Origin of the sequence: Rhizobium sp. BK619, assembly GCF_014195245.1 — a bacterium.
Taxonomy (GTDB): domain Bacteria; phylum Pseudomonadota; class Alphaproteobacteria; order Rhizobiales; family Rhizobiaceae; genus Rhizobium; species Rhizobium acidisoli.
Map to the genome: position 1 here is coordinate 285,523 of NZ_JACIBH010000007.1, position 56,244 is coordinate 341,766.

General features: G+C 61.4%; 54 protein-coding genes and 1 pseudogene (1 of these 55 only partly in view). 21 read left to right on the plus strand and 34 right to left on the minus strand.

Features of this window, described 5'->3' with window-relative positions:
• The first annotated feature begins 5 nt into the window (after positions 1 to 5).
• Positions 6 to 410 carry a DoxX family protein gene (locus tag FHX14_RS15605; protein WP_049734773.1) on the plus strand — a complete coding sequence of 135 codons (405 nt, stop codon included), beginning with the start codon at positions 6 to 8 and terminating at the stop codon, positions 408 to 410.
• 75 nt (positions 411 to 485) lie between these two features.
• On the opposite strand, the gene FHX14_RS15610 is transcribed toward FHX14_RS15605, so the two are convergent.
• The 5 genes from FHX14_RS15610 to FHX14_RS15630 all read right to left on the minus strand — a co-directional run bounded on the left by FHX14_RS15610 (position 486) and on the right by FHX14_RS15630 (position 6,815).
• Positions 486 to 1,673 (minus strand): Gfo/Idh/MocA family oxidoreductase, encoded by a 1,188-nt coding sequence (locus FHX14_RS15610; protein WP_184377716.1) that lies wholly within the window; start codon positions 1,671 to 1,673, stop codon positions 486 to 488.
• A 201-nt stretch (positions 1,674 to 1,874) separates the two neighbouring features.
• The gene (locus tag FHX14_RS15615; RefSeq protein ID WP_003566650.1) at positions 1,875 to 2,927 is read right to left on the minus strand and encodes a sugar phosphate isomerase/epimerase; all 1,053 of its coding nucleotides are present in this window, start codon (positions 2,925 to 2,927) and stop codon (positions 1,875 to 1,877) included.
• Between the two features lie 249 nt (positions 2,928 to 3,176).
• Positions 3,177 to 4,124 carry a substrate-binding domain-containing protein gene (locus FHX14_RS15620; RefSeq protein WP_184377717.1) on the minus strand — a complete coding sequence of 316 codons (948 nt, stop codon included), beginning with the start codon at positions 4,122 to 4,124 and terminating at the stop codon, positions 3,177 to 3,179.
• Positions 4,125 to 4,224: 100 nt separating this feature from the next.
• Positions 4,225 to 5,229, minus strand: coding sequence for an ABC transporter permease (locus FHX14_RS15625; protein WP_054184184.1), 1,005 nt, complete (start codon positions 5,227 to 5,229; stop codon positions 4,225 to 4,227).
• A 59-nt stretch (positions 5,230 to 5,288) separates the two neighbouring features.
• A complete protein-coding gene (locus FHX14_RS15630; RefSeq protein WP_179612182.1) occupies positions 5,289 to 6,815 on the minus strand; it encodes a sugar ABC transporter ATP-binding protein in 1,527 nt (508 codons plus the stop codon).
• A gap of 272 nt (positions 6,816 to 7,087) precedes the next feature.
• On the opposite strand from FHX14_RS15630, the gene FHX14_RS15635 reads away from it, so the two are divergent.
• Entirely contained in the window at positions 7,088 to 8,119 is a 1,032-nt protein-coding gene (locus FHX14_RS15635) for a LacI family DNA-binding transcriptional regulator (protein ID WP_003590203.1), read from the plus strand.
• A gap of 60 nt (positions 8,120 to 8,179) precedes the next feature.
• Here FHX14_RS15635 and xylA read toward each other — a convergent pair whose 3' ends face one another.
• The 5 genes from xylA to FHX14_RS15660 all read right to left on the minus strand — a co-directional run bounded on the left by xylA (position 8,180) and on the right by FHX14_RS15660 (position 15,256).
• On the minus strand, positions 8,180 to 9,490 hold the full coding sequence (gene xylA, locus FHX14_RS15640) for a xylose isomerase (protein WP_183697024.1): 1,311 nt from the start codon (positions 9,488 to 9,490) through the stop codon (positions 8,180 to 8,182).
• A 214-nt stretch (positions 9,491 to 9,704) separates the two neighbouring features.
• Positions 9,705 to 11,159 (minus strand): xylulokinase, encoded by a 1,455-nt coding sequence (gene xylB, locus FHX14_RS15645; RefSeq protein WP_184377718.1) that lies wholly within the window; start codon positions 11,157 to 11,159, stop codon positions 9,705 to 9,707.
• A 19-nt stretch (positions 11,160 to 11,178) separates the two neighbouring features.
• Positions 11,179 to 12,201, minus strand: a complete 1,023-nt coding sequence (locus FHX14_RS15650) for a LacI family DNA-binding transcriptional regulator (protein ID WP_183697031.1) — start codon at positions 12,199 to 12,201, stop codon at positions 11,179 to 11,181.
• Between the two features lie 208 nt (positions 12,202 to 12,409).
• Positions 12,410 to 14,008 (minus strand): DHA2 family efflux MFS transporter permease subunit, encoded by a 1,599-nt coding sequence (locus FHX14_RS15655; RefSeq protein ID WP_003590198.1) that lies wholly within the window; start codon positions 14,006 to 14,008, stop codon positions 12,410 to 12,412.
• Between the two features lie 27 nt (positions 14,009 to 14,035).
• Positions 14,036 to 15,256: an HlyD family secretion protein gene (locus FHX14_RS15660; RefSeq protein ID WP_184377719.1), complete on the minus strand. Its 1,221-nt coding sequence runs from the start codon at positions 15,254 to 15,256 to the stop codon at positions 14,036 to 14,038.
• Positions 15,257 to 15,408: 152 nt separating this feature from the next.
• Between FHX14_RS15660 and FHX14_RS15665 the strand changes: the two genes are divergently transcribed.
• The 5 genes from FHX14_RS15665 (at position 15,409) to lysS (ending at position 21,240) form a co-directional block, all read left to right on the plus strand.
• Entirely contained in the window at positions 15,409 to 16,089 is a 681-nt protein-coding gene (locus tag FHX14_RS15665; protein ID WP_003590194.1) for a TetR/AcrR family transcriptional regulator, read from the plus strand.
• 104 nt (positions 16,090 to 16,193) lie between these two features.
• Positions 16,194 to 17,033: an AraC family transcriptional regulator gene (locus FHX14_RS15670; RefSeq protein WP_054184178.1), complete on the plus strand. Its 840-nt coding sequence runs from the start codon at positions 16,194 to 16,196 to the stop codon at positions 17,031 to 17,033.
• A gap of 154 nt (positions 17,034 to 17,187) precedes the next feature.
• Positions 17,188 to 17,937: a TerC family protein gene (locus FHX14_RS15675; protein WP_054184177.1), complete on the plus strand. Its 750-nt coding sequence runs from the start codon at positions 17,188 to 17,190 to the stop codon at positions 17,935 to 17,937.
• 244 nt (positions 17,938 to 18,181) lie between these two features.
• Positions 18,182 to 19,636, plus strand: coding sequence for a glutamate--tRNA ligase (gene gltX, locus FHX14_RS15680; protein WP_184377720.1), 1,455 nt, complete (start codon positions 18,182 to 18,184; stop codon positions 19,634 to 19,636).
• Between the two features lie 110 nt (positions 19,637 to 19,746).
• Positions 19,747 to 21,240, plus strand: a complete 1,494-nt coding sequence (gene lysS, locus FHX14_RS15685; RefSeq protein WP_003590188.1) for a lysine--tRNA ligase — start codon at positions 19,747 to 19,749, stop codon at positions 21,238 to 21,240.
• Positions 21,241 to 21,307: 67 nt separating this feature from the next.
• Here the strand turns inward: lysS and FHX14_RS15690 are convergent, their stop codons facing one another.
• Positions 21,308 to 22,051 (minus strand): hypothetical protein, encoded by a 744-nt coding sequence (locus FHX14_RS15690; RefSeq protein WP_184377721.1) that lies wholly within the window; start codon positions 22,049 to 22,051, stop codon positions 21,308 to 21,310.
• A 179-nt stretch (positions 22,052 to 22,230) separates the two neighbouring features.
• Between FHX14_RS15690 and FHX14_RS15695 the strand changes: the two genes are divergently transcribed.
• From FHX14_RS15695 to FHX14_RS15720, 6 genes are all read left to right on the plus strand, one after another.
• Positions 22,231 to 23,139 (plus strand): LysR substrate-binding domain-containing protein, encoded by a 909-nt coding sequence (locus tag FHX14_RS15695; RefSeq protein ID WP_184377722.1) that lies wholly within the window; start codon positions 22,231 to 22,233, stop codon positions 23,137 to 23,139.
• Positions 23,140 to 23,259: 120 nt separating this feature from the next.
• On the plus strand, positions 23,260 to 24,420 hold the full coding sequence (locus FHX14_RS15700; RefSeq protein ID WP_012559005.1) for an ABC transporter substrate-binding protein: 1,161 nt from the start codon (positions 23,260 to 23,262) through the stop codon (positions 24,418 to 24,420).
• A gap of 181 nt (positions 24,421 to 24,601) precedes the next feature.
• Positions 24,602 to 25,588, plus strand: coding sequence for an ABC transporter ATP-binding protein (locus tag FHX14_RS15705; RefSeq protein ID WP_012559006.1), 987 nt, complete (start codon positions 24,602 to 24,604; stop codon positions 25,586 to 25,588).
• Positions 25,585 to 26,547 carry an ABC transporter permease gene (locus FHX14_RS15710; protein ID WP_184377723.1) on the plus strand — a complete coding sequence of 321 codons (963 nt, stop codon included), beginning with the start codon at positions 25,585 to 25,587 and terminating at the stop codon, positions 26,545 to 26,547. The genes FHX14_RS15705 and FHX14_RS15710 overlap by 4 nt, the downstream gene beginning before the upstream one ends.
• Positions 26,537 to 27,349 (plus strand): ABC transporter permease, encoded by an 813-nt coding sequence (locus FHX14_RS15715; RefSeq protein WP_183697056.1) that lies wholly within the window; start codon positions 26,537 to 26,539, stop codon positions 27,347 to 27,349. Before FHX14_RS15710 ends, FHX14_RS15715 begins: the two co-directional genes overlap by 11 nt.
• A gap of 13 nt (positions 27,350 to 27,362) precedes the next feature.
• Positions 27,363 to 28,790: a gamma-aminobutyraldehyde dehydrogenase gene (locus tag FHX14_RS15720; RefSeq protein ID WP_184377724.1), complete on the plus strand. Its 1,428-nt coding sequence runs from the start codon at positions 27,363 to 27,365 to the stop codon at positions 28,788 to 28,790.
• Positions 28,791 to 28,931: 141 nt separating this feature from the next.
• On the opposite strand, the gene FHX14_RS15725 is transcribed toward FHX14_RS15720, so the two are convergent.
• Positions 28,932 to 29,555: a YjbE family putative metal transport protein gene (locus FHX14_RS15725; protein ID WP_183697061.1), complete on the minus strand. Its 624-nt coding sequence runs from the start codon at positions 29,553 to 29,555 to the stop codon at positions 28,932 to 28,934.
• 269 nt (positions 29,556 to 29,824) lie between these two features.
• Here FHX14_RS15725 and FHX14_RS15730 point away from each other — a divergent pair, with 269 nt between their 5' ends.
• Positions 29,825 to 29,998, plus strand: a complete 174-nt coding sequence (locus tag FHX14_RS15730) for a DUF1328 domain-containing protein (protein ID WP_003590176.1) — start codon at positions 29,825 to 29,827, stop codon at positions 29,996 to 29,998.
• A 192-nt stretch (positions 29,999 to 30,190) separates the two neighbouring features.
• Here FHX14_RS15730 and FHX14_RS15735 read toward each other — a convergent pair whose 3' ends face one another.
• The 8 genes and pseudogenes from FHX14_RS15735 to FHX14_RS15770 form a co-directional block, all read right to left on the minus strand.
• Positions 30,191 to 30,850: a DUF3313 domain-containing protein gene (locus FHX14_RS15735; protein WP_210301048.1), complete on the minus strand. Its 660-nt coding sequence runs from the start codon at positions 30,848 to 30,850 to the stop codon at positions 30,191 to 30,193.
• A gap of 160 nt (positions 30,851 to 31,010) precedes the next feature.
• Positions 31,011 to 32,372 carry a HAMP domain-containing sensor histidine kinase gene (locus tag FHX14_RS15740; RefSeq protein ID WP_184377761.1) on the minus strand — a complete coding sequence of 454 codons (1,362 nt, stop codon included), beginning with the start codon at positions 32,370 to 32,372 and terminating at the stop codon, positions 31,011 to 31,013.
• Positions 32,369 to 33,110, minus strand: a pseudogene (locus FHX14_RS15745) (response regulator). The gene FHX14_RS15740 and the pseudogene FHX14_RS15745 overlap by 4 nt, the downstream one beginning before the upstream one ends.
• A 186-nt stretch (positions 33,111 to 33,296) precedes the next feature.
• Complete coding sequence (locus FHX14_RS15750; protein WP_003590170.1) at positions 33,297 to 33,575, minus strand: hypothetical protein; 279 nt, start codon at positions 33,573 to 33,575, stop codon at positions 33,297 to 33,299.
• Positions 33,576 to 33,697: 122 nt separating this feature from the next.
• Complete coding sequence (locus tag FHX14_RS15755) at positions 33,698 to 34,189, minus strand: hypothetical protein (protein WP_037073451.1); 492 nt, start codon at positions 34,187 to 34,189, stop codon at positions 33,698 to 33,700.
• Positions 34,190 to 34,288: 99 nt separating this feature from the next.
• Positions 34,289 to 34,735, minus strand: coding sequence for a DoxX family protein (locus FHX14_RS15760; RefSeq protein WP_037073450.1), 447 nt, complete (start codon positions 34,733 to 34,735; stop codon positions 34,289 to 34,291).
• A 59-nt stretch (positions 34,736 to 34,794) separates the two neighbouring features.
• The gene (locus FHX14_RS15765) at positions 34,795 to 35,259 is read right to left on the minus strand and encodes a tetratricopeptide repeat protein (RefSeq protein WP_172643307.1); all 465 of its coding nucleotides are present in this window, start codon (positions 35,257 to 35,259) and stop codon (positions 34,795 to 34,797) included.
• Positions 35,260 to 35,276: 17 nt separating this feature from the next.
• On the minus strand, positions 35,277 to 36,251 hold the full coding sequence (locus FHX14_RS15770; protein WP_184377725.1) for an MBL fold metallo-hydrolase: 975 nt from the start codon (positions 36,249 to 36,251) through the stop codon (positions 35,277 to 35,279).
• Here FHX14_RS15770 and FHX14_RS15775 point away from each other — a divergent pair.
• The 3 genes from FHX14_RS15775 to FHX14_RS15785 all read left to right on the plus strand — a co-directional run bounded on the left by FHX14_RS15775 (position 36,241) and on the right by FHX14_RS15785 (position 38,096).
• Entirely contained in the window at positions 36,241 to 36,459 is a 219-nt protein-coding gene (locus tag FHX14_RS15775) for a hypothetical protein (protein WP_184377726.1), read from the plus strand. The two genes, FHX14_RS15770 and FHX14_RS15775, sit on opposite strands and share 11 nt — an antisense overlap.
• A 90-nt stretch (positions 36,460 to 36,549) precedes the next feature.
• Entirely contained in the window at positions 36,550 to 37,302 is a 753-nt protein-coding gene (locus FHX14_RS15780; RefSeq protein ID WP_184377727.1) for a sigma-70 family RNA polymerase sigma factor, read from the plus strand.
• The gene (locus FHX14_RS15785; RefSeq protein WP_184377728.1) at positions 37,299 to 38,096 is read left to right on the plus strand and encodes an anti-sigma factor; all 798 of its coding nucleotides are present in this window, start codon (positions 37,299 to 37,301) and stop codon (positions 38,094 to 38,096) included. The genes FHX14_RS15780 and FHX14_RS15785 overlap by 4 nt, the downstream gene beginning before the upstream one ends.
• A gap of 59 nt (positions 38,097 to 38,155) precedes the next feature.
• Here the strand turns inward: FHX14_RS15785 and FHX14_RS15790 are convergent, their stop codons facing one another.
• Both FHX14_RS15790 and tal read right to left on the minus strand, forming a co-directional pair.
• Entirely contained in the window at positions 38,156 to 38,824 is a 669-nt protein-coding gene (locus FHX14_RS15790; protein ID WP_012559017.1) for a DUF1345 domain-containing protein, read from the minus strand.
• Positions 38,825 to 38,917: 93 nt separating this feature from the next.
• Positions 38,918 to 39,883 carry a transaldolase gene (gene tal / locus FHX14_RS15795; protein WP_054184160.1) on the minus strand — a complete coding sequence of 322 codons (966 nt, stop codon included), beginning with the start codon at positions 39,881 to 39,883 and terminating at the stop codon, positions 38,918 to 38,920.
• A gap of 419 nt (positions 39,884 to 40,302) precedes the next feature.
• On the opposite strand from tal, the gene FHX14_RS15800 reads away from it, so the two are divergent.
• The gene (locus FHX14_RS15800; protein ID WP_184377729.1) at positions 40,303 to 41,328 is read left to right on the plus strand and encodes a sugar-binding transcriptional regulator; all 1,026 of its coding nucleotides are present in this window, start codon (positions 40,303 to 40,305) and stop codon (positions 41,326 to 41,328) included.
• A 38-nt stretch (positions 41,329 to 41,366) separates the two neighbouring features.
• On the opposite strand, the gene FHX14_RS15805 is transcribed toward FHX14_RS15800, so the two are convergent.
• The gene (locus FHX14_RS15805) at positions 41,367 to 42,239 is read right to left on the minus strand and encodes a bifunctional helix-turn-helix domain-containing protein/methylated-DNA--[protein]-cysteine S-methyltransferase (RefSeq protein ID WP_184377730.1); all 873 of its coding nucleotides are present in this window, start codon (positions 42,237 to 42,239) and stop codon (positions 41,367 to 41,369) included.
• 79 nt (positions 42,240 to 42,318) lie between these two features.
• Positions 42,319 to 42,816, minus strand: a complete 498-nt coding sequence (locus FHX14_RS15810; RefSeq protein ID WP_037073447.1) for a DUF2244 domain-containing protein — start codon at positions 42,814 to 42,816, stop codon at positions 42,319 to 42,321.
• Between FHX14_RS15810 and nth the strand changes: the two genes are divergently transcribed.
• The gene (gene nth, locus FHX14_RS15815; RefSeq protein ID WP_184377731.1) at positions 42,815 to 43,621 is read left to right on the plus strand and encodes an endonuclease III; all 807 of its coding nucleotides are present in this window, start codon (positions 42,815 to 42,817) and stop codon (positions 43,619 to 43,621) included. The genes FHX14_RS15810 and nth overlap by 2 nt on opposite strands.
• 29 nt (positions 43,622 to 43,650) lie before the next feature.
• On the opposite strand, the gene FHX14_RS15820 is transcribed toward nth, so the two are convergent.
• Positions 43,651 to 44,364, minus strand: coding sequence for a sulfate transporter family protein (locus FHX14_RS15820; protein ID WP_184377732.1), 714 nt, complete (start codon positions 44,362 to 44,364; stop codon positions 43,651 to 43,653).
• Positions 44,365 to 44,599: 235 nt separating this feature from the next.
• Here FHX14_RS15820 and FHX14_RS15825 point away from each other — a divergent pair, with 235 nt between their 5' ends.
• Entirely contained in the window at positions 44,600 to 45,454 is an 855-nt protein-coding gene (locus tag FHX14_RS15825; protein ID WP_003590149.1) for a MurR/RpiR family transcriptional regulator, read from the plus strand.
• Positions 45,455 to 45,458: 4 nt separating this feature from the next.
• Here FHX14_RS15825 and FHX14_RS15830 read toward each other — a convergent pair whose 3' ends face one another.
• The 9 genes from FHX14_RS15830 to FHX14_RS15870 form a co-directional block, all read right to left on the minus strand.
• Positions 45,459 to 47,042, minus strand: a complete 1,584-nt coding sequence (locus tag FHX14_RS15830) for an FGGY-family carbohydrate kinase (RefSeq protein WP_184377733.1) — start codon at positions 47,040 to 47,042, stop codon at positions 45,459 to 45,461.
• Positions 47,042 to 47,731 (minus strand): HAD family hydrolase, encoded by a 690-nt coding sequence (locus FHX14_RS15835; RefSeq protein WP_003590147.1) that lies wholly within the window; start codon positions 47,729 to 47,731, stop codon positions 47,042 to 47,044. The genes FHX14_RS15830 and FHX14_RS15835 overlap by 1 nt, the downstream gene beginning before the upstream one ends.
• A 97-nt stretch (positions 47,732 to 47,828) precedes the next feature.
• Entirely contained in the window at positions 47,829 to 49,310 is a 1,482-nt protein-coding gene (locus tag FHX14_RS15840) for a mannitol dehydrogenase family protein (protein ID WP_184377734.1), read from the minus strand.
• A gap of 82 nt (positions 49,311 to 49,392) precedes the next feature.
• The gene (locus FHX14_RS15845; protein WP_003590145.1) at positions 49,393 to 50,391 is read right to left on the minus strand and encodes an ABC transporter ATP-binding protein; all 999 of its coding nucleotides are present in this window, start codon (positions 50,389 to 50,391) and stop codon (positions 49,393 to 49,395) included.
• Positions 50,392 to 50,408: 17 nt separating this feature from the next.
• A complete protein-coding gene (locus tag FHX14_RS15850) occupies positions 50,409 to 51,239 on the minus strand; it encodes a carbohydrate ABC transporter permease (protein ID WP_003590144.1) in 831 nt (276 codons plus the stop codon).
• Between the two features lies 1 nt (position 51,240).
• Positions 51,241 to 52,113 (minus strand): sugar ABC transporter permease, encoded by an 873-nt coding sequence (locus FHX14_RS15855; protein WP_003590143.1) that lies wholly within the window; start codon positions 52,111 to 52,113, stop codon positions 51,241 to 51,243.
• A 137-nt stretch (positions 52,114 to 52,250) separates the two neighbouring features.
• Positions 52,251 to 53,561, minus strand: a complete 1,311-nt coding sequence (locus FHX14_RS15860; protein WP_012559024.1) for a sugar ABC transporter substrate-binding protein — start codon at positions 53,559 to 53,561, stop codon at positions 52,251 to 52,253.
• Positions 53,562 to 53,706: 145 nt separating this feature from the next.
• Entirely contained in the window at positions 53,707 to 54,657 is a 951-nt protein-coding gene (locus FHX14_RS15865; RefSeq protein ID WP_003590141.1) for a sugar-binding transcriptional regulator, read from the minus strand.
• Positions 54,658 to 54,793: 136 nt separating this feature from the next.
• Complete coding sequence (locus FHX14_RS15870; protein WP_179612313.1) at positions 54,794 to 55,372, minus strand: exopolysaccharide biosynthesis protein; 579 nt, start codon at positions 55,370 to 55,372, stop codon at positions 54,794 to 54,796.
• A 294-nt stretch (positions 55,373 to 55,666) separates the two neighbouring features.
• Between FHX14_RS15870 and FHX14_RS15875 the strand changes: the two genes are divergently transcribed.
• Positions 55,667 to 56,244 carry the 5' portion of an ROK family protein gene (locus FHX14_RS15875; protein WP_184377735.1) on the plus strand. Its footprint extends 346 nt past the window's final position, so 578 of the gene's 924 nt are visible here — the first part of the coding sequence; it begins with the start codon at positions 55,667 to 55,669; its stop codon lies beyond the right edge, outside the window.

Consider the following 56,244-nt stretch of genomic DNA (forward strand, 5'->3'; position numbering starts at 1 on the left):
ATCCGATGCTGTCTTCGATCCATCTGCTGCAGCCGCATCTGCTGAGCCTGCTGCGCATCGTCTCGTCACTTGTGCTGTTCAGCTACGGAACACAGAAGATCCTGCATTTCCCGGCCGCCGCCAGCGTGCCGCCTATGGGCTCGCTTTCCTGGATCGCCGGACTTATCGAACTCACCCTCGGTTTCCTGGTTCTGGTCGGGTTCCAGACCCGGATCGCAGCCTTCGTGCTCTCCGGCCTGATGGCTTTCGCCTATTTCATCGGGCATGCCTCGAAGGGCATCTACCCCGCGCAGAATGGCGGCGTCGCGGCGATCCTGTTCTGCTTCGTGTTTCTGTATCTGGTGGCGGCGGGTGCGGGACCGCTCAGCGTCGATAATCTGCTGAAGCGTGGCCGCACTGCTGCGGCCTGATCAGCATACGTGAAAACGCCGAGGCGGCTTTGAGCCGCCTCGGCGTTTTTCATTGGGCGACGCGGATCGGTAAAGTCAGACCTTGACCCAGGCGCCGTTCTTTTTCGACGACGCGACGCAAGCCTCGACGAAGGCCACACCCTTCACACCGTCATCGACGGTGGGGTAGACCACCGCCTTGTCGATGGCCTTGCCCTTCTTGCGGGCATTGATCGCATGTGCAGCTTCCGTGTAAATCGTCGCAAAGGCCTCGAGATAACCCTCCGGATGTCCTGACGGCACGCGGGTGACACGGCCGGCAGCCGCGCCCGAACCGGCGCCGCCCCGGGTGATCAGCCGCTTCGGCTCGCCGAACGGCGTGTACCACAGATAGTTGGGGTCCTTCTGGGTCCATTCCAGCCCGCCCTTGCTGCCATAGACGCGCACCATCAGGCCGTTTTCATGACCGGGCGCCACCTGGCTGCACCAGAGCATGCCCTTAGCCGGCTTCTCCGAACCCTTCGCCTTGAAGCGCAGCATGACATGGGCATTGTCATCCAGCCGCCGGCCGGGGACGAAGCTGTCGAGATCGGCCGCCAGGCTGTCGAGTTCCAGGCCCGATATGAAGGCGGCGAGATTATAGGCATGGGTGCCGATATCGCCTGTGGAGCCGCCGACGCCGGATTGCGCCGGATCGGTGCGCCAGGCGGCCTGTTTCTGGCCGGTCTGCTCGACCGCCTCGGTCAGCCAGTCCTGCGGATATTCGGCCTGGACGACTCTTATATCGCCGAGTTCGCCGTTCGCGATCATCTCGCGCGCCTGGCGGACCATCGGATAACCGGTGTAATTATGCGTCAGCACGAAGAGCGCGCCGCTCTCGTCGGCAATTTTCTTCAGTTTCTTCGCATCGGCAAGGTTGGATGTCAGCGGCTTGTCGCAGATGACATGGATGCCGCGCTTCAGGAATTCCTTGGCAGCGTCGTAATGCACATGGTTCGGCGTAACGATCGCCACCGCCTCGATGCCATTCTTCAGCTTCGCCTCGCGGATCGCCATCTCGCGGTAGCTGGAATAGGTCCGCGACGGATCGAGGCCGAGATCGCGGCCCGACTGAACCGCCTTGTCAGGCGTCGACGACAGCGCGCCAGCGATGAGATCGTACTGATCGTCGATGCGCGCCGCGATCCGGTGCACCGCACCGATAAACGCGCCGGCGCCGCCGCCGACCATGCCGAGCCGGATGCGCGGCTCGCGGGTCTGTTCCGATGATGCTTCGATTGCCATTCTATCCTCCTGGAATTTGAAACTTGGTGCGGCTGCGCCCCTCATCCGGCTGCCGCCACCTTCTCCCCGTTCAAACGGGGAGAAGGGATATGCCGCACCACCTCCATCCCACTCCAACACTTCGTTGGGCAGGTCCCCTCTCCCCGTCAGAACGGGGAGAGGGTTAGGGTGAGGGGCAAGCCTCACGGCACGCCTTATGCCTCAGAGCCCCAGCATCCGCCGGTTCGCTGCCTGGTCGGTACCACTGCCGGCGAAATCGTCGAAGGCCTTTTCGGTGACGCGGATGATATGGGCAGCGACGAATTCGGCCCCTTCGCGAGCGCCGTCCTCCGGATGTTTCAGTGCGCATTCCCACTCGACCACGGCCCAGCCGTCGAAATTATTGGCCGTCATCTTCGAGAACACCGCGCCGAAATCGACCTGGCCGTCGCCGAGCGAGCGGAAGCGGCCGGCCCGCTCCACCCAGCCCTGATAGCCGCCGTAGACGCCTTGGCGTCCGGTCGGGTTGAACTCCGCATCCTTGACGTGGAACATCTTGATGCGATCCTTGTAGATGTCGATATTGTCGAGATAATCGAGGCACTGCAGGACGTAATGCGAGGGATCATAGAGCATGTTGGCGCGCGGATGGTTCTTCACGCGCTCCAGGAACATCTCGAAGGTGATGCCGTCATGCAGGTCTTCACCCGGGTGGATTTCGTAGCAGACGTCGATGCCGTTCTCATCCGCATGGTTGAGGATCGGCGTCCAGCGGCGGGCAAGTTCGTCAAAGGCTGTTTCAACCAGGCCGGCGGGACGCTGCGGCCAGGGATAGATGAAGGGCCAGGCGAGCGCGCCGGAAAAGGTCGCATGTGCCTTCAGGCCGAGATTCTTCGATGCCGTCAGCGCCATCTTGACCTGCTCGACCGCCCATTCCTGGCGTGCCTTCGGATTGCCGCGCACTTCCGGGGCTGCGAACCCGTCGAAGGCTTCGTCATAGGCCGGATGAACCGCGACCAACTGACCCTGCAGATGGGTGGAGAGTTCGGTGATCTCGATGCCGTTTTCGCGGGCCTTGCCGGCGAATTCGTCGCAGTAGTCTTTGGAGGTCGCAGCCTTCTTCAGATCGATCAGCTGGCTCGCCCAGGTCGGCACCTGGACGCCTTTGTAACCGATATCGGCCGCCCATTTGGTGATCGCGTCCCAGGAATTGAAAGGCGCGGCATCGCCCGCGAACTGGCCAAGGAAAAGGCCGGGGCCCTTGATCGTCTTCATGTCAGATTCCTCCCTGAATATCGACCGTAAACGTTTCTGAAGTGTTGTAGCACGCAATTTGGCGGGCGCAAGGCGCCTCCTCGCCCTCAGCTCGCGTTTTGGCGCAAGGCCGGATGCGATATGGCTGCGAGCTAATCATGATGGGCTTTGGCGGGCAAGAGGTACGTGCAGCATTTTCAGCTGCGTACGTATATGGAAGCATAAAATGCGCCCATCCTTTCGAATGGGCGCATGTCGTCAGCCAATCGATTAGAACGGAGAATCCGGGAAGTAGAAGTCCTTGGCATTGTCCTTGGTCACGAGGGTCGCGTCGAGGATATAGCTGCCGTGAACCGGGACTTGATCGTAGAGAGCAGCGGCCGTCAGTTCCATGGCCGTGCCGACCATTGCCGGCGGATAGAGAACGTCGACCGGGATCATCTTGTCGCCGTCCATGACCTTCTTGACCATGTCCTTGGAGCCGGCGCCGGCGACGACATATTTGATGTCGGTGCGCTTGGCCTGCTCGATCGCCTGCAGAACGCCGACGGCCATGTCATCGTCCTGGCACCAGACGACGTCGATCTTCTGGTACTTGGTCAGGTAGTCCTGCATGACCTTGAAGGCATCGTCGCGGTTCCAGTTGCCGTACTGGCGGTCGAGAACCTTGACCTTCGAGCCGGCAATGCCCTTGTCGAAGCCGTCCTGGCGCTGCTGGTCGATCGGGATCGGCAGACCGCGGATAATCACGACTTCGGCATCCGGCGTGGTGTCCTTAATGTACTTGCCGGCGACTTCGCCAAGCGCCGGATTGTTGCCGGCGACATAGAGGTCGCGCACGGAGTTGTCGTTGCTCGACGGCGCACGGTCGACGAGCGCGACGAACTTGCCCTTGCCCTTGACTTCCTTGATGGCGTTGACGAGCGGATCCGGATCCGACGGCAGGATGACCAGGGCGTCGATGCCCTGCGTGTCGAGATCCTGCACGGCGTTTGCCTGGCTCGCAGCGTCCGGCGAGGTCTTGACGATGACGTTGAGACCGGGATGTTCGGCCATCAGCAACTTGGCGACACGTTCGGCATGGAAGACCACGCCCGACGTCCAGCCGTGGTCGGCGGCCGGAATGGACACGCCGATGGTGAATTTCTTGTCCTCGGCGTGAGCGGCGCCGGCGAACGTCACCGCCGCAACCGCCAGGCCAAACATCAATTTACGCATGCCATTTCCTCCCAATAATTTCAGGGACTTTTCCATATCGGGACCGGACGCCCTGTAAGTCCGGTCAATCCTGAGCCCGATCAATGCAAACCGGAGCAATTCATGATTTGCGCACCAGCGAGCGCTGGACGAACATGGCGATGATGATGATCGCACCCTGGATGGCGCCGATCAGATACTCGCTGATGAAATTCGAAAGCAGCATGATGTTGCCGACGAGTTCGAGAATGAAGGCGCCGCAGATCGTGCCCCAGACCCGGCCGGCGCCGCCCTTCAGCGCCGTGCCGCCGACTACGACCGCCGTGATCGCCTGCAGTTCCCACAGGATACCTGTCGTCGCCGAGGTCGAGCCGAGACGGGGAACATAGAGCAGCACGGCAATGGCGACGCACAGCCCCTGGATAACGAAGGCGATCGTCCTGACGCGGTTGACTGCGATGCCGGAATAGCGGGCGACATCGCTGTTCGACCCGACAGCGACGACATGGCGCCCATAGCGGGTGCGATAGAGAATGAAGGCCGCAACCGCCGTCACCGCCAGGATCACCACGATCGGGATCGGCACGCCGGCAATCGTGCCGAAATAAGCGGGACGATAGAGCGTCTGGATATCGGCGGAGCGAAGCGTGATCGCACCGCCCTGCGACAGCCATGTCGTCAGGCCGCGATAGATGCCCATCGTGCCGAGCGTCGCGATGAACGGCTCGATCTTGCCCACCGTGGTGATCAGGCCATTCGCCAGGCCGCAAAGCGAACCGGCAACCATGGTGAAAACCACAGCGACCGTCAGCATCAGCGCCGGGTTTTCGATGGCGCCCGAATTCATCAGCAGGATCATCAGGCTGGCGACGAAGGCCACCATAGAGCCCACCGACAGGTCGAGGTCACCGGCCGAGATCACGAAGGTCGCGCCGACGGCGATGATGGCGATAAAGGCGCTGCGCGTCGCGACATTGGCAAGGTTGGTGATGCCGATGAAATTGGGATTGACCAAGGCTCCGACGATCAGAAGCAGCGCCAGAGCGACGAAAGGTGCGACCGCACGCAGATCGACATCCCGCCAGGATCGGCGCCGGATCTCCCTGGTCTCCTCGTTGACACTCATTTCCAAAACCAACCTCCCGCCCCATTCTTTCTGGGCATCTTATCTGTCCGCTTCGACCCTCAGGCCGCCGCTTTCCTCTTCAGCCCGGCGGCGTAACGCATGATCTCCTGCTCGGAGATCTCGTCCCCTTCGAGCACGCCGACGATATGCCCTTCGCGCATCACCACCACCCGGGTGCACAGCCCGATGACCTCGGGCATCTCCGACGAGACGATGATGATCGACCGGCCGTCCCGGGCCAGCGCCGAGATGAAATGATAGATCTGCTGTTTGGTGCCGACATCGATGCCGCGCGTCGGCTCGTCGATGATGATGATGTCTGGCTCGGTCTCCATGACCTTGGCCAGCAGCAGCTTCTGCTGGTTTCCGCCCGACATCCGGCCGGCGACGATATTGCCGTCGCGAACCCGGATGTCGAAGCGCCGCTTGGCTTTTGCCATCGCGGCCGCTTCGCTGCCGGGGCTGAGATAACCTCGGCGAGAATGCCTTCCGAGCGATTGCAGCGTCAGATTGGTGACCATGCCGGAGCGCAGCAGCAGGCCCTTCGACTTGCGGTCCTTGGTCATATAGGCCAGGCCGCAGCGATTGGCGGCATGCACGTCGCCGGAGGGAACGGCGGCCCCCTTGATCACCACCTCGCCCTCGAGACGGCTCCGCAACCCGGCGATCGCTTCCATCAGCTCGGTGCGGCCGGAGCCGATCATGCCGGAAAAACCGATGATCTCGCCCTTGCGCACCTCGAAGCTCGCATCTTTGACATAGCCCGTCGACACCGAGGCGACGCTCAAGACGATCTCCTCGTCGACATCAGGCTCGACCTTGGCGGGATAAAGGCTGGAAAGTTCGCGGCCGACCATCAGCTGCGCGATCGATTCCCCGTCCAGAATGGATGTCGGCGACGTCTTGATCCATTGGCCGTCGCGCAGCACCGTGACACGATCGGTCAATTCCATCACTTCATCGAGCTTATGCGAAACGAAGACGAAGCTGGTGCCCTGATCGCGCAGCTTGCGGACTTGCTTGAACAGCATATTGGTCTCTTCCCGCGACAAGACGGCGGTCGGCTCATCCATGAACACGACCCGCGCGTCGCGGCTGATGGCCTTGGCGATTTCGACCATCTGCTTGTCGGCGATGGACAGCGTGCTGATCAGCGCATTCTCATCGACATGCGAACCGAGCACATCGAGAACCTTGCGTGTCTCCGAGCGCATATATTTGCGGTCGAGCACGCCGAAGCGCGTGACTTCGCGTCCGAGGAAGAGGCTCTCCGTCACCGTCAGGTGTTCGGCGAGGTTGAATTCCTGGTGAATGATGACGATGCCGAGCGCCTCGGCAGCGCCGTTCGGCGGCAGGACGACGGGCTTGCCGTCGAGCAGGATCTCGCCGGAACTCGGCTGTTCGAAACCGGATAACACCTTGACGAGCGTGGATTTGCCGGCGCCGTTTTCACCCATCAACGCATGGATTTCGCCGGCGCGGAGATCGAAATTGACGCTGAAAAGCACCTGCACGCCGCTGAAGGACTTGCATATACGCCTGGCGGACAGCACCACGGGTGCGGTGTCGGCGATCTCCACGGTCATTATGCCCTCCCCCAAGAGCGTCTTGCATCGGCAGAACCTGCCGGCGCCGCTCCATCACCTTGAACTAGCGCACATTCCCATTCTGAAAACCGCTTGCTGTTTTCGGGGTGCTGTGCACTGCGGCTCCCGTCCGCTTTGGAGTTTATGTAAACCTTTACATCAGGCGTGTAAAGGTTTACATGGTGGATTTACGCAGATCCGTTGAAGCCTGCCTTTGACCTGTCGACAAGTCTGTGTAGTGTCGCGGCGAAGACAGCCCAAGGCAGAGCTCAGTGTCGAATTCCACGCCCGCAACAATCGAAGACGTCGCCCGGATCGCCGAGGTCTCCATCGCGACGGTGTCCCGAGCGATCCATATGCCGGAGAAGGTCGCCAACTCCACCCGGCTCAAGGTCAACCAGGCGATCGCCGTCACCGGCTACACCACCAATGCCATGGCCCGCAGCCTGAGGCTCGGCCGTTCCAACATGATCCTCGTGGTGGCGCCCGACATCGGCGACCCCAATTTCTCCAACATTCTCGTCGGGCTGGAAAACGAGGCGCGCGCGCACGGCTACGGTATCCTGATCGGCCATACGCAGAACGACGCCCAGCGCGGGCTCGAATATCTGAAATTCTTGAATTCCAACCAGGCTGCCGGGCTGATCCTGTTCACCGGCATCCTGCCCTTCGGGCATCAGACGATGACGGCGCGGCTGCCGCCGAGTGTCGGCGTTTTCGAGCCCGTCTTCAACGGCGGCATTCCCTATGTCGGCGTCGACGATACCGAAGGGGCGCGAAAGGCGGTGGACCTGCTATTGGCCGAAGGCCATCGCAAGATCGCCTTCATCGGCGATTCGCGCACCCGGCTTGCCTATATCAGGCGCCGTATGGGTTACGATGCCGGTCTCGACGCCGCCGGCATCCCGCCCGATCTGAGGATTGTGCTCGAAGGTGACGGCACGATCGAAAGCGGCCGGCATGCTGTGGAGCAGCTTTTCATGCGCGACACGCTTCCCACCGCCTTCATGTGCGTGAACGATCAGACGGCGATCGGCGTCATGGTCGGCCTCGGGGCGCGCGGCTACGACATTCCGCGTGATTTCTCGGTGACCGGTTTCGACGACGTGCCGCAGGCCGTCTTCATATCCCCGCCGCTGACGACGATCCGCCAGCCGCGGACGGCGATCGGCAAACAGGCGATGGCGCTGCTGCTGGAGCTCCTGTCCGATGGCCAGCCGACCGAGACGGAAATCCTGCTGCGGCCGGATCTCGTGGTTCGAAACTCCGTCTCCGCACCATCGCGCAACTGGTTGAAGCGCTGAACAGAGAGATAGCCGGCGACAAAAATTGTGCCGGCGGCCGATGACCGCCGGCACGTTTGATCAGACGTAACGGTTGACGACGTTTTCGAGCAGTTCCTGCTTGCCGGATCTCGGCTGCGGGTTGACGTCCTTGGTCTCGACCCAGCTCGTGATCTCGTCCAGCGAATATTCGCCGCGGAACAGCTTCTGCGCCTCGGCGGATTCCCAGCCGGCATAACGATCGGCGAGCGGCTGTGACAGAGCCTTGTCCTCGATCATTCTGGCAGCGGCCTTCAGGCCGCGGGCGCAGCAATCCATGCCGCCGATATGGCCGATCAGCAGATCCGCCGGGTCGAGCGACTGGCGGCGAAGCTTCGAGTCGAAGTTGGTGCCGCCGGTCTTGAAGCCGCCGCCTGCCAGAACGTGATAATAGGCGAGCGCCATTTCGGGAACATTGTTCGGGAACTGGTCGGTATCCCAGCCGGACTGGTAGTCGTTGCGGTTCATATCGATCGAGCCGAAGATGCCAAGCGCATTGGCAAGCGCCAGTTCGTGCTCGAAGGAGTGACCGGCCAGGATCGCGTGGCCCTGCTCGATATTGAGCTTCACTTCGTTTTCGAGGCCGTGCTTCTTGAGGAAGCCGTAGACGGTCGCAACGTCGTAATCATACTGGTGCTTGGTCGGCTCCTGCGGCTTCGGCTCGATCAGGATCGTGCCCTTGTAGCCGATCTTGTGCTTGTATTCGACGACGAGGTTGAGGAAGCGCCCGAGCTGGTCGAGCTCCCGCTTGAGATCGGTATTGAGCAGCGTCTCGTAACCTTCGCGGCCGCCCCAGAGCACATAGTTCTCACCGCCGAGCTTCTGCGTCGCGTCGATGCAGGTCTTCACGGTCGCGGCTGCGAAAGCGAAGACATCGGGATCCGGATTGGTCGCAGCACCCGACATGTAACGGCGGTTGGAAAAGAGGTTCGCCGTGCCCCAGAGCAGCTTGGTGCCGGTGGAAGCCTGCTTCTCGGCGAAGTAGTCGACGATCTCGTTGAGGTTTTTGGTGTTCTCAGCGAAATTTTTGCCCTCCGGACGCACGTCGGCATCATGGAAGCAGTAATAGGGCGAGCCAAGCAGCGAGAAGAATTCGAAGGCGACGTCAGCCTTGAGCTTGGCGGCCTTCATCGTGTCCTCGAACCAGGGACGCAGGAAGGTCTGGCCGCCGAAGGGATCGCCGCCCGGCCAGGTGAAGGTGTGCCAATAGGCCACCGCAAAGCGCAGATGGTCCTCCATGCGCTTGCCCATGACGATTTCATCAGGCTGGTAGTAACGGAAGGCCAGCGGATTGGTGCTGTCAGGGCCTTCGTATTTCACTTTTTGGATATCGCCGAAAAATCCGGTGCTCATATTGGGTCTCCTTGGGTTCGTAATTCAGTCTTAGCGTTTGTGCCATCCGGCCCCCTCATCCGACCCTTCGGGCCACCTTCTCCCCGAGGGGAGAAGAGGAATGAGGCGCCGCTGCGAGTATCTTCTCCCCAGCGGGGGTCCGAAGGACGGGTCGAGACGCGTGGCTCGACCCGGTCAGTGCGCAGGCGGATGAGGGGGCCGCTGGCTCCAGTTCTCAATGCGTCAGCGATTTGACCGCCGGATAAACTGCGCGGTAGCGCGTATAGGCATCCTCGTAAGCGCCGCTCAGCGCCGACACCGGCTCGATCGTGCCTGATGTCACCGGCGGCGTGCAGACGGCAATCGGATCGGCACCCGTCGCGGCAATCAGGCCGAGGCGCGCGGCGCCGAAGGCCGCGCCGAAATCGCCATCGGCCGGCAGGTCGACCGGAACGCCGAGCGCCGTGGCGATCGACGCCAGCCAGTAATGCGAGCGCGAACCGCCGCCGATTGCCGTGACACGGGAGATGCCGGTGCCGGCCGAGCGCAGCGCTTCGAGATTGTCGCGGATGGCAAAGGCCACACCTTCGAGCACCGCCTGGGTGAGAACGACACGGCTGCTTTCATGTTCGAGGCCGATGAAGGCGCCGCGGATGACGGCATCATTGTGCGGCGTACGCTCGCCGGACAGATAGGGCAGGAAGGTGACGCCGGTCGGCGCCTTCAACGTCTCGCCGAGCTCACCGGTGAGATCGGCAGCCGACTTGCCGGTGACGCCGGAATGCCAGTTGAGCGCATCGGTGGCCGACAGGATGACACCCATCTGGTGCCAGGTGTTCGGCAGTGCGTGGCAGAAAGCATGCACAGCGCTTTCCGGCTTCGGCAGATAGGTGCCGTTGGCGGCAAAAAGCACGCCCGACGTGCCGAGCGAGACGAAGGCGGCGCCATCGCTGACGGTCCCCATGCCGCAGGCCGATGCGGCATTGTCGCCGGCGCCGCCGGCAACGACGACATCACCTGATATGCCCCATTGCGCCGCCAGTTCGGGCCGCAGCGTACCGGCCTGCTCGGTGCCTTCGACAAGCGCCGGCATCTGCTCCTTGGAAAGATGGGTGGCGGCGAGCAGATCGGCCGACCAGGCGCGTTTGCCGGTGTCGAGCCAGGAGGTGCCGGCCGAATCCGACATTTCGGAAATATAATCGCCGGTCAGCCAAAGACGCAGATAGTCCTTCGGCAGGAGCACCTTGGCGATCCTGGAGAAAATGTCGGGCTCATGCTTCTCGACCCAAGCGAGCTTCGGCGCCGTAAAGCCGGGGAAGACGATATTGCCGGTGAGCGCGCGAAAGCGCGGATCCGCATCGAGGGCCGCAGCCTCGACATGGCTGCGCGTGTCGTTCCAGAGGATGCAGGGGCGCAGCACCTTGTCGGCGGCATCGATCAGCGTCGCGCCATGCATCTGGCCGGAAAGGCCGATGCCCTTGACCGCGGCGAGCTCCTTCGGGTGTTTCGCCTTCAGGCCGGCGACGGCCTCTTCGGTGGCACGTACCCAGTGGGACGGCTCCTGCTCCGACCAGCCGGAATGCGGACGCGAGACGTCGAGCGAACCATTGGCCGAGCCAACGATCTTCTGATCGCCGTCGATCAGCATCGCCTTGACGCCGGAGGTTCCGAGATCGAGACCGAGATACATGGGGTATTCTCCTTTGCCGTTACGGCAGATTGTCTTTCAGGAATATGTCGAGGCGAATGCGCTCCTGCGCTGCGATGACGGCAAGGCCGTCCGCCTTGGCTTTCAATATGCGGATGGCGCTGCGCACTTCATGGCCGGCGTCCTGGTTGAGGATCGCATCGATCGTGTTGTCGATGAGCGCTGCGCGCGTATGGGCGGTCAGTTCATGGGCAATCACCGTCAGCGTCCGGTCGACGGCCTTCTCCTTCAGCGCCCGGATGAGGCCGCGATTGCCGGCGCCGAGGCTGTAGATGCCGACGATGCCGGTATTTCCGAGCGCATCGGCTACCAGCCTGTGGGCGACCTCGGGGTCGTCGCGGCCTTCGAGAACCGGCAGGATCGCAAGATCGGGAAATTCTTCCGCCATCACAGCGGCAAAACCTTCCAGCCGCTCGCGATGGTCGCGCACCAGCATGGAGCCGGCGAGCACGGCGATCTCACCCTTTCGCGGGCCGAGAAAGCGGCCGAGCAGACGGGCCGCCGTCCGGCCGGCCGCGATATTGTCGACGCCGGCATAGTGATGGCGAAGCGATCCGGTGAGATCGGAAACCAGGGTGACGATGGGAAAGCGCTCGCGCACCAGTCTGTCGACGACGGCGCGCACCTCAGGGGCATCGGTCGCGACCATCGCGATGCCGCAAGGCTTTTCGCGGGCAAGCCCTTCGAGCACCGAAACGAGGGCGGCCGGATCGAAGGCCGGGACTTCGACAATGCGGATATCGGTGCGCTCGGCCGGCGAGCGGAGAACTGCCTGGCGGATCTCCGCATTCAGCCCATGCATGAAGGAATTGTCGCTGGCCGGCAGGATGAAGACCAGCGGATAGGTGCGCCCCTTGGCGAGATTGGCGGCGGCGACGTCCCTGATATAACCGAGATCGCGGATTGCGGTCTCGACCTTCTCCCGCGTGACGTGACGCACACCCGGGCGCTGGTTGAGAACCCGGTCGACAGTCGCAAGACTGACCCCGGCGGCGGCGGCGATATCGTGAACAGTTGGCCTCATCATTCCTCCTGACGAGACCCTTAGCGCCAAATTTGATGTACGTAAATCAAAAAATCGAACAAGCCGAGTGGCGCACTGTCTTTCCGGCACGGCCGTCTGCTTCGGACCAAGCCGACCGAGGATTAGATGCTGATGACATAAGGGCTGGAAAACGGCAAATAAAAAGGTCCTCCGGAGAGGACCTTTCCATGGGGCGGCAGGCCGGAGGTCAGTGGCCGCCACCGCCTCCCCCGCCTTGCGGCGCGGGTTTCTTGATCATCGCGACACCGAAGATCATCGCAACGAAAAGCGCGGTCAGGATCAGGAACACGTCGCTGAAGGACAGGATCACCGCCTGCTTGGTGGCGAGGCCGACCATCTGCTTGATCGCGACCGAGGCGCCATCCATGCCGTATGTGTTGAAATTGGCGGTCATGTTGTTCATCTGGTCGATCGCCGCCGGATTGCCCCAGTCCATATTCTCCCGCAGCCGCTCGTAATGCACGTCCTGGCGGTTGGTGAGCACGGTGTTGATGACCGCGAGACCGACGGCGCCGCCGAGGTTTCTGGTCAGGTTGAACAGGCCGGATGCGCCGCGGATGCGCGAGGGCGGCATCGTGCCGAGCGCGATATTGTTGATCGGCACCATGCACATCATCAGCCCGAAACCGCGCAGGATCTGCGGAATGAACAGTTCGTAGAAATCCCAATCCGCCGTCAGATGGATCATGATGTATGTGCCAGCGGCGAAGCTGATGAAACCGATCACCATCATCAGCCGCAGGTCCATCTTCGTCGACAGCCGCCCGGCGATCGGTGCAGTGAAGAACATCGCCAGCCCGGAGACGAACATCGTCTGGCCGATCATCAGCGAATCATAGCCGCGGATGCGGCCGAGATAGACCGGGTAGATATAGGTGAGACCATAGAGGCCGATACCCATGACGAAAGAGAAGATCGAGCCGAAAGAGAAATTCCGGTTCGCAAAGGCCTTGAGATCGACGACGGGGAACTCCACCGTGAAGGCGCGATAGAAGAAGACGATGGCTCCAACGCCCGAGGCGACGGCGGCAATCGCGATGGAACTGTCGTTGAACCAGTCGTTCGAATTGCCCTCTTCGAGCACATATTCCATCGTGCCGAGGAAGATGCCCATCGAGATCAGCCCCCACCAGTCGAACTTCTTGAAGAGCGACAGTTCCGGCTTGTCGAAATCGATGAAGTTCCAGGTGACGATCGTAACGATGATGCCGGGAACGATATTGACGAGGAACAGCCAGTGCCAGGAGAAGGCGTGGCTGAGATAACCGCCGACGGTCGGGCCAATGGTCGGCGCCAGTGTCGCGATCAGGCCGATGATCGGTGAGACGATGCTGCGCTTCGACGCCGGGAAGATCGTGAAGGCGGCCGCGAACACCGACGGGATCATGCCGCCGCCGATGAAGCCTTGAATGGCGCGGTAGACGATCATCTGGTCGATATTCGTCGCCGTCGCGGCAAGCGCGCTCGCCATGGTGAAACCGGCGGCCGAGATCGCAAAGAGATAACGCGTCGAAATGATCCGCGCCAGCGTACCCGAAAGCGGGATCATGATCACCTCAGCGATCAGATAGGCCGTCTGCACCCAGCCGACTTCATCGCTGCCGGCCGAAAGGCCGGCCTGGATTTCGGCGAGCGAGGCCGAGACGATCTGGATGTCGAGGATCGACATGAACATGCCGAGCACCATCGCGAAGAAGGCGATGAGCTTCCTCGGATCCATGTGTTCGTCGGCGTGGGCAGGCGCTGCCGGAATCGTCCCCGCTGTTGCTGTCGCGCTTCCGGCCATCGGAGAACCTCCGCCTTGTCTAAAGGCTTACTTGCTCGGCGCCGTGCGGGTATCGACGTCGACGACGACGCTGAGGCCCGCGCGCAGACGCCCGCTGTCGAGCGCGTCCTGCGGCAGCGCGATGCGCACCGGCACGCGCTGGATCACCTTGGTGAAATTGCCTGTCGCATTTTCCGGCGGCAGCAGCGAGAACACCGAGCCGGACGCCGGCGAGATCGATTCGACGGTGCCGACGACAGGATGGTCGCTATAGGCATCGACATGGACGTTGACCTTCGAGCCCGCAACCAGATGCTGGATCTGCGTTTCCTTGAAGTTGGCGTCGATATAGAGCTCACGCACCGGAACGAGCGCCATCAGGCGCTGGCCGGGCGAAACCAGATCGCCTTCCTGGACCGAGCGGTTGCCGACGATGCCGTCATAAGGCGCCTTGAGCACGGTGAAGGAGAGGTCGCGGGCGGCCTTGTCGCGCGAGATTTCCAATGATCGGACCGAACCTTCGGCCTCCTTGCGCTGCGCCTGGAGGATGGTGATGTTGGCCTGCGCGGCGGTGATATTGGCGTCGCCGCCGGCAAGATTGGCCTTGGCCTGGTCGAGCGCGATGTTGGCGTTGTCGAGATCGGCGGCGGTGCCGACCGACTTCGCCTGCAGCTCGCTCTGGCGCTTCTGGGTAATCTCGGCACCGCGAACGGCCGCTTCGAGTGCCACCTTTTGCGCCCGCGCCTGTACGAGGCTGGCATTGGCGCCTTCGATCTGCGCGTCGATGCGCTGCAGCGAAAGCTGTTCGGTGGCGATCTGGGCCTGCGCCTGATCGAGGGCGTTCTGATAGTCGCCGTTATCAAGCGTGGCAAGCACGTCGCCCGCTTTGACTTCCTGGTTGGCGACCACATTCACCCTAGCGACGTAGCCCGTGACCTTCGGCGATATGGTTGCAATATCGCCCTCGATATAGGCGTCGTCTGTCGACACCATGAAGCGGCCGTTCGTCCACCATTCGTAACCATACCAGCCGCCACCCGCCAGAATGGCGAGAGCGACGATCGGAAGTACCGGGCTGCGGCGCTTCTTCGGAGCTGCAGGTGCAGCGACCGGAGCTGAAGCCGGCGCCGACTGCGCAGGCGCAGACGGCTTTTCCAGGGCTTCCGCCATCGGAGCTTCGGCAACGGTCGCGACTTCGGCCTTTGCCTCTCCGGCTTCGGCGTTTTCGCTGACAATCCGCGCGAAGTTGCTTTTCTGGTTGCTCGACATGACCACTTTACCGATCTTGGAGTAAATAATCGAACTGAACGGTTCGGTTCAGTTGACTTAAACCTGTTTTATCGTCATATCAAGATGTATAGAACCAATCGGTTCGATTTCTTTAAAGAAAATGCGAAACCGTGAACACGGTTAATAGAGATATGACGTTGAAACCCGACCACGCCGCCGTCTTCAGCCCTCCCGTTGGCGGAGGCAGGTTTGCCGCGGGCGAAGACCCGGCCAAGCGCCAGCAGATTCTCGCCGGCGCCAAGCGTGTCTTCATGAAGATGGGCTTCGACGCCGCCAGCATGAACGACGTGACGCGCGAAGCCGGCGTCTCCAAGGGCACGCTCTACGTCTATTTCACCAACAAGGAAGAACTGTTTTCGGCGATGATCGAGGCCGAACGCGCCGCCTTCGTGGCGGCCGTGCGGACAGCCCTTGCCGAACATGACGATCCGGAAGCCGGCCTGTACGAATTCGGGATCAGCTTCGTCACCCATATGACCGATGAAAAGGTCATCAACGCCATGCGCACCGTTCTCGGCGTGCGCGACCGCATGCCGGTGCTCTGTCAACGCTTCTTCAAAGGCCCGGAAAACCTGCGCACCATCATGCGCGATTTCCTCGAACGGCAGATCACCGAAGGCAGGCTCGAGATCGACGATATCGATCTGGCTGCCGGCCAGTTTCTCGACCTCGCCAGCGGCAGTTTCTTCAAGCTCCGTCTGTTCGGAAGCATGGAAGAGCCGCCGCATCGCGACGAAATCGAGCGCGTCATTCGCGGCGCGATCCGGGTCTTCATGGCCGCCTACGGCGCGCGCCGGCACGAGAGCGCCTGATCGCATCCTTGACGGCCGCTCCCGACCGGCCGAAACTCCGCAACAACGATCAAACCCGGCTGCCGGCATTTCTCTAAAAAGGAGCGGTAACCAGGGGAGTAAGGATGAGCGCCATCGCACGGGCGATATGGTTCATAGAGAGCCATTTCGAAAGCGATCTATCGCTGGAAGAGATATCGGAAGCAGCCGGATTGTCGCGTTACCATCTGTCACGCGTCTTCGGGCTCGTCACCGGCCACTCGATCAGCGGCTATATCAGAGGCCGGCGCCTCAGCCGCGCCTTGCCCGCGCTTGTTAGCGGCTCATCCACCATTCTCGAGGTTGCGCTTTGCGCGGGCTACGGCTCGCACGAAGCTTTCACCCGTGCCTTCCGCGACCAGTTCGGCATGACGCCGGATGCGGTGCGCCGGCAGGGGCACGCCCGTAACCTTGTCTTGCTGGAGCCGATCAGAATGGACCCCGCCCACCTCAACGACCTCGAACCGCCCCGCTTCGAAAGCCTTCAGCCGATGCTCTTTGCCGGCCTGCAGGAGATCTACCCCTATGGCGGCAATGCCGCCATTCCCTCGCTCTGGCAGAAGTTCAATGCCCATTTCGGCCATATATCGGGCCAGAAAGGCAACGTCGCCTACGGCATCTGCATGCATATCGACGGCGAAGCGGAGAAATTCCGCTATATGGCCGCGGTCGAGATCTCCGATGCCGGTGATCTGCCGGCGGACTTTGCAACCCTCAAGCTTCCAGGCCAGCGCTACGTCGTCTTCACTCATCGCGGCCATGTCTCCGGCATTCCCGCGACCATGCACCGGATTTTCGGCACATGGTGGCCGACCTCCGGCCTGGAGCACGGCGAGACGCCCGACATGTTCGAACGCTACGACGAGCGCTTCGACCCCTATACCGGCATGGGCATCACCGAAATCTGGTTGCCGATCAAAGCATGACGCCGAAAAGTGTGAGCGGTTTTCTCATGACACCCTGTTCTAGGGAATAAAAGTCACATCGATTGCGTATACCCCCTTGCGGCGCTTGCGTGGCAGGCCGTCGACATTACATTGCGCGCGTCATTCATCATGTGACGCAAAGAGGTATACGCTGATGCAGGAAATCATGACGCTCATTCAGGATCCGGCCGCCTGGGTGGCGCTCATCACGCTGGTGGTGATGGAAGTCGTTCTCGGGATCGACAACCTGATCTTCATTTCCATTCTCACCAACAAATTGCCGCCCGAGCACCGGGAGAGGGCCCGCAAGATCGGCATCGGTCTTGCGCTGGTCATGCGCCTGGCTCTTCTCGGCACCGTCGCCTGGATCGTGCAGTTGACCGAACCGCTGTTTACGGCTTTCGGACACGGCTTCTCCTGGAAGGATCTGATCCTGATCGCCGGCGGCCTGTTCCTCGTCTGGAAAGCCACCAAGGAAATTCACCACACCGTCGACCCGATCGACCATCAGGAGGATTTCATCGCGAAATCCGTCACCACCGGCTTTGCATCGGCGATCGGCCAGATCCTGCTGCTCGACCTCGTCTTCTCGGTCGACAGCATCATCACCGCCGTCGGCATGACGCCGCATCTGCCGATCATGGTGATCGCCGTCATCGCCGCCGTCACCGTCATGCTGGTTGCCGCAAACCCGCTTGCCAACTTCATCGAGAGGAACCCGACGATTGTCATGCTGGCACTCGCCTTTCTGCTGATGATCGGCACGACGCTGATCGCCGAAGGCATGGGCTTCCATGTGCCGAAGGGCTACATCTACGCCGCCATGGCCTTCTCGGCAGCGGTCGAGGTGCTCAACATGATCGCGCGCAACGCCCGCAACCGGAAACGCGACGGCGCCCACTGAGACCGAAGCGGGACGGCGCGCCGCAACCGGTGCGCCGTCCCTCACCGCCCTCGGGCCTTTGCAGACGTGGTTTTTCTTGACGCGCCCGGTTGAATATGGCCTAAGGCCAGCCGAACGGACGATCGGCGGATAGTGCGGGCGGATGCCCTTTTTCGGCCGGTTTGCCGATGAAGATATCTGCATCCTTCGGCCGAACGTCGCTTTCCCCGGAAAGCCGTCCGGCGTTCATTGACGGGCCATACCAATGACAACTTCCGGCGTCCGCGTCCGCATCGCTCCCTCGCCGACCGGCGAGCCGCATGTCGGCACCGCTTACATCGCTCTCTTCAACTACCTTTTCGCCAAGAAGCACGGCGGCGAGTTCATCTTGCGCATCGAGGATACCGACGCGACGCGCTCGACCCCGGAATTCGAGACCAAGGTATTGGACGCCCTGAAATGGTGCGGGCTGGGATGGAAGGAAGGCCCTGATATCGGCGGTCCCTACGGCCCCTACCGCCAGTCCGACCGCAAGCCGATGTACCAGCCTTACGCGGAGGAACTGCTGGACAAGGGCCACGCCTTCCGCTGTTTCTGCACGCCCGCGCGTCTCGAACAGATGCGCGAGGCGCAGCGCGCCGCCGGCAAGCCGCCGAAATATGACGGCCTCTGCCTCAGCCTGACGGCAGAGGAAGTGACCTCGCGCATGGCAGCCGGCGAGACGACCGTCATTCGCATGAAGATCCCGACTGAGGGCTCCTGCGACTTCACCGACGGCGTCTACGGCGATGTCTCCATCCCCTGGGATTCGGTCGACATGCAGGTGCTGATCAAGGCCGACGGCATGCCGACCTATCACATGGCCAACGTCATCGACGACCATCTGATGAAGATCACCCATGTGGCGCGCGGCGAGGAATGGCTGGCTTCGGTGCCGAAGCACATCCTGCTCTATCGCTATTTCGGCTGGGACCAACCGGTCTTCATGCATCTGTCGCTGATGCGCAATGCCGACAAGTCGAAGCTGTCGAAGCGCAAGAACCCGACCTCGATCTCCTATTATTCCGCGCTCGGTTATATCCCCGAGGCACTGATGAACTTTCTCGGCCTGTTCTTCATCCAGATCGCCGAAGGCGAAGAGCTGTTGACGATGGACGAGCTGTCGGAAAAGTTCGACCCGGAAAACCTTTCGAAGGCCGGCGCGATCTTCGACATCCAGAAGCTCGACTGGCTGAACGGCCGCTGGATCCGCGAGAAACTGTCCGAAGAGGAATTCCAGGCGCGGGTGCTCAGCTGGGCGATGGAAAACGACCGCCTGAAGGCGGGTCTCCGCCTGTCGCAGACGCGCATTTCCAAGCTCGGCGAGCTGCCCGATCTCGCTGGCTTCCTGCTGAAGTCCGATCTCGGCCTGCAGCCGTCCGACTTCGCCAAGATCAAGTCTCCGCCGGAGGAGATCCTGGAGATCCTCAACACCGTTCAGCCGGATCTGGAAAAGATTTTGGAATGGAATGTCGAGACGATCGAGGCGGAGCTGCGCGCCATCGCCGACCGCATGGGCAAGAAGCTGAAGGTCGTGGTCTCGCCGCTCTTCGTCGCCGTATCAGGCTCGTCGCGTTCGCTGCCGCTCTTCGATTCCATGGCGATCCTCGGCCGCTCCGTCGTGCGCCAGCGCCTGAAGCTCGCCGCCCAGGCGGTCGCCGCCCTCGTCGGCTCGAAATGACAGCCGAAGCCCTCCCCCTTTGTGGGGAGGGTCAGGCCGAGCCAGCCGCCGCGCTTCGAACCGCGGAACCATTGATTTAGAATTCGTGCCGCATCGATGAGGCGAATGACATGAACGACAAGACCGAAAACACCCTTTCCTCCGACGTGACGGAGGTGCGCGCCCAGAAGCTGAAGCTGCTGCGCGAGCAGATCGGCGACGTCTATCCGGCGCATTTCCACCGGACGCTGACCAATGCCGAGCTTGGCGCCAAGTACGAATCTCTGGAGCCCGACGTCGAGACGCAGGATGTCGTCACCGTCGCCGGCCGCGTCTATTCCTCGCGCAACTCCGGCATGTTCATGGATATCCATGACGCCTCCGGCAAGATCCAGATCTTCAGCCACAAGGACACGACGCCGGAAGAGGCCCGCGCTTTGCTGCCGATGATCGACATCGGCGATATCATCGGCGTCACCGGCATCGTGCGCCGCACCAAGCGCGGCGAGCTGACGATCAACGCCCAGAAGATCGAGATGCTGACCAAGTCGCTGCTGCCGATGCCCGAGAAGTGGCACGGCCTCTCCGACATCGAGCTGCGGTATCGCAAGCGCCATCTCGACATTATGACCAACGAGGATTCGAAGCTTCGCTTCCAGCAGCGCTCGAAGATCGTCTCCGGCATCCGCCGCTTCATGGAGAATGACGGCTTCATGGAAGTCGAGACGCCGATGCTGCAATCGATCTATGGCGGCGCCACCGCCGAGCCGTTCAAGACGCATCACAACACGCTGAAGCTCGACATGTATCTGCGCATCGCGCCGGAACTGTTCCTGAAGCGCACGCTGGTCTCCGGTCTTACCGACAAGGTCTTCGAGATCAACCGGAACTTCCGTAACGAAGGCGTCTCCACCCGGCACAATCCCGAATTCACGATGATGGAGTGTTATTGGGCCTATGCCGATTACGAGGACATGATGGACCTCGTCGAGCGGCTGTTCGAAACCCTGGCGCTCTCCATCCATGGCACCACCGAATTCGATTTCGGCGACAAGCAGCTGTCCTTCAAGGGTCCGTTCAAGCGCGTGCCGATGCCTGATGCCGTCAAGCAGGTGACCGGCATCGATTTCCTTGCGATCAAGACCGACGAGGAAGCGCGCGCCGCCGCCAAGGCTGCCGGCTTCGCTGTCGAGAAGGATTGGACCTGGGGCGAGTGCCTTGCCTTCATCTTCGAGGAAAAGGTTGAATCCACACTGATCCAGCCGTCTCACGTCACGCATTTCCCGAAGGACATCTCACCCTTCGCCAAGGAAGTGCCGGGCGAACCGCGCCTCGTCGAGCGCTTCGAGACCTATTGCAACGCCTGGGAACTCGGCAACGCCTTCTCCGAGCTCAACGATCCCGAAGAGCAGCGCCGCCGCATGGTCGAGCAGCTCGAACAGGCGCATGCCCGCGGCGAAAAGGAAAAGCAGCTGGACGAGGAATTCCTCGACGCGATCGACCAGGGCATGCCGCCGGCGGGTGGCCTCGGCATCGGCGTCGATCGCCTGATCATGCTTCTGACCAACGCCCCGTCGATCCGCGACGTCATCCTCTTCCCGGCCCGCCGCAACAAGGCCGATTGACGGGAATAAACGTCAAAACCAAATAAGCGGAGTGCCGACGGGCGCTCTGCTTTTTTATGCCGTTCGTTCAGTGGGTCTTTGGCGCTTCTGCCGGCGGTTCTTCGGCCGGTGCCTCCGCCGCCACCTCGGCGCCGGCGCCCTCGGCGGCCGGCGCCGCCTCGCTTTCGGGCTCGGCCGGTGCTGCGCCATGTGCGCCGCCTGCGGCCTTCTTGCCCTTTTCCTCACTCTTGGTCGAGCCGACCGCAACCGGGTCGACGCAATCCTCGGGATCCTTGAAACCGGCGCTGATCATGGCGATCTCATCCACCGGCAGATCGATCCGCTCGCCGAAGAACAGCCCGTTTTCACTGGCCCTGCCGTCATAGTAGCGCGCGGTATAGGACTTGTCGTCGAGGCCGGGAACGGTCTTGTCGGGATGCGGGATATAGACGACATCGGCGCCGATCGCCCGGCCGCGAATGTCGGCGCGCAAGGTCGGGCCGTTCTCGTCGAGCACCACCACCTGGACCAGATCCGGCTTCTGCGCAGCATAAACGGCCTGGGCGACACGAAGCGCGGTCCTGACGCGGGTCATCCCGTCGGTTGGTTCGGTCTTGATGTATTTGCGCACCCAGATGTGGTTCTGCTTCCGGATCGTCACCAGATTGACGTCGCTGCATTCGAGCCCGTAGCCACCACCGGCGGCACCGATCAGCCTGTCCTTGCCGACATAAACGGCCGCGCCGCCGGAAACGCCCGCCAGAAGAGCGACTCCACCGATGATGATTGCCAATTTCCGGGAAGGCCGGAACATGCGCAGTAAGGCCTTCACGCCAACTGCTCCGCCATCTGAAACTCCAACGCAGGACAAGTGCTGATAATGCTAAGGAAATGACGTTTCCGAAAGTTTAAGTGAGGGCGCGAAGCCTGCGCCATTTTAAGAAAAGACCAAAAAAGGTCCGCTTTTTTCAGCCGCTTGCCACGGCCTGTTTCGCCATGCTCTAAACGCTGATGGCCTTCACGCTTCGCCAGGTTCAATATTTTGTCGCCGTTGCCGAACAGGGTTCGGTAACGCGCGCCGCGCAGAACCTGTCGATCTCGCAATCCTCGGTGACCGAGGCGCTGAAAGAGCTCGAAACCGACCTCGGCGTTGCGCTCTTCGAGCGCCATCCGCGCGGCCTGACGATTACCCATAACGGCCACCAGTTCCTGCGCCACGCGACGAAGATCCTCGCCTCCGTCTCCGATGCGCGCACCAGCTTCTCCGGCCAGCAAAACGCGCTTTCCGGCACGCTGAACATCGGCGTCACCTCGCTTGTCGCCGGCTATGTGCTCTCCGACCTCCTGGCGCGATACCGGCGCGCCTGCCCGGGCATCGAGGTCAGCGCCATCGAGGACAATGGCGGCTACCTCGAACATCTCCTCGTCGGCGGCGAACTCGACGTCGCCGTCATGGTGATCTCGAACCTGCGCGACCGCATGGCGCTGCAGGCCGAGATCCTCGAAACCTCGCCCTATCGGCTCTGGCTGCCGATGGGCCATCCGCTGGTATCGGCCGACATCATCTCGGTCGCCGATATTGTCCGCGAGCCGCTGATCATGCTGACGGTCGACGAAATCGAGGAGAATACCGGCAAGCTGCTCTCGGCCCTCGGCGCCCGTCCCCATGTCGCCTTCCGCACCCGCTCGGTGGAGGCGGTGCGCAGCCTGGTGGCGACAGGCGCCGGCGTGGCGCTGCTTCCCGATCTCGTCTACCGCCCTTGGTCGCTGGAAGGCGACCGCATCGAAAGCCGCGACGTCTCCGGATCGCTGCCCGTCGTCCAGGTTGGCATGGTCTGGCGCAAGGGCTCCAGCCTGCCGCAGGCGGCACGCGATTTCGTCGGCATCGCCGAAAGTCTGCGCTCCGGCCGCATCCGTTGATATCGGAATTTCCGATAACGCCTTTCTGATAAATGAATTTGCGAAAGCGGCCTTTTCGCGTCACCTTCTTCCTAGGGAACAAACCGCCACGGAAAGTGGCACCAGACCGGGAGACAGATGATGACGCATCTCTTGAAATCCTGCACGGCAGCGCTCGCCTGCCTGAGCTTCGCGACGCAGGTGATTGCCGCCGAGCCGCTGAAGGCGCTCGGCAAGGGCGAAGGAGCGGTCAGCATTGTCGCTTGGGCCGGCTATATCGAACGCGGCGAAACCGACAAGAACTACGACTGGGTGAGCGATTTCGAAAAGGAGACCGGCTGCAAGGTTTCCGTCAAGACCGCCGCCACCTCGGATGAAATGGTATCGCTGATGAACGAGGGCGGCTTCGACCTCGTCACCGCATCGGGCGACGCGTCGCTCCGCCTCATCGCCGGCAAGCGTGTCCAGCCGATCAACACCGATCTGATCCCGAGCTTCAAGACGGTCGACGAGCGCCTGCAGAAAGGTCCGTGGTATACGGTCGGCGACGTGCATTACGGCGTGCCCTATCTCTGGGGGCCGAATGTGCTGATGTATAATACCGATGCCTTCAAGGACAAGGCGCCGACCAGCTGGAATGTCGTCTTCGAGGAGCAGACCCTGCCCGACGGCAAGTCGAACAAGGGCCGCGTCCAGGCCTATGACGGCGCAATCTATATCGCCGACGCCGCCCTGTACCTGATGGCCCACAAGCCGGATCTCGGCATCAAGGACCCTTACGAACTGACCGAAGACCAGTACAAGGCGGCCCTCGACCTGCTGCGCGGCCAGCGCAAGCTCGTCTCCCGCTACTGGCACGATGCGATGATCCAGATCGACGACTTCAAGAATGAAGGCGTCGTCGCCTCCGGCTCCTGGCCTTTCCAGGTCAACCTGCTGCAGGCCGACAAGCAGAAGATCGCCTCCACATTCCCGGATGAAGGCGTCACCGGCTGGGCCGACACCACCATGCTGCACGTCGACAGCGAACATCCGAACTGCGCCTATATGTGGATGGAGCATTCGCTGCAGGCCAAGGTCCAGGGCGACGCCGCCGCCTGGTTCGGCGCCGTGCCCTCGGTTCCCGCCGCCTGCAAGGGCAACGAACTGATGGGCGACGCCGGCTGCGCCACCAACGGCTTCGATCACTTCGACAAGATCAAGTTCTGGAAAACCCCGGTCGCCAAATGCACGACGCAGAGCGAATGCGTGCCCTATCATCGCTGGGTGTCGGACTATATCGGCGTGATCGGCGGGCGGTAATTGCGTCAAGCCCCTCACCCTAACCCTCTCCCCGCTTGCGGGGAGAGGGGACGTGCCCTGCGACAAGCCCTGTGAACGAAAGCAGCGCCACGAGTCACCTTCTCCCCGCGAGCGGGGAGAAGGTGCCCGGCAGGGCGGATGAGGGGCCGACACTGCAGAACATAGTGATCCGGAGCCCCCAATGACGTCAGCCGTCCGTTTCCAGCAGGTATCGCGCCATTTCGGCCAAGTTCGCGCCGTCGACGGCGTCGATCTTGAGATCGCGCCGGGCGAGTTCTTCGCCATGCTCGGTCCGTCCGGCTCCGGCAAGACGACATGCCTGAGATTGATCGCCGGCTTCGAGCAGCCGAGCGCCGGCCATATCCAAATCTTCGGCGAGACGGCAGACGGCGTTCCGCCCTATCGCCGCAACGTCAACACCGTGTTTCAGGATTACGCCCTCTTCCCGCATCTCAATATCCTCGACAATGTCGCCTACGGGCTGATGGTCAAGGGCATCGGCAAGGCGGAGCGGATGAAGGCTGCGGGCGATGCCCTCGAACTCGTCAAGCTGCCGGGCTACGGCACCCGCCGCCCCGGTCAGCTATCCGGCGGCCAGCGGCAGCGTGTGGCGCTTGCCCGCGCCCTCGTCAACAAGCCGAAGGTGCTGTTGCTCGACGAGCCGCTCGGTGCGCTGGACCTGAAGCTGCGCGAGCAGATGCAGGAGGAATTGAAGAGCCTGCAGCGCGCGCTCGGCATCACCTTCGTCTTCGTCACCCACGATCAGGGCGAGGCGCTGTCCATGGCCGATCGTGTCGCCGTCTTCAACAATGGCAATATCGTCCAGGAAGGCACGCCGCAGGATATCTACCGCCGCCCGAAGACCCGCTTCGTCGCCGATTTCGTCGGCTCCTCGAACGTGATCGCACCAGATTTGATGGCCTCGCTCGGCGGCGAGAAACGCTGGGCAAGCCTGCGCCCCGAGGCGATCCACCTGGCAAACGACGGCGTCGAGGCGACGATCGAAAATGCAAGCTTCCTCGGCGCCGCCACCCGTCTCGGCGTCGACCTCAGGGGCAGCCGGCTGCATGTGATGCTGCCGGCAGGCGCGCCTGTGCCTGATGTCGGCGCCGGCATCCGCCTCGCCTGGCAGCCTGCCGATATCCACTACATGGACGACGCGGCATGACGGCACTCACCATCTCCAACGCCAAGACATCGATCCTTCCCGGACGCAGCGGTTTCTTCGGCCGGATGTCGGATGCCTTCTGGCGGCACCCGAAGCTCTTACTCTTCCTGATGCTGACGCCGCCGCTGCTTTGGCTCGGCATCATCTATATCGGTTCGCTGATCGCCCTGCTGCTGCAGAGCTTCTTCTCCATCGACGATTTTTCCGGCTTGGTGAATTACGAATTCACCCTTGCGACCTATGCCCAGCTTCTGAGCCCGACGAATTTCGACATCATCATCCGCACAGTCGTGATGGCGGCGCTGGTCACCATCGCTTCCGCATTGATCGCCTTCCCGATCGCCTACTACGCGGCGCGTTATGCCCAAGGCAAATGGAAGGTGCTCTTTTATCTCGGCGTCATGCTGCCGCTCTGGTCGAGCTATCTCGTCAAGATCTACGCCTGGAAACTGATCCTCGCCAAGGAAGGCATCCTCACCTGGATCTTCGAGAGGCTGCATCTCTCCTGGTTGCTCGACGGCATCCTCAATCTGCCGGTCGTCGGCGGCAATTCGCTCTCGGTGAGCTACCTCGGCACCTTCATCGTCTTCGTCTACATCTGGCTTCCCTATATGATCCTGCCGACGCAGGCGGCCCTCGAACGTGTGCCCGCCAACCTGATCGAGGCCTCGGCCGATCTCGGCGCCACGCCGCGCCAGACCTTCCGCACCGTGCTGCTGCCTTTGGCGCTGCCCGGCATCGTCGCCGGTTCGATCTTCACCTTCTCGCTGACATTGGGCGACTACATCATCCCACAGATCATCGGTTCGTCCAGGCTCTTCATCGGCCAGGCCGTCTATGCCCAGCAGGGAACGGCCGGCAACGTGCCGCTCGCCGCCGCCTTCTCCGTCGTGCCGATCGCCATCATGGCGCTTTACCTGTCGCTCGCCAAAAAACTGGGAGCCTTCGATGCGCTCTGATCTCAAGAGATCGCCGCTGCCGTTGAAGATCGCTGCCGCCGGCGGGCTGCTCTTCCTGCACCTGCCGATCCTGCTGATCTTCGTCTATGCCTTCACCACCGAGGAAAAGAGCTATCAATGGCCGCCGCCCGGCCTGACGCTGCAGTGGTTCGCGGTCGCCTGGAACCGGCCGGACGTCTGGTCGGCGCTTGGCCTTTCCGTGCAAGTCGCCGTTATCGCCACGGCAATCGCGCTCATCCTCGGCACACTCTGTGCGGCGGCTGTCAGCCAGACGAAGTTCTTCGGCCGCGAGGCGATCTCGCTGCTGGTCATCCTGCCGATCGCGCTTCCCGGCATCATCACCGGCATTGCGCTGCGCTCCGCCTTCAGCCTGTTCGACATCCCCTTTTCGGTCTGGACCATCGTGCTCGGCCACGCCACCTTCTGCGTGGTCGTCGTCTACAACAATGCGGTCGCCCGCTTCCGCCGCACCTCCGGCTCGCTGATCGAGGCGTCGATGGATCTCGGCGCCGACGGTTTTCAAACTTTCCGTCATGTCATCCTGCCGAATATCGGCACCGCCCTCCTCGCCGGCGGCATGCTGGCTTTCGCATTGTCCTTCGACGAGGTCATCGTCACCACCTTCACCGGCGGCCAACAATCGACCTTGCCGATCTGGATGCTCGAAGAACTGATCCGCCCGCGCCAGCGGCCCGTCACCAATGTGGTCGCCATGCTCGTGGTGCTCGTCACCTTTCTGCCGATCCTGGCAGCCTATTACCTCACCCGCGACGGCGACCAGATTGCCGGCGCCGGCAAATAACAGGGAGAACATCATGGATACGCAGATGCTGATCGGGTCCCGCTTCGAAAACGGCACGGAGACGGAAGAGCACATCCTGAACCCGAAGACCGGCGAGACGGTGACCGACCTGCCCGAGGCCTCGCTCTCCCAGGTCGACGCCGCCGTCGATGCCGCCGAAAAAGCCTTCAGGAGCTGGTCGCAGACGACACCGGGCGAACGTTCCGGCTACCTCCTGAAGATCGCCGACGCGATCGAGAAGGATGCCGCCGGCTTCGCGACGCTCGAGGCGCTGAACTGCGGCAAGCCGATCAATGCGGTGCTGAACGACGAAATCCCGGCAATCGTCGATTGTTATCGCTTCTTCGCCGGCGCCGTGCGCAATCTGCACGCACCGGCCGCCGGCGAATACCTGCCCGGCCACACCTCGATGATCCGCCGCGATCCGATCGGCATCGTCGGCTCGATCGCGCCGTGGAACTATCCGCTGATGATGATGGCCTGGAAGCTGGCGCCGGCGATCGCCGGCGGCAATACCGTCGTCTTCAAGCCTTCGGAGCAGACGCCGCTGACGGCGCTGAAGATGGCCAAGCTGCTCTCCGAAATCTTGCCCGAAGGCGTCGTCAACGTCATCCTCGGCCGCGGCGAAAGCGTCGGCAACGCCCTCATCAACCATGCCAAGATCGGCATGGTCTCGATCACAGGCGATGTCGCCACCGGTAAGAAGGTGCTGCAGGCCGCCGCCAAGACGGTCAAGCGCACCCACCTGGAACTCGGCGGCAAGGCCCCGGTCATCGTCTTCGACGATGCCGACATCGACGCCGTCGTGTCAGGCATCCGCACCTTCGGCTATTACAATGCCGGCCAGGACTGCACAGCCGCCTGCCGCATCTATGCCGATGCCAAGGTCTACGACAACTTCGTCGCCGATCTTTCCTCGGCAGTATCGAGCATCCGCTTCAACCAGGCCGACGATACTGAAAACGAGATCGGCCCGCTGATCTCCAGGCGCCAGCGCGACCGCGTCGAGAGCTTCGTCGCCCGCGCTTCCGAGCACAAGCACATGGAGGTCACCACCGGCGGCAAGGTCTCCGGTGACAAGGGCTTCTTCTTCACCCCGACGGTCATTGCTGGCGCGCTGCAGGACGACGAGATCGTCCGCCGCGAGGTCTTCGGCCCGGTCGTCTCGGTCACTCGCTTTTCCGATGCCGACGATGCCGTTGCCTGGGCAAACGACAGCGATTACGGCCTCGCCTCCTCGGTCTGGACCAAGGATATCGGCCGCGGCATGAAGACGGCCGCCCGGCTGCAATATGGCTGCACCTGGATCAACACGCATTTCATGCTGGTCAACGAAATGCCGCATGGCGGCCTCAAACAATCGGGCTACGGCAAGGACATGTCGGCTTACGCGCTGGAGGATTACACCGCCGTGCGCCATGTGATGATCAATCACGGCTGACCTTCGTTAGAGCATGATGTTTCTCATGGCATCATGCTCTAACTCTTTAATTTAGAACAGGATTCGGAGGGAGACCCAGACGCCACGATCCGTCGTTGCCGGCGAAGATGCGCGTTCTGCATTGGTTCGCCCCGGGGGATCTCAGGCTGTGTGGCTATAAAGCGCCAGCAATTGACTGCCACCGCTCCAGATCATGTCGATCGCGACGTAGACGATGATCGCAAGGCCGAACCAACCGATCCACCGATAGCGGTTGAGCAGCCTGGCGACGAAATTCGACGCGACGCCCATCAATAGCACCGAGAGGATCAGCCCGAAGATCAGCGCGCTCATATTGTCCTTCGCCGCCCCGGCGACGGCGAGCACATTGTCGAGCGACATCGAGACGTCGGCGAAGATGATCTGGCCAATCGCCTGCCGGAAGAGTTTCGGCTTGATATGCGCGACGGCTTCGCCGCCAGGAGCCTCCTCCGCGCTCCCCGAAATGAGCTCGCGGCCCATCGTCCAGCAGATCCAGAGCAGCATCAGGCCGCCGGCGAGCGTGATGCCGGTGATCGCCAGAAGCTTGGCGGCGATGACGGCGAAGACAATGCGGATGACGGCGGCCGCCGCGATACCGACGGCGATTGCCTTGCCGCGCAGCTCGCTGACGAGGCCAGCGGCAGCCATGCCGATGACGATGACATTGTCTCCCGACAGCAGGAGATTGATCATGATCACTTCGAAATAGGCGGAAAACGTATGCTGATCCAGAAAAGCTGGCATGGTGATCGAGCTTTCATCGATGGGGCAATCGACAGTCTCTTCAAACAGATCGGACAGGCTTTGAAAAGACCCGTATTCCTGACGCATGTCGCCCGGAAGCGTGCAGCGGTTCCGGGATAACGACATGCATCAAAACAAGAGCTAAAGCGCGTCGCATGAATCAAATTCGATGCGGCGCGCTTTGGAAGAGAACGTCATTCCACTCCAAACGATCCGGAACAATTTGCCCGTTGCAGCGTCTTTCTGAGGCAACCGCAAAGGATGACGTCATGCTGAAATGGGCTCTGATATTCTTCGTAATTTCGATCATCGCCGGCTTTTTCGGTTTCTCCGGCGTCTCGGCAGCCACCGCGACGATCGCCCGCGTTCTCTTCGGCATCGCGCTGGTGATCTTCCTGATCTTCCTGGTTCTCGCGCTGATGGCCGGCCAGGCGGTCTTTTGACGGAGAACCGCTCTAGATTCTTCCCAGCACACGATTTGGGGAGAGGGAGATGAATGGGCGGCCGCATGGCTTGCGCTTGCCGCCCCATTCCCACTGACGCGCCTCTGGCCGGATACAGCGCCTCTCGCCCTGTACCCGGCCATCTCGAACAGTCATTGACTGTTTTGCGCAGCCGCTTTCCGAGCCTGCAGCCTATTTCAACTCGGCAAGGAGAGCGTCGGCGCCCTTGCGGACGCCCACCATCGAGGCATCCATCGCCGAGAAGCTGGCGCCGATATTCATCGCATTGGGATATTGTTTGGTGACGTAGGAAGACAGGAGGCGATTGCTCGTCGCATCATAGATCTCCACGGCATAATTCACCGAACCGGTCATCGACCCTTCGCGGCCGCGAGCCGCCTGGACGGTGTTGTACAATCCACCTGCGACGTCGATGTGCGAGACCGTTCCGAGGACCGCAGTCGTCGCCTTTGCGCCCGTCAGCGTCAGGTGCAATCTGAGTGTTGCAGGAGCAGCGACGCTGACGATCGCAAAGCGCGTCTTCAATTTTTCCGTGAACTGCTGCTGCATGTAGCTGGCCAGCAGGACCTTGTCCTTTTCGGGGACTTTGCCGAACTGATTGTCGGGACCGTTATAGATCGTAACGGGATCCACGATGATCCTGCTGTATTGGCTCCAGTTGACATTCGTCTGGTAACGATACGGCACGCGGCCAGTTTTATCCGTGACATTCGGCCGAAGCTGCGCGGCCGAAGCAAGTCCTGAATATGCCGTCGGATCGGGGGTCGAGCAGCCAGCGATGGCCGAACATGCGAGCATCAACGCGGCGCCGACGTTCAAGTTTCTTATCAAGGATTTGGCTCCAGTTTTGGAAATGCCGAATGGCACGGGATCTGCTGGGACCGGTTTTATGGAATTCGAATGTTGCTGTGTTTGCTGTGTTGTGCGGAAATGTTCGCGAGCCGGATGGCGAATAACGCCCTGACCCAAACCGCAAAGCGCCGGCCGGCAGTCAATGCGACGAAGAAAGGCCATCGGACTGCGTCGCTTGGATGGCAGGAAGATCGATAACGACGACCAGGCCGCTCGGCTTTCCGTCCAACAGGGTTAATTCGCCATTGTGCCCTCTGGTAACGATCCCTTTGGCGATCGGCAGGCCAAGCCCAAGCCCGGAACCGCCCGTGGCGCCGATCTGCCGCGATTTATCCGCTTTGAAGAATGGCTCCAAAACCTTCGCCTTCAGTTCGTCGGTCAGGCCGGGACCGTTGTCGCTCACCCTTATCCTGATCCCGCCATCGCCGCGACTTTGCAGATCGATTTCGACCTGCTTTGCGTGGCGGGACGCATTCTCGACCAAATTCGTAATCGCACGGGTGAGCGCCTGAGGTTTGCAGACGAATGCCAGCCGCCGCGGGCCGGTGAACCGAACATCGATGCCGGTGTCGGCGAAATCGGTCGCAATCGTCTGCAGCAGGCTTGAGATATCGACCTTTCGATCGATCGCCATCACGGATGGGTCCTTGAAATAGGCCAGACATTCGTCGATCATGAAATTCAATGTGGTGATATCGGCAAGCATCAGCCTTCGAAGTTCCGGCTCAGCGGAACGCTCGGCCCGCATCCGCAATCTCGTCAGGGGCGTCCTGAGATCATGACCCACGCCACTCAGCATTCTGGTTCGATCCTCCGACATGCTCTGGATCCGATCGCTCATGACGTTGAGCGATTCCGCCAGACTGCGGATCTCAGCTGCGCCATCCGGTTCGAAGGGTTTTTCCAAACTGCCTTCCGCGCTCGCGCGTTTGGCAGCAGCGGCAAAACGCCTCAAAGGTTTGGTGATCAGCCGGCTGCTGAAATAGGCAAGCAGCACCAATGGAATGACGATTTTCAAAAATCCGCTTGCCGCTGCCGGAGCAAACCACAAATAGCCGGGAAAAACCGGCAATTGAAAGATCAGGGCACGCTGATCGTCAATTCTGACGGCCAGGACGTCGGGGTGCGATTGACCCATGACGAAGCGGTGAAATGCCACGAAAATATTGTCGGCGAGCATTGCGTCGAGACGCGCGACAAGCTCGCTCGGAGAGACGATCTGCTGTTTGCCGGCAGGCGGCTGATCCAATTTTTCGACCTCGATGCCGAGCGCCGCTGCTTTGTTTAGAACGATAGCCTCGTCTTGTTCAGACCTTGCCTCGGCAAATTGCTCCGTGATCATCGCTGCTCTGGCGGCAAACAGACCGTTTTGAAAGCCGCGATCATGACGGCCGTAGATAAACGGCTCCGTGGCGGTGGCCACCACGGAAACGAGCACGACAAGGAGGGTCGCCAATGTGAGGATCTGGCTCTGGATCGAAGCCCGCCGAAAATTTCTCAAGAGAGGCGCTCTACCTTGGATGCGAAAAGATAGCCGCCCAGCCGCACCGTCTTTATGAATGTCGGATCTTTCAGATTGGGCTCGATCTTTTGCCTGACCCGGCTGATATGGGCGTCGATGCTGCGCTCCACCGGCCCCGCCGATCCGGCATGCGTCATCGACAGCAGCTGTTCGCGCGTCAAAACCTGGTTCGGATTGCAGCAGAATGCCAGGAGGATATCGAACTCCGCAGTCGTCATCGAAACTTGGGCGCCATCGGCATCGAGGATGCTGACGGCTTTTCGGATCGATGCGCCATCCCGAGAACGTCATGGGGCCAAGCGCCTCCTCCTGATGATGCGCATATGACGCTCTGCGGAGGATACTCTTGATCCTGGCCAGCAGTTCGCGGGAGTTGAATGGTTTCGTGACATAGTCGTCGGCGCCAAGTTCCAGGCCCAGAATCCGGTCGATATCCTCCTGGAGCGCCGTCAGCATCAGAATCGGCACCTGGCACGAAGCACGAAGCCGCCTGCAGATGCTGAAACCGTCCTCGCCCGGCAGCATCGCGTCGAGGACGATGAGATCGAATTGCTCGCGCGCCATCAGTCGATCCATAGCCGCGCCGTTCTCCACCGACGAGGCCCCAAAGCCGCTGCTTCGAAGAAGGTCCACCAGCATATCCGCGATCGCGGGATCGTCCTCGACGATGAGGATACGAGCGTGATTGGGAACTGCCATTTCATATGCCATCGTCATTCGTTCTCTTGCCGGGAGCTGCGGCGCGAAATTACCATGTTTCACCATGGCCGGGTCAAATCTCTGGGGGATACCACACGATGCCAGCCGCCGCACCGGGCTCCGCCTTCAGCATATCAGGTGCCGTGCGATGATATGTTCGATAATGTTGAGATATGTTGCGGATTTCCGAGAGGCAATCCGGCGTCAAAACTGGCTTTGGGGATCGCCGCTGATTTCCACCTTGTCGCCTTGGATTGCGCAATCGATGATGACGGTGGCGATGAAACACATCCGAACGACCAGCAGGCAAAAGAACACCAGCGAGACGATCGCCGTCGCATAATGCTTCAACGCCGAGCGCTTCGGGAGCCGTGCCGTGAGCTTATGGAGAAAACGTCTGGCGAGACGACCGATCGCCACGAGCAGGAACAATGCCGTGATGATGTAGCCGCTTGCTGCGGCGGCTCCTAACAACTGAAACATGAGAAGACACCCGCACCAGGTGAAAAGCTCCGATTTCGGAACCACGCTTTCAAGCCGGCCAGGCCACGCAGAAGGAATGAAGCGCAGCCTCCGGTTCGTTACCGGTTGGAATTCGCCCACGCCTAATCAGCTCGCTCTGCGTTGGATGTGGCACGACGGCTTAAAAGAAGAGACGTGGCGGCGCGCCACCGAGACGCCTTGACCGTGCCTGCAATCGACGTCCCGTTTGCGGCAGGTGCCTTTTGGACCGCAGCAATCCTGGCTGTTTTTGACTCCGTGAGGGCCGCGATCCTTCTTAGAAAGGCGTCGCCGTCGAATTCTTTCGAGGGATGAGCGGACTTTGCCGTCGGCTGGGCGGCATGGAAAAACACTTCGAGATTGATGACCGGTATCGGCTTGATGTTTCGGACCATATCGATATCCGGCCGCGTCGTTACCGCCAGCAAATATCGGTCCGACCGCAAGGCGTCGAAGAGTTCCGGCACCGAGGATACAGAAGCCGCGGCATATCCGTTCGCATTCAATTTCGAGACGATATCGTTGGCAGCACCTTTTCCGAGAAAGACGAGAATTGGCTTTTGTTGATTGTTTTGCGCGGAAGACATCACTGGCACACTCCTGACCTGTCGCCATAAGTGTAGCCCGCATCGACGCCGCCGTTTGTTCGGTTTTGTTCGATTTTATTGCGCCGAAGGATGCTCGCAGAGCCTCTACTACAGCACCGCCCGTAGCCATGGATGCAGTCCGCTTGTTTGCTTTCGCAGCAGATTGTCGATCGATATCGACCCCGCGCCTGACGCCGCCAGCACGAACATGCCGCCTGCAATCGCCAGGTCCTTCTCGAAATGCAGAAGCTCGTTCTGGCTCGCAAGATTGGTGTGGAAGAGCAAGGCGGTCGCAAGGCAGAAGAAGGCCAGCGCCAAGGCGCCAAGCCGGCAGAGAAAGCCTGTCGCAATGGACAGGCCGGCACCAATCTGAAGGGCGATGGTGGCAAAGGCAACCGGCGCCGAGAGCCCGAGTTTTGCGAAAGTATCGACGGTCGCGGTGATATCCGTCGCGAGCGACCAACCTTCATGCAGAAAGATCAGCGACAGCAGAAGCCTGCCGAGGAGAAGAATGAGATCGGCCAATCCGGGCCGGCTTGAGACGCTTTCCATCATATCCTCCGGTTTGAGAAGAACAGGCGGTTCTGCCGCCTGTTCTTGCGTTCCTATGCTCGTCAATTGCCGCCCTTGGCCGCAATGGCCTTTTGCAGGTCTTCGAGTTCTTCGCAGCCGCTCGGGCAAAGTTGCTTCAGTGTTGACACCTGCTCCTCGGCCTTCGCAATCTCGCCGGTTTCGATATAGAGTTCGCCGAGATATTCACGCGCTGCCTTGTGATCGGGCTGAAGCTCCAGTGCCTTGGTGTAGTAGGTCAGCGACGTTTTGTAGTCGCCCGTCTTGCGCAGCGTATATCCCATCAGATTATAGACATCCGCCTGCTGATTGTCCTCGGCAAGGCCGCGAAGCTCCGCCAGGGCGCCGTCGTAATCCTTGGCATCGATCTTGGCGCGCACCGACGTCAGGTCGGGAGCGTCCGTCGATTCCATATTGTCGACAGCAAAGGCGGGAAGCGCCGTCACCGCCGAAAAGCCCGCGCATATGGCACAAAGCCAGATGAATCCGAGAATTGCATATTTCATGATGGTCTCCTTTCGGCCTTTCAGGCCTGGACTGTCGGTGTAAAGCCATAGGCATTGCCGTCCTTGACGAAGGTGCCCGAGCCGGGGAAAGGGAAATGCGAGCCGCAGATCGCGATATTGTCGGCGATGATGCGGTCGATCAGACGCCGGCGCGTGCCGACGGCCATCGGCCCGTCCTGGTCGTAGCTGCCTTGCCATTCGGGATGCGGCGCGAGCAGGGCCGGCACATACATGATGTCGGCCGAGACAAGCAGTTGCCTGTTGCCGGAGGTGACAAGATAGGCCGAATGACCCGGAGTGTGGCCGGGCGCAGCAAGAAGACGCACTCCCGGTGCAACCTCGGCCCCATCGTCAACCTGCTTCCAGTTCGTCCATGTCGGGAAAACCTCGGCAATGCGCTTGCCGGCCGGCCTGCGGCCTTCCGCAAGCTTCTCGACCCGGCCGGGCTCCGTCCACCAATTGTATTCGACGGCGTTGACGATGAGTTCGGCGTTCGGAAAGACAGGATCGTTCGTTCCCTTTTCCATCAGTCCCCAGACATGATCGGGGTGGAAATGCGAGAGCATGATCGTGTCGATCTTCTTGTAGTCGATACCGGCGGCCGCCATGTTCGCCGGCAGATGCGTGGCATTCGCCTGCCATTGACCGACGCCCGAGCCCGCGTCCATCATGATCAGACGGTCGCCGAGTTTCAGGACGACCACTGTCAGCGGAATCGGCATGAATTCCGTCGTGAGCCCGGCCTTGGAAAGCGCCTCCTTGGTGTCCTCGATCGAAGCATTCTTGATGAAGGTCGGGTCATGCGGCTTTTTCCAGATGCCGTCATAGATCGCCGTGACTTCGACATCGCCGATCGTGTATTTGTAGAAGCCGACCGTCGGCTCCAGCGGCGTTGCGGCGAGCGCCGGCATGACGAATTCGAGCTTCGACGACAGACCGAATGCAGCCGCCGCGGCAGCCGATCCGAGCACGGCGCGACGTGACATGGTAAACATGATTATGCCTCCTCTCGTTGATGGCATTTCTGGTGGCGAAGACTGGATTTGTTCAGACGTCCTCGCTGCCGAACTAGATCGCTGGCACGGCGCACATATTCCCAATCTCGGGAGTTATTTCTTCAAGCTGTTGAAAATATTGTTCTATTTCTATCGCGCACGACGGACGCCTCGCTGCTTGCAAAAAACTGGCGTCGACATGGAATAAAACCGCTTGCCGATCGGTCTAGTTCGCAAGGGCCGCATTGCATGCCTGCGGGTCCGACGCCCAAATTCGGCTGCTGGTGAGGCAGGGAGAATGATGACAAACGTCCAGATCACCTATCCTTTCGGGTCGACCGATTGCATGCTGCTCGTCCGGCATGCGTCGGAAGCCCGTATTCCACCATCACCGCTGGCCGTACTTCGCGGCGGTGCGGCGTGGCTGTTCAATCTCATGGTCTCGGGAAAAGCGCGCAGCGATCGGGTCGCTTCGGCAGCCGGGACGAGCGTGCAGCATGAATTCATGCAGCCCTTTCAGGACCTGATCGTTCCCCATCTTGACGCGGCTTATAATTTTGCCCGCTTCCTCAGCCGCGACGCCGATGCCGCGCAGGATATTGTCCAGGAAGCGTTTCTGCGCGCCTATCGCAATTTCGAAACCTATCGTGGCGGCGACCCGCGCGCCTGGCTCTTTGCCATTGTCAGGAACTGCTGTCATGTCTGGCGCCAGCAGGATCGCCGCAAAGCGCGGTTCGAGCAGTCTTTAGGCAATGATGGCTATGCTGACCCTCACGAAGGCGGCGAATACCAGATCGCCTCGGAGGAGGATTCGCCGGAGATGGCGACGATCCGACGAAGCGAACAGCAGCGCGTACGCGCCGTCATCAGCCGGCTTCCGGAGGCGATGCGGGAAATCCTTGTCTTACGCGAGCTTGAAGATCTTTCCTACCGGCAGATCGCCGAGATCATCGATGCGCCGATCGGCACGGTCATGTCGCGGCTTGCCAGGGCGCGGCGTGAATTTGGCGAAGCCTGGGATGCATGCAGCAAAAGAGAGACGGCAGGATGAGTGAAGCCCAACAGAAAAGTTGCCCGGAATGGCGCATCATGCTGCACGGCTTTGTCGATAACGAACTCGATTCCGTCCACACAGCGCAATTCGAGGATCATCTTGCCATCTGCCCAAATTGCAGGGCGGAGATGGAAAGGGTTCGTGCCGTGAGAAAGATCATCGATCAGGATGGCATCAAATGGAAGCCGCCGGAGGCGCTGCGCGCGCAAGTGCTGTCGATGCTGTCTTTCGAGCAGGCCGCGGTATCCAGCCTGCCGCTCCCGCGCCAAGTGCCGGTCTGGCGTCGCATCCTGGATTTCATCCGGCAATGGAGCTTCGTGCCTTCGCTCGCAGCACTGGGAGCAGGCGCCTTCCTGTTCATCAACGCACCGTCGCCGGCCTTGCTTTTGCAGGAGCAGATCATGGCGAGCCATGTCAGGTCGATGATGGCCGATCATCTGACCGACGTGCTGACCTCGGATCAGCACACGGTAAAACCGTGGTTCAACGGCAAGATCGATTTTTCACCACCGATCAGCGATCTCGCCAAGGGCGGTTTTCCGCTGATCGGCGGCCGTGTCGACTATATCGGTGATCGCGCCGTTGCGGCTCTCGTCTACCGGCGCCACGGCCATGTCATCAACCTGTTCATCTGGCCGGCGGCCTCGGCCGCTGAGACGACGACGGTGGATGACGGCTATAACATGAAGCAATGGTCGGACGGAGGGCTGGTGTTCTGGGCGATTTCGGATGTCGCCGCAGGCGACCTGGCCGAGTTCGAGACCCTCTTCAGGGCAGCGGCAAAAGGTTAATGCATGTCGCCCGGACGTGTGCAGCGGATCCGGGATAACGACATGCATAAAACAAAAAGCTAAAGCAGGCTCGCACCGACATTGATCGCCAGAGCCAGGATTGTCGTATTGAACAGGAACGACAGCACGGCATGCAGCAAGGTCAGCTTACGCATGCTGGTCGAGCTGACCGCGACGTCCGCCGTCTGCGCGGCAACGCCGATGGTGAAGGAGAAATAGAGAAAATCCCAGTAGCCGGGCTCTTCGATCCCGTCGGGAAATTTCAGGCCGCCCTCCCCGTCTGTCCCACCATAGAAATAATGGGCGTAGTGGATGGTGAAGAGCGTGTGCAGAAACATCCACGAGATCAGGATCGTCAGCACCGCAGCACCTGCCCGCGCCAGCGCCGCGTCAGGCGCCGCTTCCTTGATGGAATGCAGCTCGATGCCGATGCCGGCGATGCTGGCAAGCGCTGCGCCGATCGAAAGAGCCAAAAGAACCGTATCGGAAAAATCGAGATCCTCGGCCTTTTTCCGGATGCTTTCGACCGTTGCCCGCAGCATCTTGCGCCAGCTGAGCGCGACAAAAACGCCGGCGCTGACATTCCAGCCGAACAGGATGTTGCCGGCGCTGACGTCGCGCGAGGTCACAGCCAAGAAGACCACCAGTCCGGCAAGGATTGATATGATGAAGCTCGCATGCTTGTAGGCAAATGCTGCAAGCGAATTTGCCCGTCCCTCATCCGCCATACCAGTCTCCGACAGCATATGTCTTTGATAACAGCACGAAAAAGGCGCGCCTGCCAGCCGGCAGCCGCGCCTTCGATTGCATGCCGCGTCCTATCAGGCGGCGGCGAGCTGCAGTTCCTTCTGCACCATGGTGCGCAACGTTCCCAAATCCTTGGCGAAAGCGCGAATGCCTTCGGCGAGTTTTTCCGTCGCCATCGCATCCTCGTTCATCATCCAGCGGAAGGTCTTCTCGTCGACAGAGACCTTCGGATCCGGCTTGCGGGCCTCCGGCGAAAGCTTGCGCTCCAGCTTGCCTTCATCCTTGGCGAGTTCGTCGAGCAGGTTCGGGCTGATGGTCAGGCGGTCGCAACCGGCAAGCGCTTCGATTTCGCCGGCGCTGCGGAAGGAGGCGCCCATGACGATCGTCTTGATATCGTTCGCCTTGTAGTAGTTGTAGATTTCACGGACGGAGATGACGCCCGGATCTTCCTCGGCGGTGTAGTCCTTGCCGGTCGATTTCTTGTACCAGTCGAGGATGCGGCCGACGAAGGGCGAGATCAGGAACACCTTGGCGTCCGCGCAGGCGATTGCCTGGGCCTTGCTGAAGAGCAGCGTCAGATTGCAGTCGATGCCTTCCTTCTGCAGCACTTCCGCAGCGCGGATGCCTTCCCAGGTGGAAGCGAGCTTGATGAGGATGCGATCCTGACCGATACCGCGATCCTTATAGGCGGCGATGATCGACCGCGCCTTGGCAAGCGAAGCCTCGGTATCGAAGGAAAGATCGGCGTCGACTTCGGTCGAGACACGGCCCGGAACGAGCTTCACCAGGGCTGCGCCGACGGAGATGGCGAGACGGTCGGCAACGGCCGACGAAACGGCGTCAGGATTGCCGCCCTGCTTCTTGCCCCAGGCAACGGCTTCCTTGATGGCGTCGGCAAACATCGGCGTGCCGAGGGCCTTGAGCACGATGCTCGGGTTCGTCGTGCAATCCACAGGCTTCAGGCGGGCGACGGCTTCGATATCGCCGGTATCGGCGACGACGGTGGTAATCTCGCGGAGTTGGTCAAGCTTGGATGTCATGGTCAATAATCCTTGTTGAACTTGGGCTGCGACCGGCGCGAGTTCCGCCCGGCAAGTGTGATCTACCGACAGATTGTCTGCATGCTGCAGGCGAGAATGCGCGCATCCGTCACGGATGATTCATAAACGTGAAGCACAGTGGCCCTGTTCCCGCGGGCAAACCGCACGCCGTACGCAAGCGATATCGCCTGCGGCTGGAAGGCCGGTCGTGACTTTCGGCATGCCCGCACTATGTCCTCCTCGGACGGACAGAACGACTTTTATCGTCAGGACTATCGCCATTCGGCCAGGGAAAAGTCAAGGACATTTGTGCATTTCAATTGACATAAGTGTCACACCCGTCATTATCCAGGCACAAGCGTATCGCTGCGACCTTTCATCTCATCAGGGATTCAGGGCAGGAATTGTGCGGAGGAGATGTGGTCAAGCTTAAACGCGGCACGCACACGGCCTTTTCGGAAGCATCCTCGCTGCGGCTGAGGGCTGCGTGGCTCTACTATAATGAGGGCCTGACCCAGAAGGACGTCGCCGAACAGCTCGGCATCAGCCGCACCACCGTCATCCGTCTGCTCGACGAGGCGATGAAGCGCAGCGAAGTCCAGATCTGGATCAACGATTCGATCGGCGATTGCGTCGAACTTGCGGTCAAGCTGGAGCGCGCCTACGGCCTCGACGAGGCGATCGTCGTACCGTCACCCATCGGCAGCGACGTCAATTCGCTGGCAAAAAATGTTGGCCTGGCGCTGGGCCAGTTCCTCTCCGAAGCCATTCCCGACGACTATACGATCGGCGTCGGCTGGGGCCGGACGATGACCGCCTCGCTGTCGAGCTTCCGGCCGCCGCGCCGCGCCAATTGCAAGGTCGTCTCGCTGCTCGGCGGTATCGTCGCCGTGCACCAGACGAACCCGATCGATTACACATGGCGGCTGGCCAATCAGCTCGGCGCCGAATGTTATATGTTCCTGGCGCCGCTCCTCGTCGATTCCGTCGAGACCAAGCGCAATCTGATCGAGAAATGCGGGCTAGACACGATTTACCGTCTGGCCGAGAGCCTCGATCTGGCGATCGTCAGCTGCGGCGATATCGGCCCGCATTCGACCTCGCTGTCGGAGGGCTGGATCTCGAAGGCCGAGCTGCGGGAGCTGATCGCCGCCGGCTGCGTCTGCGACACCATGTTCAACTTCCTCGACAAGGACGGCAATTCGGTCGACCACTCGATCAATCGGCGCGTGATGTCCGTCGATCTCGACACGCTGAAGGAGGCCAAGCATATCGTGCTCTCCTCCGGCGGCGCCCACCGCGCCCTCGCCATCCGCGCCACGATCAAGCGCATCGGCTGCAATACGCTGATCACCGATGAAAGTGCGGCACGGGCACTGTTGGAACTGGCGGAAACATCGCCCCCCGCCACGTCTCCCCAGCGGGGAGACGTGGCGGAGCGATAAGCGACGAACGACCCGCCGCTTCTCACGAAAAACGCCCCTCAGGCGTGCGCCGATTCCCAGCCGAGCATCGCCCGCTTGCGGGTCAGGCCCCAATGATAGCCCGTCAGCGCGCCGTTCTTGCCGACCGCGCGATGGCAGGGCACCACGAAGGAGATCGGGTTGGCCCCGACCGCAGCCCCCACCGCGCGTTGCGCCGTCGGCCGGCCGATATCGTTGGCGATATCGGAATAGGTGACGGCCTTGCCGAACGGGATCTTCAGGAGGCTCTGCCAGACGCGCACCTGGAAGTCCGTGCCGATCAGCACGACGCGCAACGGCTGTTCCGATGACCATTTGCCGGGCTCGAAGATGCGGGCGGCGTAGGGAACGGTCGCCTGCAGGTCCTCGACATATTGGGCATTCGGCCAGCGGCAGGTCATGTCCTCGAGGCAGGCCCGCTCGTCGCCGGAATCGCTGAAGGCAAGGCCGGCAAGGCCGCGGTCGGTCACCATGATCAGCGCGATGCCGAAGGGGCAGATGTGGAAGCCGTAGCGGATGATGAGACCACCACCCTTGGCCTTCCATTCGCCGGGTGACATCGCCTCATGGGTAACGAAGAGATCATGCAGCCGGCTCGGCCCGGAGAGACCGACTTCGATCGAGGTCTCCAGCAAAGGCATGTCTTCCTGGCGCAGCAGCCGCTTGGCGTGATCGAGCGTCACCGCCTGCAGGAAACCCTTGGGCGACAGGCCGGCCCAGCGGGTGAAGGTCTTCTGCAGCTGGGTCGGCGACTGGTTCAGCCGCGCCGCGATCGCCTCCAGCGAAGGCTGGTCGCGGTAATCCTCGGTGATGAGTTCGATCACCCGGCGGACAATGTCGTAATCAGGGCCGTCAGGCGTGATGTCTGTCTGCAGGTTCGCAATCATATTCATCGTCTTTCTCCTTGTCATAAGGAGATAATCAATAGGCTGCTCGCAAACCACCCGTTTCTTGCACACCCGCGAGCTAAGTTCAGATACGCTGCTTGACCGTGGCGAGCGCCCCCTTGAAGGCTTTGGCGAAGCTTTCACGATCGTCGGGGTTGAGGAAGGAGCCGATATCGGTGCGCCGGCCCTCGCCGAAGATCTGCATCGAGAGAATGCCGATCTCCTGATGCCGGCGAACGAGGAAGCGCGTCCAGAACGGATTGAAATGGTGCTCCACCATCCGCCCCGATGGCGCAAACTTTCGTACCGACACGTCGGTGCGCGACACGGTGATCTCCTCGCGCGCTCGTCCGGAGCGGTAGTTCAGCCAGAAGGCGCCGTAAAGCAGTGCGAAATCCAGCCCGAAGAAAAAGCCGATCGGCCAGGCGCCGGTCGCGATGAAGAACATCCCATAGAGGAAGCAGACGGCGCCGGACAGGATCAGCAGCACCCTGAAGCCCCGGCGGCCGAGCGATCGGTGGGGGAAAAGCTCGGCAGCGAAAACAGGCTGCTCGTTGAGGCTGTCGGCGTTGCTTTCCATCATGGCTGCTGAGTATAGATTCACCATGGCGAATCCGAAACTCAAATCCGTGACCAGACCGTCGCAAAACTCGAATGTGATCGCCCGCCGCAAACCGGCGGCGGCGGTGAAGACCGCCTATTCGCTCGCCGAGCGCGAGGAGATCTTCCGCCGCTTCTCGGTGCAGCGGCCGGAGCCGAGGGGCGAACTCGAGCATAGCAATCCCTTCACCCTGGTCGTCGCCGTCGCACTGTCGGCGCAGGCGACCGATGTCGGCGTCAACAAGGCGACCCGCGCCCTCTTCAAGGTTGCCGATACGCCGGAAAAGATGCTCGATCTCGGCGAGGAGCGGCTGCGCGACTACATCAGGACGATCGGCCTCTATCGCAACAAGGCCAAAAACGTCATCGCCCTCTCGCAGATGCTGGTCGATGATTTCGCCGGCAAGGTGCCGGAGACGCGCGACGAACTGGTGAAACTGCCGGGCGTCGGCCGCAAGACCGCCAATGTCGTGCTCTCTATGGCCTTCGGCCAAGCGACGATGGCCGTCGACACGCATATCTTCCGCATCGCCAATCGCATCAAGCTTGCCCCCGGCAAGACGCCCGACGAGGTCGAGGCGCGGCTGATGAAGGTGATCCCGCAACATTACCTCTACCATGCCCATCACTGGCTGATCCTGCACGGCCGCTACACCTGCAAGGCGCGCCGCCCCGAATGTGAACGCTGCGTCATCGCCGATCTCTGCAAGTCGCCGGAAAAGAGTTGGGATGTGCCGGCGCCGCTCGTCGAATTACCGCCGCAGGTGATCGGCGAGGCCGTCGAGTAGAGCAGGTCGCCGCCCTGCCCGGCTGAACCTCACACCCGAAAACCGGCGTCGCGGGCGGAAACCATCTTGTGCAGATGCACCATCATGCCGGCGGCGAAGAGCGGGGTCAGGAGGTTGACGAAGGGGATCGCCAGAAAAAGCGCGATCAGCAGCCCGCCAAGAAAGACGGTGGAGGCGTGTTTGGCGCGGAAGAGCCGCGCCTCCTCAGGCGAACGGAAGCGCATGGCGGCGAATTCGAAAAATTCCCGTCCGAGCAGATAGCCGTTCACCAGAAAGAAGGCGACCAGATTGACGCCGGGGATGAACAGCAGCAGCAAGGCGACGATATTGCCGAGGATCACCACGCCGAGGAATTTGACCGAGCTTGCCATCGCCGGGCCGATCGGCATGGTGGTGCCTGGCGCGTCGTTGGGATAATCGCGTTTTTCGATGACATCGGCGACATCGTCGAGGAACAGGCCGGCGATCAGCGCCGTGACCGGCGACAGCAGCAACGCCAGCATCAGCGCAAGTCCGATACCGGCAAGGATTGCGAAAATCAGGGCGAGCCACCCGGCCCAATCCGGCACATCGGGAAAGAAGCTGGTGAGCCAGGGAAAGAGGAAAGCCATGAAGGCCCCGCGCAGCGCGAACCAGAGGCCGACCAGCACGAGAATCGTCAGCCCGAGCACTTTCCAGAAGACCGAACGTGTTTCCGGCGCGAACAAATTGGTCAGCGATTGTCGAGCGGCGTCAAGGATCATGTCTCAGCTGTCTCCGGTTGCGCCGAAGATGTAGGAAAGATTGATGCCACCCACAAGAGAGAATAAAATTGCAGGCGGTAATAGAAAACTTGTCGAAAATTAAATGCTAATATAGTATTGTCACGTATCTGAATATGCATGGGCCTGAGAAGCAGCTTCCGAAATAGTTGCAAAGACAAGGGGTCGCAACAGCGCATCCGCGGAACGCCTCTAAGGAAAAACGGGGGAGGCTGATGTGGAAGACTTTGTGCAAAAACTCAGGCAATACGCAAAAAACGGTACTCCGGCCGAACGCCGCATCGCGAAATATTTCACCGAACATCTGAACGACCTGCCTTTCGAGACGGCTGCGTCGGTCGCCGACAGGCTGGATCTCTCGCCGATGACCGTCGGGCGCTTCCTGCGCGCGCTCGGCTATCAGGGATTGGACAGTGTCAAAGTCGAGATTCGCGAAACCGTGACGACATCGCCGGCGCAACTGCAAAGCGCCATGAGCGAGCTGCATCAGGACGCCGCCGAGGGCAAACCGCTCGCCGTGCTGGTTGCCGAACAGATCCAGGCGCTCCACCATATCTACCATCTGACGGCGCAGCCGCATTGGTCCGAAGCCGTCAGCCTGATCAGCACTGCCCGCGAAGTGTCGATCGCCACGCATGCCCGGCTTGCAAGCCTCGCCCATCATTTCTGCCAGCGGCTGACGCAAGCCCGTGACGGCGTGCGCACGCTCGACGGTGCCGACAATCGTTTTGCCGAGCTCTTCGCCCGGCTGGCGGTCGACGACGCACTGCTCGTCATCATCGACTGTCGCCGCTTCGCCAAGGCGCGGCTGCTTGCCAGGACGGCGCGGCGCTACGGTTATAAGGTCGTGCTCATTTCACCGCAGCAGGCGGACTGGATGGCGGATCAGTCGAACGTCATGCTGCCCTTGCCGCCCGCCCGCGCGCCCGATCTCGACAATCTGCCGCCGCTGATCGCGCTGCTCGATTGCCTGTCGGAATCCGTGGTCCTCGAAGTCGGGGAAGAGGCGGCCCTTCGCCGTCGCCGCATGCTGGAATTTGCCACCGTCCTTGGCGAGACGGCCAACCACTGAACCGTTATTGCATCGTTTCCAGCTCGGCGCGATGCCGGTGCATGGCAAGAAGGCGGCGGTAGTCGCGGTCGTAGAGCGCCTGCTTCGCCTTGTCGGGAAACCGTACGTCGCCGCCCGGATACATCGCTTCGCCAGCCGCCGCCAAATCCCCGTGCAAGCCGCAGGCGACGGATGCGGCAATCGCCGTGCCGAGCAGCACCGCCTCGTTCATCTTCGGCACCACGACCTTGCAGCCGGTGGCATCGCTGTAGAGCTCCATCAGCACCGGGTTCTTCACATGCCCGCCGGCAATATGCAGCGTATCGGGCACATAACCGTATTCCTTCATCATTTCCAGGATATGGCGGATGCCGAGCGCAATCGCCACCGCAGTGCGCCAGTAAAGCGTGCAGAGGCCATCGAAGGATGTATCGAGGCTCAGCCCGCTGACGACGCCGACAGCATGCGGATCGGCAAGCGGCGAGCGATTGCCGTGGAAATCCGGCAGCACGAAAATGCGCGCCCCGAAGGCATCGCCCTCCTCGGCCCGCAATTCGGCAATGCGTGCGACGATCTTCTGATGCAGCACCGCCGTCGGCGCGCCACCGGCGGCATGCATGCGCACGATGTGGTCGAGCAGCGCACCGGTCGCCGATTGGCCGGCCTCGACCAGCCAGGATTGTGGAAAGACCGCCTCGTAATAGGGCCCCCAAATGCCATGGCTCGGCTTGCGCTCCCTGGAGAAGGTGACAATACAGCTCGACGTGCCGGCAATCAGCGCCAGCTGGTGCTCGCGCTTTGCAGGATCGGCGGCATATTGGCCGAGTGCGCCGAGCGCGCCGGCATAGGCGTCGATCATCCCGGCCGAGACATGGCAATCCGTGGTCAGCCCCAGCGCCTCTGCCGCACCGGGCGTCAGCCGGCCGACGCTGCCGCCGACCGGCACGGTCTCATCCGGCAGCTGGCCACGCGCCTGAAGGTCCTCAAGCCCGATCCGCTCCAGGAAATCCTGCTGCCAGCCCTTTTCGAGATGAGCGAGATAATTCCACTTCGCCGTCAGCGTGCAGCGCGACCGGGCAGCCGATCCGGTCGATTTCCACGTCATGAAATCGGCGAGATCGAAGAAGTAGCCGGCCTTTTCCCATGTGGAGGGCAGCTTCTTCTTCAGCCACATCAGCTTCGGCATCTCCATTTCGGGCGACATGACATGCCCGGAATGTTCAAGCACGGCGTGTTCCGTCGCCGTGCAGAAATCGGCTTCCTTCAGCGCCCGGTGATCGAGCCAGACGATCGTGTCGAACCGCTTCTCGCCGCCGGTGGAAACGCTGAGCTGTCGGCCCTCGACGTCGCGGACGACAAGCGAACAGGTGGCATCGAAGCCGATCGCACCGACCGAGGCTGCAGCGATGCCGGATTGCGCCATGGCGCTACGCACCGCCGTGCAGGCGGCGGACCAGATGTCTTCGGAATCGTGCTCGGCATGGTTTTCGCGCGGCCGGTTCATCACGATCGGATGTTCGGCCTTGGCGAGCAGGCGGCCACGGGCATCGAAGACCCCGGCCCGCGCACTGCCGGTGCCGACATCCACCGCAACCACATGATCCCGCATCAAATCTTGATCCCGTCCAGCTTATGGTTGCGGACAAGGTGTATCAATTCAGGCATGGCGTCAAACACCACTTCCGGCGAAAGCCGGTCGAGTTCGGCGCGATAACCGGCGAAGTTGGCATGCGATCCCCCGGTGAAGGCGAAGACCGTCATACCCGCCGCCTTGGCGGCGGCAATGCCGGCCGGGCTGTCCTCGACGACAATGCAATGCGCAGGCTCCACCTGCATTTCGCGCGCCGCATGCAGGAAAAGATCGGGCGCCGGTTTGCCGCGCTTGACCATCGTCGCGCTGAAGATGTCGGGCAGCCTGCCGAGCAGCCCGGTGACGGACAGCGACAGCCGGATCCGCTCCATCTGGCTTGAGGAGGCGACGCAGCAGCGAACGCCGAGCCCATCGATCGCTGCGGCGATACCGTCGATCGGCTTCAATTCGGTGCGAAAACGGGCGTAGAGATCGGTGCGGATGCGCTCGAGAAATTCCTCGCCGGCATGGACGTTGAATTCGGTGTCCAGCGTGTCGACCATCGTCGACAGGCTGCGGCCGAGAAAGCGCTCATAGGCCTGGTCCTCGGTGATCGAGACGCCGAGATCGTTCATCGCGGCGACCAGCACGCTGATCGAGATCGGCTCGCTGTCGACGAGCACGCCGTCGCAATCGAAGATGATCAGCTGCGGTTCAGCATCAGCCATGGAGGACCCAACCTGAGTTCAATTTCGGACGCACGACCGTCCCGCTTCCTCGCAAGGCCGGATGGACGGCGGCAATGAATGCCGCCATCCGGATTCACTACACTGCGAGCTTGCCGTCGAGATAGAGCTGCAGCGTCTCCCGTGTGCCCTTTTCCCACAGAGTTTTGAGAGCATGGGCGAAACGCTTGCGGAAAAGTTCGGATTTCGCCACCTCGCCGAAAATATCGTCGAAGGCGAGAAAGGCCGACGGTTCGTCCTTTGCCTTCAGCGCTGCTGCATGCAGCCGCTCGGCGCTGGCGTCGTTGAAGACGATATCCTTGCCGCTGTCGGTCTTGCCGGCGAAATAACGGCACCAGAGCGCCGAGACCAACGCGAGGCCGACGACATCCCGGCTCTGGCTGAGATTGTCGAGCGTCGACGGCAGGATGAATTTCGGCTGGCGGTTGGAGCCGTCCTGAGCCAGCCGCGGAATGGTGTCGGCAATCTTCGGATTGAGCAGCCGATGTTCGATCAGCGCGAAATAATCCGTCAGCGACGTGTTCGGCACCGGCGGCACGATCGGGATGATCTCGTCTTTCTCGAGCTTGGCGAGGAAGGCGCGAATCAACGGATCCTCCATGGAATCATGAACGAAATGGATGTCCATCAACGCCGCCGGATAGGCGATCGCCGCATGTCCGCCGTTGAGGATGCGGATCTTCATATGCTCATAGGGCGTGACATCGGGCACGAAGGTGACGCCGACCTTTTCCAACGCCGGCCGGCCGGCGGTGAACTTGTCCTCGAGCACCCACTGCTTGAATTCCTCGCAATAGACCGGCCAATTGTCCTCGATCTCGAAATTGTCCTTGAGGAAATCGATCTCGCGCTGGCCGGTTGCCGGCGTGATGCGGTCGACCATCGCATTCGGGAAGGCGACGTTTTCCCGGATCCACTCGGCAAAGCCGGGATCCGAAAGGGCCGCCGTGCCGACCACGGCATTGGCGGTGACGATGCCGTTATGGGGGATGTTGTCGCAGGACATGACGGTGAAAGGACCGATCCCCTTCGCCTTGCGCGCCTTCAGGCCGGCGACGATCAGGCCGAAGACCGTCTTCGGCGCGTCGGGGCTGTTTCCGTCGGCGGCAATCGCCGGATGGGCCGGATTGAATGTGCCCGATGCATCGATGAAATAACCGCCCTCGGTGATCGTCATCGAGACGATGCGGATTTCGGGATCGGCGAGCCTGGCGATGATCGCGGCGGGATCGCCGACCGGCAGGATATCGATCATCGGCGCGGTGACGCGCGCCGCCGTCTTGTTGTTGTCCTGCTCGACCACCGTCGTCAGAAAATCCTGGGCCGCAAGCTTTTCGCGCATGGCGGCATCCGACGGCAGCACACCGGCGCCGACGATCGCCCAGTCGTGATCTGCGCCTGCGTTGAAGAGGTCGTCGAGATAGACCGCCTGATGGGCCCGGTGGAAATTGCCGACGCCGAAGTGCACGATGCCGGCTTTCAGCGACGCCCTGTCATATCCAGGGACGGCGGCGGTGCGTGCCGCTAGGGAAAGCGTTGCCAGCGATAGTTTGCACGTCATGTTTCAGTCCTCTTGAAGGTCTTGCCGAAACGGCCGGGCGCCATCGCCCGGCTCGCATGCCTGCCCCCAGCCCGCAGCTGCCTCAGATGGCAAGACCACCCTCGTTGAATTTGTGAATACGCGAACGGTCCGGCGTCAGATAGACCGTATCGCCCGCCTTGGCGGCAAAATCGCCGCTGCCGCGCGCGGTCACCATGCCGATGCCGTCGGCATCAATGTGCAGGAAAGTGTCGGAGCCGAGATGCTCGGCGACCACGACCCTGCCCTTCCAGTCGCCGCTCTCCATCGACAACAGCATATGTTCTGGGCGGATGCCGATCGTATGGGCGCCGAGCTGTGCGGCGTTCTGGCCTTTGATGAAATTCATCTTCGGCGAGCCGATGAAACCGGCGACGAAAAGGTTGCGCGGGCGGCTGTAGAGTTCCAGCGGCGAGCCGACCTGCTCGATATTGCCTCTGTTCAGGACGACGATCTTGTCGGCCATGGTCATCGCCTCGACCTGGTCGTGGGTGACGTAGACCATCGTCGTCTTCAGCTGCTGGTGCAGCTCGCTGATTTCGAGGCGCATGTTGACGCGCAGCGCCGCATCGAGGTTCGACAGCGGTTCGTCGAACAGGAAGGCCGAAGGCTGGCGCACGATGGCGCGGCCGATCGCAACGCGCTGCCGCTGGCCGCCGGAAAGCTGGCGCGGCTTGCGCTCCAGATAGTCGGTGAGATTAAGCACCCGGGCGGCATCCGAGACCTTGCGGTCGATCTCAGCCTTGTCGACCCCCGCCATCTTCAGCGGGAAGGCAATGTTGTTGCGCACGCTCATATGCGGATAAAGCGCATAGGACTGGAACACCATGGCAAGGCCGCGCTCCGACGGCGCCTTTTCGGTGGCGTCGCGGCCGTCGATGACGATCTTGCCGCCGGAGACATCCTCGAGGCCGGCGATCAATCGCAGCAGCGTGGACTTACCGCAGCCCGACGGGCCGACGAAGACGACGAACTCGCCGTCCTTGATGTCGAGATCAATCGAAGGGATGACCTTGGCTTCGCCGAAGACCTTGGAAACCTTCTGAAGGGTAATGCTGCCCATGTTTGTCTCCCTTTATCTTATTTCACAGCGCCGAAGGTCAGGCCGCGGACAAGTTGTTTCTGGCTGAACCAGCCAAGGATCAGGATCGGCGCGATCGCCATCGTCGATGCCGCCGAGAGTTTGGCGTAGAACAGGCCTTCCGGACTGGAATAGGAAGCGATGAAGGCCGTCAGCGGCGCCGCCTTGGAGGCGGTGAGGTTGAGGGTCCAGAACGCCTCGTTCCAGGCAAGGATGATGTTCAGAAGCAGCGTCGAGGCGATGCCGGGCACCGCCATCGGCGTCAGCACGTAGACGATCTCCTTCATCAGCGATGCGCCGTCCATGCGAGCCGCTTCGAGGATCTCGCCGGGAATTTCCTTGAAGTAGGTGTAGAGCATCCAGACGATGATCGGCAGGTTGATCAGCGTCAGCACGATCACCAGGCCGGTGCGCGTGTCGAGCAGGCCGGAATTGCGGAACAAGAGATAGATCGGGATCAATGCGCCCACCGGCGGCATCATCTTGGTCGACAGCATCCACATCAGCACGTCCTTGGTCCGCTTGGTCGGCGAAAACGCCATCGCCCAGGCGGCCGGGATCGCGATGATCAGGCCGATCAGCGTCGAGCCGAAGGAAATGATCACCGAGTTCATGAAGTGGCTGAGATAGTTCGACCGGCTCTGCACCTCCGCGTAGTTCTCCGTCGTCCAGTGGAAGAACAGGAACTGCGGCGGCGAGGCGATGGCGTCGGCTTCCGACTTGAAGCTGGTCAGGAAGGTCCAAAGGATCGGGAAGAAGATCAGGATGCCGAGCGTCCAGGCGATCGCGGTGACGATGACCTTGCGCCGGGTTGTGACTTTTCTGGCCATCTCAAGCCTCCAGATTCTTGCCGACGAGGCGGACGAGGAAGATCGCGACGATATTGGCAAGCACAACGGCGACGATACCGCCCGCCGAAGCGCCGCCGATATCGAACTGCAGCAGCGCCTGGGCATAGACGAGGTAGGTGAGGTTGGTGCTGTCGGTGCCCGGCCCGCCATTGGTGGTGACGAGGATTTCGGCAAAGACCGAAAGCAGGAAGATCGTCTGGATCAGGATCACCACGGTGATGGCGCGGGCCATATGCGGCAGGATGATGTAGATGAATTTCGAGATCGGCCCGGCGCCATCCATTTCGGAGGCTTCCTTCTGCTCCTCGTCAAGCGACTGCAGCGCCGTCAGCATGATGAGGGTGGCAAAGGGCAGCCATTGCCAGGCGACGATGAGAATGACGGAGAACAGCGGCGCATTCGCTAGCCAGTCGATCGGCTGCAGGCCGAGCGCCTTGGCAAGATGCGCAAACAGGCCGTTGACCGGGTTCATGAACATGTTCTTCCACACCAGCGCGGCCACCGTCGGCATGACGAAGAACGGCGCAATTACCAGGATGCGCACGATACCCTGGCCGTACATCGGCTGGTCGAGCAGCAGCGCAAAGGCGATGCCGCCGATGACGGTGATCAACAGAACGCCGGCGACGAGCACCAGCGTATTGACCAGCGCCGCGAAGAAGGCAGGATCGGACAGGAAATATTCGTAGTTCAGAAAGCCGACGAAGCTCTCCATGCCCGGGCTGAGCAGATTGTAGTTCAGCAGCGAAAAATAGATCGTCATCGCAAGTGGGACGATCATCCATGCAAAGAGGAGCAGCACGGAGGGCGCAATCATCAGGCGCGCTGCGGAGCGGGTATGCAAGGTTGCCATGGCAATCACCGATCTGATCTGAAGCGGGGAGCGGCCGCAGGAAAGCTTTGTCTGAAAAAGAGGCCGCCGATGCAGTTCGGGCAATCGGCGGCCCAGAGGGGCGGATCGTCAAGAATCCGCCTCTTGCTCAGGAGGTTTTATTTGATGTAGCCGGCTTTGGTCATTTCGCGCGTCGCCAGCTGCTGTGCGCTCTTCAACGCCTGGTCGACCGAAATCTGGCCGGCAAGGGCTGCCGAGAACTGCTGACCCACCGCCGTACCGATACCCTGGAATTCCGGGATCGCCACGAACTGGACGCCAACATAGGGGACCGGCTTGACGGTCGGCTTGGTCGGATCGGCCGCCTCGATCGAGTCGAGCGTCATCTTGGCAAACGACGCCGCCTTCTGGTAGTCCGCATTCGCATAGAGCGACTTGCGGGTGCCCGGAGGTGCGTTCAGCCAGCCTTCCTTCTCAGCAACGAGATTGCTGTATTCCTTGCTCGTCGCCCAGGCGACGAACTTCTCGGCAGCTTCCGCCTTCTGCGTACCTGCCGGGACGGCGAGGCTCCAGGCCCAGAGCCAGTTGCCGCGCTTGCCGAGGCCCTTGTCCGGGGCGAGCGCAAAGCCGACCTTGTCGGCGACCTGCGACTGCTTCGGATCGGCGACGAAGGAAGCGGCAACCGTTGCGTCGATCCACATGCCGCACTTGCCGGTCTGGAACAGCGCCAGGTTCTCGTTGAAGCCGTTGGAGGAAGCGCCCGGAGGGCCGGCATCCTTCATCAGCTTGACGTAGAAGTCGAGCGTGTCCTTCCACTCCGGCTGATCGAACTGCGGCTTCCACTTTTCATCGAACCAGCGAGCGCCGAAGGAGTTGGACATGGCCGTCAGGAAGGCCATGTTCTCGCCCCAGCCGGCCTTCCCACGCAGGCAGATGCCGTAGATTTCCTTGTCCTTGTTGGTGATCTTGCGGGCAGCGTCGGCAACGAAATCCCAGGTCGGCGCGTCGGGCATCTTCAGACCGGCGGCGTCAAACAGGTCCTTGCGATACATGACCATCGAGCTTTCGCCGTAGAACGGCGCAGCATAGAGCTTTCCGTCCACGGTCAGGCCACTGCGGATCGCCGGCAGCAGGTCGTCGACGTCATAATTGGCGCCGAGATTGTCGAGCGGCAGCAGCCAGCCCTGCTTTGCCCAGATCGGAACTTCGTAAGTGCCGATCGTCAAAACGTCGTACTGGCCGCCCTTGGTCGCGATGTCGGTCGTGACCTTCTGGCGCAGCACGTTCTCTTCGAGGGTGACCCATTCAAGGTCGATGCCGGGATTCTTCGCCTTGAAATCATCCGTCAGCTTTTGCATCCGGATCATGTCGCCGTTGTTGACGGTTGCGATTGTCAGCGTCTCAGCCGAAGCCATGCCGGCAAACGCCAGTGCTGAGCAGGCGCCCAGCAGAAAAGTTCTCAATGTCATATCTTCCTCCCAGAAGATGGGGTGTGAGCATTCGCTTCGCTCATGGGCAATTACTCAATAAACGATAAAGAATGTCAATCGGCAATCGTTGCTGCGGTGCCGAAGGAACTAGCTATCCAATTGATTTAAAATAAGTATTTTTTGCTCAATTCCTGAGCAAAAACTCAGCCGTCTCTTCGTCGGTAATCAGCCCATTGATTTGCTGCCCGACAACGGCGGCCCGGATCGCCTTGAACTTGCGCTTGCCCTTGGCCAGACCGATGACCATCGATGCGTCCCGGGACGGGATCGGCGCCGACGCGACGCGCTCGTTGATCGGGTTGTCGAGCAATCTGCCGTCGACGTCGAAAATCCAGCCGCAGATCTCGCCGACCGCACCTCCGCGCATTAGCTCCATCATCTCGTCCTTCTCGAGGAAACCGTCGACGCAGAGCGGCCCGTCGATGCCGAGTTCGCCGATGCCGACGAAGGTGACGTCGGCCTGCGCGCTCATGTCGAGCGTCGAGCGCACCAGCTGCTGGCCATGCAGCAGCTCCCGCTCTTCCGCCGAGGTGACGAGCACCGGCAGCGGCATCGGATAGTGCCGCGCCTTGACCGCATCGGCCATGCTGAAAATGACGTTGTAATAGGCGGCCGATCCGTCCGGGGCGATATTGCCGGTCAGCGAGACGATGCGGTGATTGGGACATTCGATCGCCGGAAGCTGGTCGACGGCCGCCTTCAGCGTACGGCCGGTACCGACGGCAAGCACGATCGGCTCGGCCCGTTTTAGCCATCGTTCGATCTCGGCCGCGGCCGCCTCGGCAATGCCGACGGTCGCCGACGATCCGGAATCGCTCGGCACTACTTCCACATGTTTCAGCCCGAATTTCCGCCGCAGCTGGCTGGCGAGTTCCAGGCAGGCGGCGATCGGATGATCGAGCCGCACCTTGATCAGACGCTCGGCAACCGCCAGCGATACCAGCCGCTGTGCCGATTGCCGCGAGATGCCCATCGTGGCGGCGATTTCATCCTGCGTGCGCCCGGCGACGTAATAGAGCCAGCCGGCACGTGCCGCATCGTCGAGGCGTGCCGCGGTCTCGGATCTTTTTGCCATTGAATGCCTACCACGCAAAGTGAGCCGGCGTGCCGCCGCCGAACATGATTTGAAACTGTATCGCGCCAGATCAAAACAAAAATCCGGCAAATGTCGAGCCTGTTGAAAAGAGCTCCGCCAAATAACCGGCGCTTACTCAGGCAAACCATTGCATGACGAGATAGATCGCCGCCTTCACCAGGCCGTAAATCACGCCGCCGGCAACGACCAGCGATACGGCCGTCATGATGAAGCCGATCAGCGCAAAAAGCCCGTCGCGGCCCAATATGCCGAAAGCGAAGACCGAGATCGTGATCGCCGGCAGCATGTTGCCGAGCGGCACCGGCAGCAGCAGCACGATCGACAGCAGCAGGCATGCGGCCCCGGCGAGATATTCCGCCGGCGGCTCGGCGAAGATCGCCAGCCTCGGCTTCAGCATCCGCTCCGCCCAGGCGAGCCAGCGGTGGATCCGGCCGACAATGGTTTCGAAATCCTCCCGCCTCATCGAACGGTCGGCAATCACCCTCGGCAGCCAGGGCTTCAGCCCGAAGGTCAACTGTACCGCCAGGAACACCAACGGCGCGCCGAGCACTGCTGACGTTCCGGGCGGTGTGGGAAATGCGTTCGGCAGCGCGAAGATCAGCATCAGCGCGCTGATTGCCCTGTCGCCCATCGTCTGGAACAGGTCGCCGATCGAAATCCGCTCCCGGCTCCGGTCGGCGGCCAGCTGCCGCAGGATAGAAGAAAGGCGACGGCCTTTGGGGCGGGGTGGACGGGGTCTTCTGCGTCTGTGGGAATCGGCGTTTTCGATGGTCATGATACCAGTGAGTGATGGAAGTGCGGGCTCGGATTTTGGCTGCGCAATATGCCAATTGAATGACTTGCGGAACGGGAATAACTGTCAAAGACGATTTGGTTCGATCATTCCGCTTTGCGCCGCAAGCGTGCGTCGGGTGGCGGAATGAAGGCTTGTAATTCCCTGCCAACAGTGCGAGCAGACAGCACAGACCAGAGAAACGGCAGGGTGGCAATGATCATCTCATTCGACATCGGCGGCTCCGCCATCAAGGGTGGCATTGCCCGTTCCGAGACGGATATCGTCCCCCTCGGCCGGCGCCCGACGCCTAGGGATGATTTTGCCGCTTTCGTCGACACCCTGCGCGCCATCATCGCCGAAACCGGCGAAGAACCGAGCCGCATTGCGCTGTCCATTGCCGGCGTCGTCGACCCCGATACGCAGCGGCTGATCTGCGCCAACATTCCCTGCATTCATGGCCGCACGCTGGCAGCCGACCTCGAAGCCGAACTCGGTCTGCCGGCACTGATCGCCAATGACGCCGACTGTTTCGCCATGGCCGAAGCCGGCCTCGGCGCCGGTCGCGGCCACCGCATCGTCTTCGGCGCCATCCTCGGCACCGGCGTCGGCGGCGGCCTGATTGCCGATGGCCGTCTCGTCAATGAGGCCGGCGGTTTTGCCGGCGAATGGGGTCACGGGCCGATCATCGCCTCGGCAGCCGGCAATCCGCCTGCCGCCATTCCCGCCTATGCCTGCGGCTGCGGCCAGAAAGGCTGCGTCGACACCGTCGGCGGCGCCCGCGGCCTGGAACG

What these genes read in the sequence shown, in the direction of transcription:
- FHX14_RS15785 (WP_184377728.1), top strand. Translation starts at nt 37,299, where the DNA reads ATGAGTGAAGCCCAACAGAAAAGTTGCCCGGAATGGCGCATCATGCTG.
- FHX14_RS15855 (WP_003590143.1), bottom strand. Translation starts at nt 52,113, where the DNA reads ATGGCAACCTTGCATACCCGCTCCGCAGCGCGCCTGATGATTGCGCCC.
- FHX14_RS15730 (WP_003590176.1), top strand. Translation starts at nt 29,825, where the DNA reads ATGCTGAAATGGGCTCTGATATTCTTCGTAATTTCGATCATCGCCGGC.
- FHX14_RS15775 (WP_184377726.1), top strand. Translation starts at nt 36,241, where the DNA reads ATGGTAAACATGATTATGCCTCCTCTCGTTGATGGCATTTCTGGTGGC.
- xylB (WP_184377718.1), bottom strand. Translation starts at nt 11,159, where the DNA reads ATGTATCTCGGTCTCGATCTCGGAACCTCCGGCGTCAAGGCGATGCTG.
- FHX14_RS15615 (WP_003566650.1), bottom strand. Translation starts at nt 2,927, where the DNA reads ATGAAGACGATCAAGGGCCCCGGCCTTTTCCTTGGCCAGTTCGCGGGC.
- FHX14_RS15610 (WP_184377716.1), bottom strand. Translation starts at nt 1,673, where the DNA reads ATGGCAATCGAAGCATCATCGGAACAGACCCGCGAGCCGCGCATCCGG.
- FHX14_RS15675 (WP_054184177.1), top strand. Translation starts at nt 17,188, where the DNA reads ATGCAGGAAATCATGACGCTCATTCAGGATCCGGCCGCCTGGGTGGCG.
- FHX14_RS15670 (WP_054184178.1), top strand. Translation starts at nt 16,194, where the DNA reads ATGAGCGCCATCGCACGGGCGATATGGTTCATAGAGAGCCATTTCGAA.
- nth (WP_184377731.1), top strand. Translation starts at nt 42,815, where the DNA reads ATGGCTGCTGAGTATAGATTCACCATGGCGAATCCGAAACTCAAATCC.
- FHX14_RS15810 (WP_037073447.1), bottom strand. Translation starts at nt 42,816, where the DNA reads ATGATGGAAAGCAACGCCGACAGCCTCAACGAGCAGCCTGTTTTCGCT.
- FHX14_RS15780 (WP_184377727.1), top strand. Translation starts at nt 36,550, where the DNA reads ATGATGACAAACGTCCAGATCACCTATCCTTTCGGGTCGACCGATTGC.
- FHX14_RS15625 (WP_054184184.1), bottom strand. Translation starts at nt 5,229, where the DNA reads ATGAGTGTCAACGAGGAGACCAGGGAGATCCGGCGCCGATCCTGGCGG.
- FHX14_RS15695 (WP_184377722.1), top strand. Translation starts at nt 22,231, where the DNA reads ATGGCCTTCACGCTTCGCCAGGTTCAATATTTTGTCGCCGTTGCCGAA.
- xylA (WP_183697024.1), bottom strand. Translation starts at nt 9,490, where the DNA reads ATGAGCACCGGATTTTTCGGCGATATCCAAAAAGTGAAATACGAAGGC.
- lysS (WP_003590188.1), top strand. Translation starts at nt 19,747, where the DNA reads ATGAACGACAAGACCGAAAACACCCTTTCCTCCGACGTGACGGAGGTG.
- FHX14_RS15830 (WP_184377733.1), bottom strand. Translation starts at nt 47,042, where the DNA reads ATGCGGGATCATGTGGTTGCGGTGGATGTCGGCACCGGCAGTGCGCGG.
- FHX14_RS15790 (WP_012559017.1), bottom strand. Translation starts at nt 38,824, where the DNA reads ATGGCGGATGAGGGACGGGCAAATTCGCTTGCAGCATTTGCCTACAAG.
- FHX14_RS15805 (WP_184377730.1), bottom strand. Translation starts at nt 42,239, where the DNA reads ATGAATATGATTGCGAACCTGCAGACAGACATCACGCCTGACGGCCCT.
- gltX (WP_184377720.1), top strand. Translation starts at nt 18,182, where the DNA reads ATGACAACTTCCGGCGTCCGCGTCCGCATCGCTCCCTCGCCGACCGGC.
- FHX14_RS15760 (WP_037073450.1), bottom strand. Translation starts at nt 34,735, where the DNA reads ATGATGGAAAGCGTCTCAAGCCGGCCCGGATTGGCCGATCTCATTCTT.
- FHX14_RS15715 (WP_183697056.1), top strand. Translation starts at nt 26,537, where the DNA reads ATGCGCTCTGATCTCAAGAGATCGCCGCTGCCGTTGAAGATCGCTGCC.
- FHX14_RS15620 (WP_184377717.1), bottom strand. Translation starts at nt 4,124, where the DNA reads ATGCGTAAATTGATGTTTGGCCTGGCGGTTGCGGCGGTGACGTTCGCC.
- FHX14_RS15720 (WP_184377724.1), top strand. Translation starts at nt 27,363, where the DNA reads ATGGATACGCAGATGCTGATCGGGTCCCGCTTCGAAAACGGCACGGAG.
- FHX14_RS15725 (WP_183697061.1), bottom strand. Translation starts at nt 29,555, where the DNA reads ATGCCAGCTTTTCTGGATCAGCATACGTTTTCCGCCTATTTCGAAGTG.
- FHX14_RS15845 (WP_003590145.1), bottom strand. Translation starts at nt 50,391, where the DNA reads ATGGGCAGCATTACCCTTCAGAAGGTTTCCAAGGTCTTCGGCGAAGCC.
- FHX14_RS15750 (WP_003590170.1), bottom strand. Translation starts at nt 33,575, where the DNA reads ATGTTTCAGTTGTTAGGAGCCGCCGCAGCAAGCGGCTACATCATCACG.
- FHX14_RS15710 (WP_184377723.1), top strand. Translation starts at nt 25,585, where the DNA reads ATGACGGCACTCACCATCTCCAACGCCAAGACATCGATCCTTCCCGGA.
- FHX14_RS15820 (WP_184377732.1), bottom strand. Translation starts at nt 44,364, where the DNA reads ATGATCCTTGACGCCGCTCGACAATCGCTGACCAATTTGTTCGCGCCG.
- tal (WP_054184160.1), bottom strand. Translation starts at nt 39,883, where the DNA reads ATGACATCCAAGCTTGACCAACTCCGCGAGATTACCACCGTCGTCGCC.
- FHX14_RS15655 (WP_003590198.1), bottom strand. Translation starts at nt 14,008, where the DNA reads ATGGCCGGAAGCGCGACAGCAACAGCGGGGACGATTCCGGCAGCGCCT.
- FHX14_RS15660 (WP_184377719.1), bottom strand. Translation starts at nt 15,256, where the DNA reads ATGTCGAGCAACCAGAAAAGCAACTTCGCGCGGATTGTCAGCGAAAAC.
- FHX14_RS15865 (WP_003590141.1), bottom strand. Translation starts at nt 54,657, where the DNA reads ATGGCAAAAAGATCCGAGACCGCGGCACGCCTCGACGATGCGGCACGT.
- FHX14_RS15840 (WP_184377734.1), bottom strand. Translation starts at nt 49,310, where the DNA reads ATGACGTGCAAACTATCGCTGGCAACGCTTTCCCTAGCGGCACGCACC.
- FHX14_RS15700 (WP_012559005.1), top strand. Translation starts at nt 23,260, where the DNA reads ATGACGCATCTCTTGAAATCCTGCACGGCAGCGCTCGCCTGCCTGAGC.
- FHX14_RS15860 (WP_012559024.1), bottom strand. Translation starts at nt 53,561, where the DNA reads ATGACATTGAGAACTTTTCTGCTGGGCGCCTGCTCAGCACTGGCGTTT.
- FHX14_RS15650 (WP_183697031.1), bottom strand. Translation starts at nt 12,201, where the DNA reads ATGAGGCCAACTGTTCACGATATCGCCGCCGCCGCCGGGGTCAGTCTT.
- FHX14_RS15705 (WP_012559006.1), top strand. Translation starts at nt 24,602, where the DNA reads ATGACGTCAGCCGTCCGTTTCCAGCAGGTATCGCGCCATTTCGGCCAA.
- FHX14_RS15630 (WP_179612182.1), bottom strand. Translation starts at nt 6,815, where the DNA reads ATGACCGTGGAGATCGCCGACACCGCACCCGTGGTGCTGTCCGCCAGG.
- FHX14_RS15605 (WP_049734773.1), top strand. Translation starts at nt 6, where the DNA reads ATGCTGTCTTCGATCCATCTGCTGCAGCCGCATCTGCTGAGCCTGCTG.
- FHX14_RS15665 (WP_003590194.1), top strand. Translation starts at nt 15,409, where the DNA reads ATGACGTTGAAACCCGACCACGCCGCCGTCTTCAGCCCTCCCGTTGGC.
- FHX14_RS15770 (WP_184377725.1), bottom strand. Translation starts at nt 36,251, where the DNA reads ATGTTTACCATGTCACGTCGCGCCGTGCTCGGATCGGCTGCCGCGGCG.
- FHX14_RS15835 (WP_003590147.1), bottom strand. Translation starts at nt 47,731, where the DNA reads ATGGCTGATGCTGAACCGCAGCTGATCATCTTCGATTGCGACGGCGTG.
- FHX14_RS15850 (WP_003590144.1), bottom strand. Translation starts at nt 51,239, where the DNA reads ATGGCCAGAAAAGTCACAACCCGGCGCAAGGTCATCGTCACCGCGATC.